Annotated in this window: 50 protein-coding genes and 1 pseudogene (2 of these 51 only partly in view); 28 read left to right on the top strand and 23 right to left on the bottom strand. The window is 70.5% G+C overall.

The window, feature by feature from the left end; all coding sequences use genetic code 11:
• Window positions 1-1021, top strand: the 3' portion of a protein-coding gene (locus BT98_RS0108120) for a DUF2254 domain-containing protein (RefSeq protein ID WP_019462010.1). It extends 263 nt beyond the left edge of the window; the window shows 1021 of its 1284 coding nt (coding positions 264-1284); its start codon lies beyond the left edge, outside the window; its stop codon occupies window positions 1019-1021.
• Window positions 1022-1415: 394 nt separating this feature from the next.
• Here BT98_RS0108120 and BT98_RS0108115 read toward each other — a convergent pair whose 3' ends face one another.
• Window positions 1416-2015, bottom strand: a complete 600-nt coding sequence (locus BT98_RS0108115) for a nitroreductase family protein (RefSeq protein ID WP_019462670.1) — start codon at window positions 2013-2015, stop codon at window positions 1416-1418.
• A gap of 155 nt (window positions 2016-2170) precedes the next feature.
• On the opposite strand from BT98_RS0108115, the gene BT98_RS26030 reads away from it, so the two are divergent.
• The 3 genes from BT98_RS26030 (at window position 2171) to BT98_RS0108100 (ending at window position 5586) form a co-directional block, all read left to right on the top strand.
• Window positions 2171-3295, top strand: coding sequence for an FUSC family protein (locus tag BT98_RS26030; RefSeq protein ID WP_020628562.1), 1125 nt, complete (start codon window positions 2171-2173; stop codon window positions 3293-3295).
• A 234-nt stretch (window positions 3296-3529) separates the two neighbouring features.
• On the top strand, window positions 3530-3892 hold the full coding sequence (locus BT98_RS0108105; protein ID WP_019462671.1) for a DUF485 domain-containing protein: 363 nt from the start codon (window positions 3530-3532) through the stop codon (window positions 3890-3892).
• Entirely contained in the window at window positions 3892-5586 is a 1695-nt protein-coding gene (locus tag BT98_RS0108100; protein WP_019462672.1) for a cation acetate symporter, read from the top strand. The genes BT98_RS0108105 and BT98_RS0108100 overlap by 1 nt, the downstream gene beginning before the upstream one ends.
• Before the next feature lie 108 nt (window positions 5587-5694).
• Here the strand turns inward: BT98_RS0108100 and BT98_RS0108095 are convergent, their stop codons facing one another.
• A complete protein-coding gene (locus tag BT98_RS0108095) occupies window positions 5695-6486 on the bottom strand; it encodes a ferredoxin--NADP reductase (RefSeq protein ID WP_026033484.1) in 792 nt (263 codons plus the stop codon).
• Between the two features lie 416 nt (window positions 6487-6902).
• On the opposite strand from BT98_RS0108095, the gene BT98_RS0108085 reads away from it, so the two are divergent.
• The 4 genes from BT98_RS0108085 (at window position 6903) to BT98_RS0108070 (ending at window position 10139) form a co-directional block, all read left to right on the top strand.
• Window positions 6903-7085, top strand: coding sequence for a hypothetical protein (locus BT98_RS0108085; protein WP_019462675.1), 183 nt, complete (start codon window positions 6903-6905; stop codon window positions 7083-7085).
• A gap of 120 nt (window positions 7086-7205) precedes the next feature.
• Entirely contained in the window at window positions 7206-7871 is a 666-nt protein-coding gene (locus BT98_RS0108080) for a GNAT family N-acetyltransferase (protein WP_237719407.1), read from the top strand.
• A gap of 133 nt (window positions 7872-8004) precedes the next feature.
• Window positions 8005-9417, top strand: a complete 1413-nt coding sequence (locus BT98_RS0108075; protein WP_019462677.1) for an esterase-like activity of phytase family protein — start codon at window positions 8005-8007, stop codon at window positions 9415-9417.
• A 194-nt stretch (window positions 9418-9611) separates the two neighbouring features.
• A complete protein-coding gene (locus tag BT98_RS0108070) occupies window positions 9612-10139 on the top strand; it encodes a GNAT family N-acetyltransferase (protein WP_019462678.1) in 528 nt (175 codons plus the stop codon).
• Window positions 10140-10371: 232 nt separating this feature from the next.
• Here the strand turns inward: BT98_RS0108070 and BT98_RS0108065 are convergent, their stop codons facing one another.
• The 4 genes from BT98_RS0108065 to BT98_RS0108055 all read right to left on the bottom strand — a co-directional run bounded on the left by BT98_RS0108065 (window position 10372) and on the right by BT98_RS0108055 (window position 14001).
• Window positions 10372-11877, bottom strand: a complete 1506-nt coding sequence (locus BT98_RS0108065) for an MDR family MFS transporter (RefSeq protein WP_027297191.1) — start codon at window positions 11875-11877, stop codon at window positions 10372-10374.
• Between the two features lie 161 nt (window positions 11878-12038).
• Complete coding sequence (locus BT98_RS26540) at window positions 12039-12617, bottom strand: papain-like cysteine protease family protein (RefSeq protein WP_157223125.1); 579 nt, start codon at window positions 12615-12617, stop codon at window positions 12039-12041.
• A gap of 2 nt (window positions 12618-12619) precedes the next feature.
• Window positions 12620-13498: a hypothetical protein gene (locus BT98_RS27600; RefSeq protein ID WP_027297190.1), complete on the bottom strand. Its 879-nt coding sequence runs from the start codon at window positions 13496-13498 to the stop codon at window positions 12620-12622.
• 131 nt (window positions 13499-13629) lie between these two features.
• Window positions 13630-14001, bottom strand: coding sequence for a hypothetical protein (locus tag BT98_RS0108055; protein WP_019462681.1), 372 nt, complete (start codon window positions 13999-14001; stop codon window positions 13630-13632).
• A 39-nt stretch (window positions 14002-14040) separates the two neighbouring features.
• Between BT98_RS0108055 and BT98_RS0108050 the strand changes: the two genes are divergently transcribed.
• From BT98_RS0108050 to mdoH, 7 genes are all read left to right on the top strand, one after another.
• Complete coding sequence (locus BT98_RS0108050; protein WP_019462682.1) at window positions 14041-15024, top strand: ArsR/SmtB family transcription factor; 984 nt, start codon at window positions 14041-14043, stop codon at window positions 15022-15024.
• Entirely contained in the window at window positions 15024-18536 is a 3513-nt protein-coding gene (gene metH / locus BT98_RS0108045; protein ID WP_019462683.1) for a methionine synthase, read from the top strand. Before BT98_RS0108050 ends, metH begins: the two co-directional genes overlap by 1 nt.
• 24 nt (window positions 18537-18560) lie before the next feature.
• Window positions 18561-19454 carry a cation diffusion facilitator family transporter gene (locus BT98_RS0108040; RefSeq protein WP_019462684.1) on the top strand — a complete coding sequence of 298 codons (894 nt, stop codon included), beginning with the start codon at window positions 18561-18563 and terminating at the stop codon, window positions 19452-19454.
• A 66-nt stretch (window positions 19455-19520) separates the two neighbouring features.
• Window positions 19521-20420 carry a TonB family protein gene (locus BT98_RS0108035; protein WP_147292467.1) on the top strand — a complete coding sequence of 300 codons (900 nt, stop codon included), beginning with the start codon at window positions 19521-19523 and terminating at the stop codon, window positions 20418-20420.
• 17 nt (window positions 20421-20437) lie between these two features.
• The gene (locus BT98_RS0108030) at window positions 20438-20998 is read left to right on the top strand and encodes a cob(I)yrinic acid a,c-diamide adenosyltransferase (protein WP_019462686.1); all 561 of its coding nucleotides are present in this window, start codon (window positions 20438-20440) and stop codon (window positions 20996-20998) included.
• 185 nt (window positions 20999-21183) lie between these two features.
• Window positions 21184-22731 (top strand): glucan biosynthesis protein, encoded by a 1548-nt coding sequence (locus BT98_RS0108025; protein WP_079253252.1) that lies wholly within the window; start codon window positions 21184-21186, stop codon window positions 22729-22731.
• Entirely contained in the window at window positions 22719-24890 is a 2172-nt protein-coding gene (gene mdoH, locus BT98_RS0108020) for a glucans biosynthesis glucosyltransferase MdoH (protein WP_027297188.1), read from the top strand. Before BT98_RS0108025 ends, mdoH begins: the two co-directional genes overlap by 13 nt.
• 15 nt (window positions 24891-24905) lie before the next feature.
• Here the strand turns inward: mdoH and BT98_RS0108015 are convergent, their stop codons facing one another.
• The 3 genes from BT98_RS0108015 to BT98_RS23665 form a co-directional block, all read right to left on the bottom strand.
• Window positions 24906-27368, bottom strand: a complete 2463-nt coding sequence (locus BT98_RS0108015) for a putative bifunctional diguanylate cyclase/phosphodiesterase (RefSeq protein WP_019461794.1) — start codon at window positions 27366-27368, stop codon at window positions 24906-24908.
• A gap of 4 nt (window positions 27369-27372) precedes the next feature.
• Window positions 27373-27891: a hypothetical protein gene (locus BT98_RS0108010; RefSeq protein ID WP_019461793.1), complete on the bottom strand. Its 519-nt coding sequence runs from the start codon at window positions 27889-27891 to the stop codon at window positions 27373-27375.
• 67 nt (window positions 27892-27958) lie between these two features.
• Window positions 27959-28357, bottom strand: coding sequence for a 6-carboxytetrahydropterin synthase (locus BT98_RS23665; protein ID WP_019461792.1), 399 nt, complete (start codon window positions 28355-28357; stop codon window positions 27959-27961).
• Window positions 28358-28726: 369 nt separating this feature from the next.
• On the opposite strand from BT98_RS23665, the gene BT98_RS0108000 reads away from it, so the two are divergent.
• The gene (locus tag BT98_RS0108000; RefSeq protein WP_202801211.1) at window positions 28727-28942 is read left to right on the top strand and encodes a hypothetical protein; all 216 of its coding nucleotides are present in this window, start codon (window positions 28727-28729) and stop codon (window positions 28940-28942) included.
• A 111-nt stretch (window positions 28943-29053) separates the two neighbouring features.
• On the opposite strand, the gene queE is transcribed toward BT98_RS0108000, so the two are convergent.
• From queE to BT98_RS0107985, 3 genes are all read right to left on the bottom strand, one after another.
• Complete coding sequence (gene queE, locus BT98_RS0107995; protein ID WP_019461790.1) at window positions 29054-29686, bottom strand: 7-carboxy-7-deazaguanine synthase; 633 nt, start codon at window positions 29684-29686, stop codon at window positions 29054-29056.
• Window positions 29683-30246, bottom strand: coding sequence for a 6-pyruvoyl trahydropterin synthase family protein (locus BT98_RS0107990; protein ID WP_019461789.1), 564 nt, complete (start codon window positions 30244-30246; stop codon window positions 29683-29685). The genes queE and BT98_RS0107990 overlap by 4 nt, the downstream gene beginning before the upstream one ends.
• Window positions 30247-30339: 93 nt before the next feature.
• Window positions 30340-31038 (bottom strand): exopolysaccharide biosynthesis protein, encoded by a 699-nt coding sequence (locus tag BT98_RS0107985; RefSeq protein WP_019461788.1) that lies wholly within the window; start codon window positions 31036-31038, stop codon window positions 30340-30342.
• A 202-nt stretch (window positions 31039-31240) separates the two neighbouring features.
• Between BT98_RS0107985 and BT98_RS0107980 the strand changes: the two genes are divergently transcribed.
• From BT98_RS0107980 to BT98_RS0107970, 3 genes are all read left to right on the top strand, one after another.
• Window positions 31241-31861 (top strand): DUF1194 domain-containing protein, encoded by a 621-nt coding sequence (locus tag BT98_RS0107980; RefSeq protein ID WP_019461787.1) that lies wholly within the window; start codon window positions 31241-31243, stop codon window positions 31859-31861.
• 109 nt (window positions 31862-31970) lie between these two features.
• Window positions 31971-33017 carry an NAD(P)H-dependent flavin oxidoreductase gene (locus BT98_RS0107975; protein WP_019461786.1) on the top strand — a complete coding sequence of 349 codons (1047 nt, stop codon included), beginning with the start codon at window positions 31971-31973 and terminating at the stop codon, window positions 33015-33017.
• 127 nt (window positions 33018-33144) lie between these two features.
• Window positions 33145-34260: a 2-aminoethylphosphonate--pyruvate transaminase gene (locus BT98_RS0107970; RefSeq protein WP_019461785.1), complete on the top strand. Its 1116-nt coding sequence runs from the start codon at window positions 33145-33147 to the stop codon at window positions 34258-34260.
• 10 nt (window positions 34261-34270) lie between these two features.
• Here the strand turns inward: BT98_RS0107970 and BT98_RS28590 are convergent, their stop codons facing one another.
• Complete coding sequence (locus BT98_RS28590; protein WP_369699835.1) at window positions 34271-34525, bottom strand: DUF1289 domain-containing protein; 255 nt, start codon at window positions 34523-34525, stop codon at window positions 34271-34273.
• A 177-nt stretch (window positions 34526-34702) separates the two neighbouring features.
• On the opposite strand from BT98_RS28590, the gene BT98_RS0107960 reads away from it, so the two are divergent.
• Window positions 34703-36367: a formate--tetrahydrofolate ligase gene (locus BT98_RS0107960; RefSeq protein ID WP_019461784.1), complete on the top strand. Its 1665-nt coding sequence runs from the start codon at window positions 34703-34705 to the stop codon at window positions 36365-36367.
• Window positions 36368-36438: 71 nt separating this feature from the next.
• Entirely contained in the window at window positions 36439-37599 is a 1161-nt protein-coding gene (locus tag BT98_RS0107955; RefSeq protein ID WP_019461783.1) for a tetratricopeptide repeat protein, read from the top strand.
• A 7-nt stretch (window positions 37600-37606) separates the two neighbouring features.
• On the opposite strand, the gene BT98_RS23660 is transcribed toward BT98_RS0107955, so the two are convergent.
• The 9 genes and pseudogenes from BT98_RS23660 to BT98_RS27165 form a co-directional block, all read right to left on the bottom strand.
• Window positions 37607-38515 carry a flagellar biosynthesis protein FlhF gene (locus BT98_RS23660; RefSeq protein WP_019461782.1) on the bottom strand — a complete coding sequence of 303 codons (909 nt, stop codon included), beginning with the start codon at window positions 38513-38515 and terminating at the stop codon, window positions 37607-37609.
• Between the two features lie 63 nt (window positions 38516-38578).
• Window positions 38579-40641, bottom strand: a pseudogene (gene flhA, locus BT98_RS23655) (flagellar biosynthesis protein FlhA).
• 4 nt (window positions 40642-40645) lie between these two features.
• The gene (locus BT98_RS0107940; RefSeq protein ID WP_019461781.1) at window positions 40646-42067 is read right to left on the bottom strand and encodes a sigma-54 interaction domain-containing protein; all 1422 of its coding nucleotides are present in this window, start codon (window positions 42065-42067) and stop codon (window positions 40646-40648) included.
• A gap of 2 nt (window positions 42068-42069) precedes the next feature.
• The gene (gene fliN, locus BT98_RS23650; protein WP_019461780.1) at window positions 42070-42420 is read right to left on the bottom strand and encodes a flagellar motor switch protein FliN; all 351 of its coding nucleotides are present in this window, start codon (window positions 42418-42420) and stop codon (window positions 42070-42072) included.
• Window positions 42417-43121: a FliH/SctL family protein gene (locus BT98_RS27765; protein WP_019461779.1), complete on the bottom strand. Its 705-nt coding sequence runs from the start codon at window positions 43119-43121 to the stop codon at window positions 42417-42419. Before BT98_RS27765 ends, fliN begins: the two co-directional genes overlap by 4 nt.
• Complete coding sequence (gene fliG / locus BT98_RS0107925) at window positions 43121-44104, bottom strand: flagellar motor switch protein FliG (RefSeq protein ID WP_019461778.1); 984 nt, start codon at window positions 44102-44104, stop codon at window positions 43121-43123. The genes BT98_RS27765 and fliG overlap by 1 nt, the downstream gene beginning before the upstream one ends.
• Window positions 44105-44118: 14 nt before the next feature.
• Entirely contained in the window at window positions 44119-45756 is a 1638-nt protein-coding gene (gene fliF / locus BT98_RS0107920; RefSeq protein ID WP_237719384.1) for a flagellar basal-body MS-ring/collar protein FliF, read from the bottom strand.
• Window positions 45757-45999: 243 nt separating this feature from the next.
• Window positions 46000-46650 (bottom strand): flagellar hook assembly protein FlgD, encoded by a 651-nt coding sequence (locus BT98_RS23645; RefSeq protein ID WP_019461776.1) that lies wholly within the window; start codon window positions 46648-46650, stop codon window positions 46000-46002.
• Between the two features lie 13 nt (window positions 46651-46663).
• Window positions 46664-47404, bottom strand: coding sequence for a flagellar hook-length control protein FliK (locus BT98_RS27165; protein ID WP_019461775.1), 741 nt, complete (start codon window positions 47402-47404; stop codon window positions 46664-46666).
• A gap of 1070 nt (window positions 47405-48474) precedes the next feature.
• Between BT98_RS27165 and flgE the strand changes: the two genes are divergently transcribed.
• The 7 genes from flgE to BT98_RS0107875 all read left to right on the top strand — a co-directional run bounded on the left by flgE (window position 48475) and on the right by BT98_RS0107875 (window position 55650).
• The gene (flgE, locus tag BT98_RS0107905; protein ID WP_019461774.1) at window positions 48475-49779 is read left to right on the top strand and encodes a flagellar hook protein FlgE; all 1305 of its coding nucleotides are present in this window, start codon (window positions 48475-48477) and stop codon (window positions 49777-49779) included.
• 46 nt (window positions 49780-49825) lie between these two features.
• Window positions 49826-51331, top strand: a complete 1506-nt coding sequence (gene flgK / locus BT98_RS0107900; protein ID WP_019461773.1) for a flagellar hook-associated protein FlgK — start codon at window positions 49826-49828, stop codon at window positions 51329-51331.
• Window positions 51331-52362 carry a flagellin gene (locus BT98_RS0107895; protein ID WP_019461772.1) on the top strand — a complete coding sequence of 344 codons (1032 nt, stop codon included), beginning with the start codon at window positions 51331-51333 and terminating at the stop codon, window positions 52360-52362. The genes flgK and BT98_RS0107895 overlap by 1 nt, the downstream gene beginning before the upstream one ends.
• Window positions 52363-52563: 201 nt before the next feature.
• Entirely contained in the window at window positions 52564-53025 is a 462-nt protein-coding gene (locus BT98_RS0107890) for a flagellar biosynthesis repressor FlbT (RefSeq protein ID WP_037250065.1), read from the top strand.
• Window positions 53026-53227: 202 nt separating this feature from the next.
• Window positions 53228-54412 (top strand): flagellin, encoded by a 1185-nt coding sequence (locus BT98_RS0107885; protein ID WP_019461770.1) that lies wholly within the window; start codon window positions 53228-53230, stop codon window positions 54410-54412.
• Between the two features lie 70 nt (window positions 54413-54482).
• Window positions 54483-54869 (top strand): flagellar biosynthesis regulator FlaF, encoded by a 387-nt coding sequence (locus BT98_RS0107880; RefSeq protein ID WP_019461769.1) that lies wholly within the window; start codon window positions 54483-54485, stop codon window positions 54867-54869.
• A 4-nt stretch (window positions 54870-54873) separates the two neighbouring features.
• Window positions 54874-55650, top strand: coding sequence for a DUF1217 domain-containing protein (locus BT98_RS0107875; protein WP_019461768.1), 777 nt, complete (start codon window positions 54874-54876; stop codon window positions 55648-55650).
• Window positions 55651-55686: 36 nt separating this feature from the next.
• Here the strand turns inward: BT98_RS0107875 and BT98_RS0107870 are convergent, their stop codons facing one another.
• Window positions 55687-56243 carry the 3' portion of a hypothetical protein gene (locus tag BT98_RS0107870; RefSeq protein ID WP_019461767.1) on the bottom strand. 457 nt of this gene lie beyond the right edge of the window, so 557 of the gene's 1014 nt are visible here — the last part of the coding sequence; the start codon falls outside the window, past its right edge — the gene reads right to left on this strand; it ends in the stop codon at window positions 55687-55689.

Here is a 56243-nt window from a genome sequence, read left to right as displayed (position 1 = left end):
GGCCTCCGGGCAGATGGGTCCCAGGCTGCTGCGGAACTTCATGCGCGACCGGGGCAACCAGATGGCCCTGGGCATCTTCCTCGGCACCTTCGCCTATGTGCTGATGGTGCTGCGCACCGTCCGCTCTGTGGAGGAGGACGCCTTCGTCCCGCATCTGGCGGTGACCGGGGCGCTGCTCCTGGCTCTGCTCTGCGTCGCGACCCTGGTCTGGTTCGTTCATCACATCGCCAGCGGCATCAATGTCGAGACGGTGATCGAGGATGTCCACCACGAGCTGGTGCAGACCATGGACCGCCTCCTGCCGCGGGAGGAACCGCCGGGACCCGGCACGGTGCGGCCGCCCGAGGGTGGCAGGCCCGTCCGGGCGACCGGCGGAGGCTATATCCGCTCCCTGGACACGGAGGGGCTGGCCGACTGGGCGGCGGAGAAGGGGCTCGTCGTCACCCTCCTCATGCGGCCCGGCGAGTATGTGAGCCAGGGCATGGTGCTGGCCGAGGTGGCGGGCGAGGCGGACGGGGAGGAGGCCAGCGGGCAGGTCTGCGGCGCCTTCATCCTGGGCGACCGGCAGGCGGCGGGACAGGACCTGGAATTCGCCGTGCGGCAGCTCGTGGAGGTCGGTGACCGCGCGCTTTCGCCTAGCAGCAACGACCCCTTCACCGCCATCGCCGTGATCAACCGGCTGGTGGACATCCTGTGCCGGGTCGCCGACCGGCCCATGCCGTCGCCGGTGCTGTTCCGGGAAGGGCGGGCCAGGGTCTTCCGGCGCGTGACCACCTATGACGGGCTCTGCGACGCCATGTTCCATATCCTGCGCCAGGACATGGCGGGCAGCGCCCCGGTCCTGATCCACCTGCTGGAAAGCCTGGGCCGCGTGAGCGGCGTGGAGCACCGCCCGGAGCGGCTGGCCGCCCTGCGCCGCCATGCGGGGCTCGTGCTGGAGGCCGGGCGCCGGACCATCGAGGACCGGGCGGGGCTGGCGGATTTCGAGCGGCGGCGGGCGAGCTACTTTCCGACGCTGTAGAACGGTTCCGTGTGGCGCTTCGCGGCGGCCCGCCGGGGAAGAGGCGCCGCCTCTCGCCCCGGACCCCCTCTCCGTCGGGGACCGAAGCCGGTCCCCGGACCCCGGGCTTTCGTTGGCGCCTGCGGTGGACGTTGCTCTGCGGCCTGATCCCCGGGAGCAGGCGGAGACGCGGGTCTCCCGAAAAGGAGAAAACATCGTGTCCGCGCCGGTGACATCGGCAGTTCGCCGGAGAGCGATGCTCTCCGGCGCGATCCGGCATCAGCGGGCGCCAGCGAAAGGGAGGTCCAGGACCCTCAGGGTCCTGGCGAATAGGGGGTCCGGGGGAAAGGCGGAGCCTTGCCCCCGGGGAAGCACGGCGCTGGACGCAAGGCGCCGCGGAAAGCGGCGTCCCGGATCAGCCGGCCCAGTCCGTCACATGCGCCGACAGTTCCGGGCGACGGGACGGCCGGACCTCGCCGTCCGGCGTGCCCACGAAGACGTAGCCCAGCAGCCGTTCGCCCTCGCCCAGGCCGAGGCGGCGGGCCAGAATGGAGTCGTAGCCGTTCGCCCCGGTCAGCCAGATCGCCCCGAAGCCCTCGGCGTGGAAGGCGTTCAGCAGGTTCATCACCCCGGCCCCGACCGTGAGGATCTGCTCCACCTCGGGGATCTTGCCTTCGCGGATATGCGCGGCCACGGCGATGGTGAGCGGTGCGTTCAGGATGCGGCCGCACTGCTTGTCGATCATCGGCTGCGTCACCGAGGGGTCGCGGGCGCGCATTGCCTCCTCGACGGCGGCGGCCCAACGGGTCCGCGCCTCGCCCCGGATCAGCACGAAGCGCCAGGGATGCAGCCCGCCATGGTCCGGCGCGCGCAGGGCGGTCTCGAGGATACGGTGCAGCAACTCGCCTTCCGGCCCCGGCGCGCGCAGCAACTGGGCCGGGATGGAATGGCGGGTCAGCAGGGCCTCCAACACCGGCGAGGCGGTTCCGGAGGAAAGCGGGCCAGGGTCGTTCATCGCGGGGTTCCCGGGTAGTGGCGGCGGGCAGGACCGGCAGCGGGCGTTCCAGACCGGTACGGTCTTTTTTGCGCCTTTCCCGCCACTGCGCAAACCGCCGCTTGCAACGAAGCGTCCCGGCAGGTCTTTTGCCTGGAAGCACCGGCCGGGGGACCATGCCTGGATTTTTCCGCCAGCGCCGCCTGCCGGACCTCCAGCCGCCAGGCACGATATTCCACCTGGATTGGAAGGCCCGGCAGATCCGCATCGCCTGGCTCTGCCTGCCGGCGCTGGCGCTGGTTCTGGTCGCCGGGTTGCTGAGCGGACGCCCGTCGGATGGGCTGGTGGCGGCCAGCGGCGCCATGACCGTTGGCTTCGGCGCGTTGCAGCGCTTCTCGCGCGGCTGGGCGATGCCGATGCTGGTGGCGATGCTGGGGATGGCGGCCTCGGCCACCGTGGGCTCCCTGGCGGGACAGTGGCTGCCGCTGCTTCTCCTGATCAGCGGCCTCTGGGCGGCGGCCTGCGGCCTGCTGACGGCGGCCGGGATCGGTGCCTGGTGGCTGGGGTTGCAATGGAACATCGCGCTGGCGGTGGCCAGCGCCTTTCCGGCCAGCCTGGAGAACGCGCTGGGCCGCGGGGGCCTGATCCTGGTGGGTGGCGCCCTGCAGTGGGTGATCCTGGTGGCCTGCCGGCGCTACCTGCCCTCGCCCCGGAGCTGGCCTTCCGACCTGCAGATCCCGGAACTGCTGGAATCCCTGCGCCTCCTCGCCAGCCGCCGGAATCCGGACCAGGGCTATGCGCTGCGGCTCGCCTGCGCCGCCATGGGAGCCGTGCTGGCCAGCCATCTGGCGAACCTGCCGAACGGCTACTGGGCTCCGATGACCGCGGTGATGGTGCTGAAGCCGAAGCTGGATGAGACCTATTCCCGCGGTCTGCAAAGAGTGGCCGGCACCCTGCTGGGGGCAGGGGGCGCGACTCTGGTGGCGGCGATGCTCCAGCCTGGCCCATGGGCCCTGGCGCTGCTGATCCTGGCCATGGCCTGGGCCAGCTATGCCCTGCAAAGGGTGAACTACGCCGCGCTTTCCACCGCGATCAGCGCCTATGTGGTCTTCCTGCTCGCCCTGGTGGCCATGCCGGAGCCGGAGGCGGCGAGCCACCGCATCCTGGCGACGCTGGTGGGCAGCGGCATCGCCGTCGCGGTGGACCTGCTGGGATGGCTGTGGGCAGACCGGAGCGGGGAGGGCCAAGACGGGGAGGCCCGGGGTGAGAAGGGCCAAGATGGGAAGGGGCGGGATCCTTGACCTTGCCGGTCCGGAATGTGTCGCGTTTCTGAAACAGTTTCGCTGGGCGATCGCACGCCACGCTGCCGCAGAGAGGGGTCCTCGGCCCTTTTCGCGATTGACCCTGTCGCCATGCCGAACGAACATGGCAAGGTCCGAACCAGAGCGCCTTCTGCGGGCAGAGCCCGCGAGGCCGGCCACTCTGAAAACCGCCACAGGAAAACGGGCCACAGACCCGCGAATCGAGGAAACATAATGGCGATCCCGCTGGGAACCACGATACCCGTCACCGATGCCGCCGGGGCCGATGCCGGGGACAGCGAGGTCAACCGCATCCTGCGCAACCCGACCTTCCAGGAACTGGTCAAGGCCCGATCCGGCTTCGCCTGGACGCTCTCCATCGTGATGCTGGTGATCTATCTGGGCTTCATCCTGCTCGTGGCCTTCGCCCATGGGCTGATGGCCACCCCGATCGCCGGGGGTGCTACCTCCACGGGGATCATCCTGGGCCTGGTGGTCATCGTCTCGGCCTTCGTGCTGACCGGCATCTATGTCGCGCGCGCCAACACGCGCTTCGACGAGATGACGCAGCGTTTGCGCCAGGAGCTCGGCCGCTGATGCGCCTCCTCAAGCTCCTCACCGTCACGGCCGGGACGCTCGCCCTCGGCCTCGGCGGCATGGCCTGGGCCGCGGACGCGATCTCCGGGCCGGTGCAGCGCCAGGCGCTGAACTGGGCGGCGATCGTCATGTTCGTCGCCTTCGTGGCGATGACGCTGGTGATCACCTACCGCGTCGCCTCGCAGAACCGTTCAGCCTCCGACTTCTACGCGGCGGGCGGCGGCATCACCGGCTTCCAGAACGGGCTGGCCATCGCCGGAGACTACATGTCGGCGGCTTCCTTCCTCGGCATCTCCGGCCTGGTCTTCGCCAGCGGCTTCGACGGGCTGATCTATTCCATCGGCTTCCTGGTCGGCTGGCCCATCGTGCTGTTCCTGATCGCGGAGCGGCTGAGGAACCTCGGCAAGTTCACCTTCGCCGACGTCGCCTCCTTCCGCCTCGACCAGACCAGCATCCGCATCCTCTCGGCCAGCGGCACGCTGGTGGTGGTGGCCTTCTACCTGATCGCGCAGATGGTGGGGGCGGGCAAGCTGATCCAGCTGCTCTTCGGGCTGCAATACCTGTACGCGGTGGTGATCGTCGGGCTGCTGATGATCGTCTATGTGGCCTTCGGCGGCATGAAGGCCACGACCTGGGTGCAGATCATCAAGGCCTGCCTGCTGCTGGTCGGCGCCACCTTCATGGCGCTCGCCGTGCTCTGGCATTTCGGCTTCAACCCGGAGCGCATGTTCGCCGCCGCCGTGCAGGTGCACCCGTCGGGCGTCAGCATCATGGCGCCGGGCAACATGGTCGCGGACCCGGTCTCGGCGATCTCGCTGGGCCTCGCGCTGATGTTCGGCACGGCCGGGCTGCCGCATATCCTGATGCGCTTCTTCACGGTGTCGAACGCGCAGGCGGCGCGCAAGTCAGTCTTCTACGCGACCGGGCTGATCGCCTATTTCTACATCCTGACCTTCATCATCGGCTTTGGCGCCATCACCTTCCTGATGAACGACCCGGTCTACTACACCAACGGGGCATCGGGCGTTTACAACAAGATCACCGGCCTTCTGGGCGGCACCAACATGGCGGCGGTGCACCTGGCCAACGCGGTGGGCGGCTCGCTCTTCCTGGGCTTCATCTCCGCCGTGGCCTTCGCCACCATCCTGGCCGTGGTCGCGGGCCTGACGCTCTCGGGCGCCTCGGCGGTCAGCCACGACCTCTATGCCAGCGTGATCGCCCGCGGCCGCGCCACCGAGAAGAAGGAGGTGCGGCTGTCGAAGATCTCCGCCGTGGTGATCGGCCTCGTCGCCATCTATCTCGGCTATATCTTCGAGAACCAGAACGTCGCCTTCATGGTGGGCCTCGCCTTCGCCGTGGCGGCGAGCTGCAACTTCCCCGTGCTGCTGATGTCCACCATGTGGCGCGGCACCACCACCACGGGCGCGCTCTGCGGCGGCCTGCTCGGCCTTGTCGCGGCGGTGGTGATGGTGGTGCTGAGCAAGGCGGTCTGGGTGGACACCTTCCACCATGCCGCCGCGCTCTTCCCCTACGACAACCCGGCGATCTTCTCGATGCCGCTGGCCTTCGCGGGGATCTGGGCCTTCTCGAAGATGGACAACAGCCTGCGGGCACGGCGCGAGATCGCGTCCTTCGACGCGCAGTACGTGCGTTCGGAGACCGGGATCGGTGCTTCCGGGGCCCACGTCCACTGACCGCGCGGCCGGGGAGGGTATTCCTCCCCGGTCCCGGGCGGCAGGAACGGAAAAGGGGGATGGCCCGCCGGCCATCCCCCTTTTCCGTTTTCTTCCGATGGCGAGCGGCTACTTCTCGACGAAGGCCTTCTCGATCACGAACTCGCCCGGCTCGTGCTGGCTGCCTTCGCGGAAGCCGCGCCCCTCCAGGATCTTGCGGCAATCGGCCAGCATCTCCGGGCTGCCGCAGAGCATGACGCGGTCATGCTCCGGCGAGATCGGCGGCAGGCCGAGATCGCCGGTGATCTTGTCGGAGGTGATCAGGTCGGTGACGCGGCCCTGGTTGCGGAAGGGTTCGCGCGTCACGGTCGGATAGTAGAGCAGCTTGTCGCCGATCACCTCGCCGAGGAACTCGTGCTCCTTCAGCTCCTCCTCGATCAGCGCGCGATGGGCCAGCTCGTCCACCTGGCGCACGCCATGGACCACCACGACACGCTCATACTGGTCATAGGCCTCGGGCTCGCGGATCAGGCTCAGGAAGGGGGCGAGGCCGGTGCCGGTGGAGAGCAGCCAGAGGGTCTTGCCGGGGCGCAGGTTGCTCAGGATCAGCGTGCCGACCGGCTTGCGCCCGACCAGGATCTTGTCGCCCGGCTGCAGGTGCTGCAGGCGGGAGGTGAGCGGTCCGTCCGGCACCTTGATGGACAGGAAGTCCAGCTCCTCGTCCCAGGGGGCGGAGGCGATGGAATAGGCGCGCAGCAGCGGCCGCCCCTCGACCATCAGGCCGATCATCACGAACTGCCCGGCCTGGAAGCGCAGGCCCTGGTCGCGTGTCGTGCGGAAGGAGAAGAGCTGGTCGGTCCAGTGATGCACGGACAGGACCGTCTCGTGGAAGAAGGCGGCGTTGGGTGCGGGGGCGTTCATGGCGCCGGAAGCTATGGGGTGCCGCGCCACGGAAGGCAACGTGGAATGAACGTTCCTGCCCTGTGGTTTACGTATATTCGCAATGCCGCGGGCGGGGATGGCTTCCGCCCCGGCCGGTCACGGGGGCATCTCATGGGGCGCATCTTCACGCTTCCTCAACCTCCGCATGGTCCCTTGCACCGCGTGCCGGGTCCGGCCGGAGGGGTTCTCGGCCATGGGGCGGGCGCGGGAGGCCTTGGCCATGACCAGCATCACCGCCACCACGGGCACGCAGGGCTATCCGCTGCCTTTCCGCCAGCAATGCGAGGACCGGCGCCACCCAGGCGGCCTCCTCCGGCGCTGCCACCGGCGCGTCGCCGGGCGGCGCCGCAGGGGCCAGCCAGGGCGGCAGCGACACCTCGGAACTCGAGGCCGCCGTGCAAGAGGCAAAGGCCGAGGAGGCGAGGGCGCAGCAGCAACTTGCCGCCGACCAGCAGGCGCAGGCGAGCGCGAGCCGGACCGCCGAGGACCAGGCGGCGTTGACCCAGGCCCAGCAGGCCGTGGCCCAGGCCCAGACCAAGCTCACCGCGGCTGCCTCGCAGGTGAATATCCTTGCCTGATCCTTGCCGGAACGGCTCCTGTCGCGGCGCATTGCCGAAGTGCCGCTTCGGCGCCAGGATCACGTCCCGATGATCACGCCATCCACCGTTTCACGTCAGGGGCCTCCGCTGGGGCCTGTCGTGGACGACACCCCCCGCCCGCTGCCATCCCGGATCCCGCACCACGGGCAGAATGTGGATCTGGAGCCGCTGCATCCCCGCCACGCCCCGGACCTGTTCCGGGCGGCGACGAATGCCGAGGATGCCTGGGCCTATCTGGGCTATGGCCCATTCCGGGACGAGGAGGCGATGCGCCGCCACGTGGCCGGCCTCGCCAGCCAGCACGACCCCATCGCCTGGGCCATCCGGCAGCACCGCACCGGCACGGCCGATGGCTGGCTGACCCTGATGGAGATCTTTCCGGCCGACGCGCATATCGAACTGGGCAACATCTGGTTCGGCCCCCGGCTGCAGCGGACCCGCGCGGCCACCGAGGCGATGTTCCTGCTGATGCGCCATGCCATGGACGATCTCGGTTATCGCCGGCTGACCTGGAAGTGCCATGCGCTGAATGCCCCCTCGCGCCGGGCGGCGGAACGGCTGGGCTTCACCTATGAGGGCACGCTGCGCAGCGTGAAGATCGTGAAGGGCCGGTCGCGCGACACCGCCTGGTTCTCGATCCTGGAGGATGAGTGGCCGGCGCGGCGGGAGGCGATCGCCGCCTGGCTCGATGATTCCAACTGGGACCATGCGGGGCGTCCGCGCCGGTCGATGGGCGAGATCGCCGGCACGAATCCCGCCCCCTGACAGGCGTGCCGCCGGTCGCCCCGGCCCGGCATGATCCAACATGGAGCCTGCGTCATTCCGGTGTCATGCTTCTGTCACCGGTTTGCAGCCTGCGGAGGCTAAGCGCCGCCCCATGAGAACAGGGGCGATTCGCTTGCCGAACTTCAACCGCGGAACTTTCCGCGCCTCCCTCCGTGCCCTGCTGCTGGGCGGCCTCGTGACTGCCGCCCTGGCCCTGCCCGGCCAGGGACAGGCGGCGGAGCAGAACTTCGAGGCGGTGCTGACCGGCCATGCCGTGCTGCCGGCCAATACCCTGGTCCCGCCTCCCGGCGATGCGCCGGCCGAGGCGCGGATGTCGGGGCGCTTCACCGGCCCGGGCAACCTGCGGACCGACCAGGCCGGCAGCATTCCCGGCACCACCGGCCCGGCGCCCGATGGCCGGCCGAGCGGCCTCTCGCTGCCCTTCCAGGGGCAGCCGGTGCAGGGCTTCTCCGGCATCAAGCCGGTGGCGGGCGAGCCCGGCGCCTATTGGGTGCTGACCGACAACGGCTTCGGCAACAAGCGCAACAGCTCCGACGCGCTGCTGGCCTTCCGCAAGATCCGACCGGATTTCGCGACGGGCGCGGTGCAGGTGGAGCAGACGGTCTTCCTGTCCGACCCCGAGCGGAAGGTGCCCTTCCGGATCACCCATGAGGCGACGGACCGTCGCTACCTGACCGGGGCGGATTTCGACCCGGAAAGCATCCAGCCCGTGGCCGACGGCTTCTGGATCGGCGAGGAGTTCGGCCCCTTCCTGGTGCATGTGGACCGCGAGGGCCGCGTCCGCCGCGTGGTGGAGACGAAGCTGGACGGGCAGGTGCTGATGTCGCCCGACAACCCCGCGCTGGGCACCGCGGCGACGCCGAACGGCGTGCTGCCCTTCCGCTCGCGCCGCTCGGGCGGTTTCGAGGGCATGGCGCTGACGCCGGACGGCAAGACGCTCTGGGCGCTGCTGGAGAAGCCGCTCTTCAAGCCTGGCAGCGACCAGGGCGAGGGGAACTTCCTGCGGGTGCTGGAATTCTCGCTGGAGAAGGGGGACTGGACGGGCCGCTCGAAGCGCTTCCGGCTCTCGGAGGGTGCCGTGTCGATCGGCGACTTCAACTTCATCGACGACAGCCGCGCGCTGGTGATCGAGCGTGACGATGGCGAGGGCGATCCTTCCCGCGCCTGCACCGGCGGGGCGAAGCCGCCGGCCTGTTTCGCCGCCCCGGCGCGGGTGAAGCGGATCACGCTGGTGGACATGGGGGCGGACGAGGGCGACGGCGAGATCCGCCGCATCGGCGGCATCGACCTGATGGCGATCCGCGACCCCAAGGGGCTGGCGCGGCAGCGCGGTGACACAGGGCTGGAGGCCGGCCGCTTCTCCTTCCCCTTCCTCACGATCGAGAACGTGGCGCGGGTGGACGACACGCACATCATCGTGGCCAACGACAACAACCTGCCTTTCAGTGCGGGCCGGCAACTCACCAAGGCGGACGACAACGAGTTCATGCTCCTGTCGGTGCCGGAACTGCTCCAGGCGCGCTGATGCGGCCCGCGTGACGCCCTGGGTGGGGGGACGCAACACCCCGGGCGCCACGCCTCCCTCCCGCCCGGGCCGCAAGGGCTGGGCGGGAGGGCTGTTTCATGGATTTCCCGAAAGAAAGACATCGCCACGCGGGCCGCATGGCTTGTTTCCTGCACCGCCCGCCGACAAGTTCGGTCGCGAATATGGAGATCTTGATGCCTATTCGCGACGCGCGACCGACCGACCTGCTGGCGATCACCGCCATCTATGCCCATCACGTGGCCCGTGGCACCGGGACCTTCGAGGAGGAGGCGCCGGACCAGGTGGAGATGGGGCATCGCCTGGAGCATGTGCAGAAGGCGGGCTGGGCCTGGCTCGTGGCGGAGAACGAGGCGGGCGAGGTCGTCGGCTATGCCTATTACGCGCAGTTCCGCGACCGCTCCGCCTATCGTTTCGCAGCGGAGGACTCGATCTATATCCGCGACGATGTCCGCGGCCAGGGCGTCGGCAAGGCATTGGTGGCGGAACTGCTGAGCCGCGCCGAGGCGGCGGGATTCCGGCAGATCTTCGCGGTGATCGGCGATGCCGAGAATGTCGGCTCCATCGGCCTGCACCTGTCGCTGGGCTTCCGCCAGACCGGCGTGCTGCGGGCCGCCGGACTCAAGTTCGGCCGCTGGCTGGACGTGGTGTTCATGCAGCGCGCCCTCGGCGACGGCGACCGCACCCTGCCGAGCGACGCCTGAACCACAAGCCTGTCCGCACGGGACAGGCCCGCCGTAGTGTGGTCCGACGTCGCTCTGTCCCCGGGGGACAAGGCTCCGCCTTTTCCCCCGGCCCCCCTTATCCGCCAGGACACTGCGTGCCCTGGACCCGATGAGTTGGCGCTCGCTGACGCCTGATTGCGCCTGAGAGCATGGTTCTCCGGCGGAGAGGCAGCGCCTCTTCCCCGGCGGCCGGACGCGGAGTGCGGCGTCCCTAACTCTCCTGCGGCCGGGCGCTGTCGCCCAGGTGGGGCTGGGCGGCCGGGTGCGGGATGCGCAGCGCCAGCAGGAAGCTCAGCACGGCCAGGGCGAAGACGGCCCAGAAGGCCCAGTGCAGCCCGTGCAGCAGGGCGGCGCGCAGGGCCGGCTCGACGGGACCGGCCATGCCGCCCTCGCCCAGGATGTTGCGGATCTTTCCGGTGGAATCGGCGCTGCCCGTGGCCCGCAGGGCGCTTTGCGCGCCCAGGTTCAGGATGCCGCCCAGCAGGGCCACGCCGAGCGTGCTGCCCAGCAGGCGGGAGAAGACGTTGGAGGCCGTGGCCGCCCCGCGGCGCGACCAGCCGGTGCTGCCCTGGACCAGCAGCACGCAGGTGGTGGTGAACAGCCCCATGCCGAGGCCGACCAGGAAGGAGGCCAGGGCCGCCAGCGGCGGCAGCGAGTCCGCATCCAGGAAAAGCAGCGGCACGGTGCCCAGCACGAAGAGGCCGGTGCCCAGCCGCGTGGTGTTGCGCATCCCAAGGTGCCGGTTGATGCGTCCGGTCTGGCTGGCAGCCAGGGGCCAGCCGAGCGACATGGCGGTCAGGGTGAAGCCGGAGGCGAGGGGCGAGGCGCCGACCACCCCCTGCACATAGACGGGCAGCAGGGCGGAGAGCCCGATCAGCCCCATCCCGGCGAGCAGGGTGGCGCCGTTGGCGGACTGGATGATGCGCTCGCGCCAGAGGTCCAGGGCGATCATCGGGGCGGCCACGCGGGATTCCTGCCAGAGCAGAAGCGGCACGCCCGCCAGCAGCGCCAGCCCGGCCACCAGCATCCCGGGGCCGCGCCAGGAGGCGTCGCCGCCGGCCAGGGTCAGCAGCATCAGCAGCGCCCCGACGCAGCCGGCGAAGATCAGCGCGCCCGGATAGTCCACGCTGGCGGTGCGGCGCTCCACCGTCTCCCGCAGGGCATAGGCGAGGCCGGCGACGGTCAGGAGGCCGATGGGGATGTTGATCCAGAAGACCCAGGACCAGGAGACGCGCTCCACCAGCACCGCCCCGGCCATGGGGCCGATCACCGCCGAGACGGCCCAGACGCTGGCCAGCAGTCCCTGCACCCGGGCGCGTTCCTCGGGCGGGTAGAGGTCGCCGACCACGGTGGTGCCGACCGGCAGGATGGCGCCGGCGCCCAAGCCCTGGAGCAGCCGGAAGAGGATCAGCGAGGGCATCGACCAGGCGAGGCCGCAGAGCAGGGAGCCGGCCAGGAAGACCGCGATTCCGGCGAAGAGCACGGGGCGGCGGCCATGGATGTCGGCGAGGCGGCCATAGATGACCGTGGTGGCCGACTGGGCCATCAGGAAGGCGGAGAAGACCCAGGAATAGAGGGAGAAATCCCCGAGTTGCCGGACAATGCGCGGCATGGCGGTGGCGATGATGGTGGATTCGATCGCCACCATGAACATTGACACCATGATGCAGGCCATCACGAGCGGGCGCCGGGCCGGATGGGGCGAGGACGTGGGCATGCCGCATGGTCCTTGGATAGGATGGATTTTCTGAGTTTCCAAAGACCTCTGTAGGCCCGGCCATCGCTGCTGCAAAGGATCCGGGAGTTGGTTGTCCGCCGGGATGGAACCGGTTACGGCCGCTCAACACTCCCTGTTCCAACGTCGCGGCAGTGCCCGCTTCATGCGACGACGATCGCGCTTCGCCAGACCTGGATCAGTGAAGAAAAGGGCCATGGCTGGCTGAAGTTGTTCCAGCCCATTGGGTCGTTGATAATGAAAAGCGGATTTTGAGCGGGAATGATCCCCCGCAGCACAACCACATGGCCAGTGAACGGTGTGCTTTGCAGGGCCAGAATGATGGCCCGTCCGTTCATGATTTGCTGGTAAATGACGTTTGGCGAGGCCGGTGGCGCTAGCGAGGTCATGCCACCGCCGAACATACCTAGGAGAGCGCCAATCTCATGCAACCCACCAGTCCGCATGCACTGATTGGCGATCATGGGATTGGGTGGAAAGAGACAGGTCTGTGGTGGCCAGCCATTGGCAATGGAGACGAGTTCGCCCTGGCTCGGGCTTCGGCCGGTTTTCCATCGGAGGACCTGCTCCACCACAGCCACCCAGCACCAGACAGGGGTTTGCTGCTGGATATTAGGAATGCCGAGATCGATGGGGGCGAATTGGGGCGAAGCGGTCCGGGAGCAGGACAGGATGGCGGCGATCGACACCGCGATCCGCCGGCGGGGGATCGGGTTCTGCATGGCTAGCTCTGGAGCCATTCGGTTTCCGTCGCCGGACAGCCATCGCGGCTCAGGGTGTCGGCGGGAATGACACGTCTGGAAAGGTCTTCGTAGGTCGCCAGCATGTCCGCAGCGGCTGGACCGATCATGCGAAGCCGGTCGAGTGTCTGGCGAGCCCACTGCGCCAGCCTCTCGCCACAAAGCTGATCGCCTTGACGTAACTCGATGAGCGACCATTCGAAAGCAGTGTTGGCCGCCTGAAGCCGAGGAGCATCGCCATCCATCGCGAGCAGAAGGTGAATGCTTGCCGCATAAGCGGCCCTGGTCTTGGCCTTCTGGTCGGCTCCACCCCGGGTCGAATATGACATGCCTTGCAGCCGGTGTGTTTCTGCGACGAGCTGGATAAGCTGGGATGAGTTGTGCTCGATTGCCTTGTTCTGGGCGCTCCGGAGCACTTTGTCGGAATCATCGTAGAGACCGGCTTGGCCAAGATTATACCCAAGCAAGACCTCTTCCTGCACGGTCAGTGCCGAGTGGCGCTTCTTCAGTAGTTCTAGGGAGCGTGCAATGATGGCTGAGCGCTGTGACCCCATGGCATTAGAATACAAGCTTTTCAGTTGTGGTTCCCTGATGCCCGAATAGTACTGTGCATAGCGTGCCTCCAGGTCGGAAAGCTGTAGGACGACATCGCGAAGCTGCTGGACCTCGCTTTCCACCTTCGCTTTTGGCGATACGATGAAGAAGTTCCAGGCCCCGATAGGGTAGCTGATGCCGATCACCACAAGCGCGCTGATGAGGCCGGACCAATCCTTGATGTAATCCATCCAGTTCTTCGACTTCGGCTTGGTGCGTTCTTCGAGTATCGCAAGGCGGGCCGCGACGTCGGCATCTGAGTCTGACATGGGAGGGGCGCCCCACGAGGATGTTGTCGAGCCCTCTCCAGCCTGTAGCCGGAGCGCGGGCTTCGTTTCCCAAGCTTATAATTTCGAAATCGAAACGTAAACGGAATAGCACCGGACGCTAATACGACTTTTCAGAGGCCATCCCTCCGGAAGCGTGCCGCGACCACCGCATCCTGGCGAAGCGCCCCTTGCAGCATGGCGGCTGCCTCCGGCGTGTCCGCCAGGGCGAGGACGCGGTCGAACCAGGGGCAGGTGCCGCGCACGCGATCCAGGAAGAGGCGATCCAGCGCCTGGGCCACGGGTGATCTGCCGCCGCAGCAGGCGCAGGCCACCGCATGGCTGGCGAAGGGCTGGAAGCGGGCGGTGGCGACCGCCCCGCCAAGGCTGGGATGGCCCTCCGGCAGCAACAGGGCGGCGGGCGGACCTGCCTGGAGCGCCTGCTGCAGCGCGGTCATGTCAGGCAGCGGCGAGAGGGGGATACGGGCATCGAGGTTCCAGACCATCCACTCGACATAAGGATATCTTTATGTCATTGTCCAGCCGTGGAAGAACTTCTCGCCCAGCTTCGTGCCGCCGCCGAGCCGACGCGCCTTCGCCTCCTGGCCCTCTGCGCCCGGGGGGCCTGGTGCGTGTCCGACCTCTGCGCCCTGCTCGGCCAGTCCCAGCCCCGCCTGTCGCGCCATCTTCGGCTGCTGACCGAGGCCGGGCTGCTGCACCGGATGCCGGAAGGGGCCAACGTCTATTTCCAGGTCCCCGCCGAGGCCGGCCTCGCCCACATGATCGCGGCGCGGCTGCCGGAGGAAGACGCGCAGCTCGCCGCCGACCGGCGCGCCGCGGCGCGGCTGGCGGCGGAGCGGGCGCGCGAGGCCTCCGAGACCTTCCAGCGCCAGGGCTCGGACTGGGACGAGATGCGTGCCCTGGGCCTGCCCGCCGCCGCCATCGAGGCGGCGCTGCTGGAGGCCCTGCCGGCACGCCCCGGGCGCCTGCTGGATATCGGCACCGGCACCGGTCGCCTGCTGGAGCTGACCGCCGGGCGGGCCGGGGCGGCCCCCGACACCGCCCTGGGCGTCGATGCCTCCCGCGCCATGCTGGCCCTGGCCCGCGCCCGGCTGGCCGAGCGCGGGTTAGCACAGCACTGCGCGGTGCGGCAGGCGGATATGTACCGGCTGCCGATCGCCGATTCCTCCTTCGACACCGTCACGCTGCAGATGGTGCTGCACTATGCCGAGGACCCAGCAGCGGTGCTGGCCGAGGCCGCCCGCGTGCTCGCGCCCGGCGGCCGGCTGCTGATCGCCGACCTCGCCCCGCATAAGCGCGGCGAGCTGCTGGCGCGGCAGGCACATCGCTGGCCCGGCTTCGACGATGCCCAGATCGCCGGCTGGCTCGGCGCCGCCGGCTGCGCCCCGCTTCCCGCCCGGACGGCAGCCATGGGGGGGGAGGGGGCGCTGGAAGTGCGCCTCTGGCCCGCCACCCGCCTGCCGGCCGCCGCGTCCCTTTCCACGCCCGCCGCAACCGAGGCTCCGTGATGTCCCGTCCCCACCTGCTCGAAGCCCTGCGCGAACGCGTCCTGCTCTGCGACGGGGGCATGGGCTCGCGCGTGCAGGCCCTCACCCTGGATGTCGAGAAGGACTACTGGGGCAAGGAGAACTGCACCGAGGTGCTGAACCTGTCCCGCCCCGAACTGGTTCGCGAGATCCATCGCGGCTACTACGAGGCCGGGTCGGACATGGTGCTCACCAACAGCTTCGGCGGCTCGCCGATCACGCTGGAGGAGTTCGAGCTCGGCGACCGTGCCTTCGAGATCAACAAGCTCTCGGTGGAGCTGGCGCGCGAGGCGGCGGAGAGCTTCGCCGATGGGCGCCACCGCTGGGTGATCGGCGATATCGGCCCGGGCACCAAGCTGCCGAGCCTGGGGCATATCGAGTACGACCGGCTGGAGGCCGCGCTGCTGGAGCAGTGCCGCGGGCTGATCGCCGGCGGCGCCGATGCGCTGCTGACCGAGACCAACCAGGACACGCTCTTCATCAAGGCGGCCGTCAATGCGGCCAAGGCGGCGAAGCGCGAGGCGGGCAGCGACATCCCGATCTTCGTGCAGGTGACGGTGGAGACCACCGGCACGCTGCTGGTCGGCCCCGACATCGCCGCCGCCGCGACGGTGATCGACGCGCTGGACGTGCCGCTGATCGGCCTCAACTGCGCCACCGGCCCGCAGGAGATGGCGGAGCATGTCCGCTACCTCGCCGGTTCCTGGCGCGGGCTGATCTCGGTTCAGCCGAATGCCGGCCTGCCGGAGCTGGTGGACGGCAGGACGCACTACCCGCTGGGCGCGGCGGAGATGGCGAGCTGGATGGAGCGCTTCGTCACCGAGGACGGGGTGAACCTGATCGGCGGCTGCTGCGGCACCTCGACGCCGCATATCCAGGCGCTGGACGCGATGCTGCGCCGGCATGGCGGGGCTTCGCACCGGCCGGTGCCGGTGCCGCGCAAGCCGGTCTGGGTGCCCTCGGTCGCCAGCCTCTACGGCGCCACGGCGCTGCGGCAGGAGAACGCGTACTTCTCCATCGGCGAGCGCTGCAACGCCAACGGTTCCAAGGCCTGGCGGGAGCGGCAGGCGGCGCATGACTGGGATGGCTGCGTCGCCATGGGGCGCGAGCAGGTGGCCGAGGGCTCGAACTCCCTCGATGTCTGCACCGCCTTCGTCGGCCGCGACGAGATGGCGGAGATGAGCGAGGTGATCCGCCGCTTCACCGGCGCGGTGAACGCGCCGCTGGTGATCGATTCCACCGAGACCCCGGTGATCGAGGCCTCGCTGAAGCTGCATGGCGGCAAGCCGATCATCAACTCGATCAACTTCGAGGATGGCGAGGGCCATGCGACGGACCGCATGATCCTGGCCAGGAAGTTCGGCGCCGCGGTGATCGCGCTGACCATCGACGAGGTCGGCATGGCGAAGACGGCGGAGGACAAGCTCCGCATCGCCACGCGGCTGGTGGAGTTCGCCTGCGACCGGCACGGGCTGCCGCAGTCGGACCTGATGATCGACCCGCTGACCTTCACCATCGCCACCGGCAACGAGGACGACCGCAAGCTCGGCCTCTGGACGCTGGAGGGCATCCGCATGATCCGGGAACGGTTCCCGGACATCCAGATCATCCTGGGCCTGAGCAATATCTCCTTCGGCCTGAACCCGGCGGCGCGGCATGTGCTGAATTCGGTCTTCCTGGACCATGCGGTGAAGGCGGGGATGACCGGCGCCATCGTGCATGTCAGCAAGATCAAGCCGCTGCACCTGATCCCGCCGGAGGAGGTGAAGGTCGCGGAGGACCTGATCTATGACCGGCGCAGCGAGGGCTACGACCCCTTGCAGAAGCTGCTGGAGCTGTTCGCCGGCCGCAAGGCGGCCGACATGGGCGCACGCAAGAAGGCCGAGACCGTCGAGGGACGGCTGAAGGAGCGGATCGTCGATGGCGACCGCAAGGGGCTGGAGGACGACCTCGCCGCCGCCATGGCGGCCGGGCACACGCCGCTCGCCATCATCAACGAGCTGCTGCTGGACGGCATGAAGACGGTGGGCGAGCTGTTCGGCGCCGGCAAGATGCAGCTTCCCTTCGTGCTGCAGTCCGCCGAGACGATGAAGACGGCGGTCGCCTATCTCGAACCGCATATGGAGCGGGCCGAGGGGCAGGAGAAGGGCACCATCGTCCTCGCCACCGTGAAGGGCGACGTCCACGACATCGGCAAGAACCTTGTCGACATCATCCTGACCAACAACGGCTACAAGGTCGTCAATCTCGGCATCAAGGTTCCCTTGCAGCAGATGATGGAGGCGGTGAAGGCGCACCGCGCCAATGCCATCGGCATGTCCGGCCTGCTGGTGAAGTCCACCGTGGTGATGCGCGAGAACCTGGAGGAGATGGCGCGCCAGGGGCTGGAGGTGCCGGTGCTGCTCGGCGGCGCGGCGCTGACGCGCAACTATGTCGAGGATGACTGCGTCCGCGCCTATGCCAAGGACGGAACGACGGGCCGTGTCGCCTATGCCCGCGATGCCTTCGACGGGCTGCACCTGATGGACCGCGTGATGGGCAACGACTTCGACGGCTATCTCGCCGCCCTGCAGTCGCGCCGCGCCGGCAAGTCGAAGAACGAGAAGCGCACGCTGGGCATCGCGGACCCGCGCGGCTTCGCGCCCGTGGATGTCAACGAGGCGCAGGCGCGGCGGAAGCGGGTGACGGAGGGCGAGGCCGTGCCCGCGCCGCCCTTCTGGGGTGCCCGGGTGATCGAGGCGCCGCCCAAGGCGATCATCCCCTTCATCAACGAGCGCTCGCTCTACCAGTTCCAATGGGGCTTCCGGAAGCAGGGCCGCTCGCTGGAGGATTTCCTCGGCTGGGCCAAGCAGGAGCTGCGCCCGGTGCTCAAGCGCATGCTGGCGCTGACCGAGGCGGAAAGCATCCTCCATCCGCAGGCCATCTATGGCTACTGGAAATGCGCCGGGCAGGGCAACGACCTGATCCTCTTCGAGGAGGACGGCGTGACCGAGGCCTGGCGCGTCACCCTGCCACGCCAGCCGAAGCAGGATGGCGAGTGCATCGCGGATTTCGTGCGCGATGTGCAGGAAGGGCCGGAGAGCCGCGATGTCATCGGGCTCCAGGTCGTGACGGTGGGCCAGAAGGCCTCCGACGTGGCGCGGGAGTGGTTCGAGGGCAACCGCTACCAGGACTACCTCTACCTGCACGGCCTGTCGGTGGAGATGGCGGAGGCGATGGCGGAATATGTCCACAAGCGCATCCGTGCCGAATGGGGCTATGCGGGCGAGGATGACCGCGACATGGACCGGATGCTGCAGCAGGGCTATCGCGGCGGCCGCTATTCCTTCGGCTACCCGGCCTGCCCGCGGCTGGAGGACCAGGAAGGGCTGCTGAAGCTGCTCGGCGCGGAGCGGATCGGCGTGAGCCTTTCCGATGAGCACCAGCTTCATCCGGAGCAGTCAACCTCTGCGATCGTGTTGCACCACCCCCGCGCGAAATACTTCTCAGTCTGACCGGGGACGGGCTATGCCCGCCCTATGTCGCTCTCGCTGACCGAACGCACCGCCTGGACCAGCCTGGCTGTGGGCCTCTTCGTGCTGTCCCTGAAAGGGGTGGCCTGGTGGATCACGGGCAGCACCGCCTTCTTCGCGGAGATGCTGGAGACGGTGGTGAACGTGGCCGCCGCCTCGGCCGCGTTGATGGCCGTGCGCTATTCGGCCATGCCGGCGGACGACAACCACCCTTATGGCCATGCCAAGGCGGAATACTTCTCCGCCGTGCTGGAGGGGGCGCTGATCGTGGTCGCGGCCACGCTGATCCTGCAGGAGGTCTGGACCGCCTGGCAGAACCCGCGGGCGCCGGACCGGCCGATGATCGGCCTGGTGCTGTCCATCGCCGCGGCGCTGGTGAACGTGGTCTGGGCGACGATCCTGCGCCGGCGTGGCAAGCGGCTCGGCTCCCCGGCCCTGGTGGCCGATTCGCACTACCTGATGGCCGATGTCGTCACCTCGGTCGGGGTGGTGATCGGCGTCTTCCTGGTCACGGTGACGGGGCTGCTCTGGCTCGACCCCCTGATGGCGGGCGTGACGGCGGTGATGATCCTCTTCTCCGGCCTGCGCCTGCTCCGCGAAAGCGTCGGCGGGCTGATGGACGAGGCCGCGCCGCCGGAGCTGGTGGCGCAGATCCGCGAGCATGTTTCCGCCAATGCCACCGGGGCGCTGGAGGCGCATGACCTGCGCACCCGCCGGGCCGGGCGCTTCACCTTCATCGACTTCCACCTCGTGGTGCCCGGCGGCATGTCGGTGGACGAGGCGCACGGCATCTGCGACCGGATCGAGGGCACGCTGAAGCAGGAGCTCGGCAACGTGGTGATCTCGATCCATGTCGAGCCGGACGGCAAGGCCAAGCACAGCGGCGTCGTGGTGCTGTGAGCCGGTGGTGCTGACGGGCGCCGGCCCTTCGCCATGAAGGCGGCGCGTCCCGTTGCGGAAAAGGCCGTGCGGCCGTTGCGGCCCGGGGCACGGCCCCTGCGCCGGACCTTCGGCCGGGCGCCGGCCTGGGCGCCGCCGCTGTCGCTGCTGCTGCACGGCGCCGCGCTGGCGGCGCTGCTCGGGCTGCTGGCGCCGGAGGCGGTGCACGAGCCGGTGCGGATGACCGGCATCCCCCTGGTCTGGGTCGGGGAGGGGGAGGGCAGCACCGCCCGGCGCCTGGCCGAGCTGCCGCCCCCGGCCTCCCCGTCGCCGCCCGAGGCACCGGAGACCCCGCCTGTGCCGCCCATCCCGGAGGCCGCCCCCGTGCCGCCCCTGGCCCGGCCCGGCCCGGCCCAAGCCGCGCCGGACACGCCGCCCGCGCCGGAAGCGGGAAGCCTGCCCCTGCCGCCGCCCGATCTCCCGTCGCCCGTGGCCGCCCCCGCACCGGGACAGGGTGCCTCGCCGCTGGCGCTGGACGAGCTGCCCCTGCCGCCCCCGCCGCCCAGCCCGCCCCAACGCCGTCCCGCCCCGCCGCCGCCCGCCCAGGCCGCGCCGCAGCCCGATCCCGGGCGGGCGAAGCTGGCGCTCGACGCTTCCGTGGGCGGGTTGCGGCTCGGGGCCGGCAGCGGCGGCCTGCCGGGAGAGAGCCGGGGCCCGGCCATGCCTGCCGCCGGCTGCGCGGAGGCCATCGGCCTGCCGCCGGCCGGGATCGGGCACCGCAACGCCGGCTTCGTCGGGCTGCGGCTGCGGCTTTCCGACAATGGCCGGGTGGTGGAGGCGAAGGTGGCCGTGAGCAGCGGCTTCCCCGCGCTGGACGACTGGGCCAGGACCCGGATCAAGCGCTGCCGCTTCGCCCCCGCCCTGCGCGATGGCCGGCCGGTCTGGTCGAGCTACAACACCTCCGTCTATTTCGACGAAGCCCACTGACCCCCGGAGGAACCCTCATGGTGAAGCTCGACGTGATCACCACGCGCGGCGGCGATGGCGGGGAGACCTCGCTGGGCGACGGCACGCGGCTGCGCAAGGATGCCCCGCGGATCGCGGTGATCGGCACGGTGGACGAGCTGAACGCCTGCCTGGGCCTGATCCGCCTGCACACGGGCGGGCTGCCGGAGGCGGATGCCATGCTGGCGCGCCTGCAGAACGATCTCTTCGACCTGGGCGCCGACCTCGCCGTGCCCGGCGGCGATCCCGGACGCCTGCGGATCAGCGACCGGCAATGCGCCCGGCTGGAGGCGGAGGTCGCGGCGATGAACGCGGCGATTCCGCCGCTGCGTTCCTTCATCCTGCCCGGCGGCACGCCCGGGGCGGCGCAGGCGCATCTGGCGCGCACCGTGGCGCGGCGGGCGGAGCGCGAGTTCGTGCAGCTTTCCGCGCGGGAGGCTTTGAATCCGGTGGCTTTGCGCTATCTGAACCGGATGTCCGATCACCTCTTCGTCATGGCGCGCCACCTGAACGAGAACGGGGCCCGCGATGTCCTGTGGATTCCAGGGCAGAACTATTAATCCAGAGCGCTCTTTCGTGATGCGTCACGAATTTGCCCAACCCTTGCCAAAACCGCGCGATCTAAGCCGTTAGCAACCTTTCCCGCCCAGCCCGCGCGCCCCGCGCGGGCGGTGGACCGGGCCCACCGTCCCATGCGAAGGGCGGAGGCCTGGACACGACGTTCCTGTCCCTTTCGGAGGTGCCGGTGCTCCGCCGCAACCTGCTCGCCACGATCCCCGCCGCCTTCGCCCTTGCCGGGGCGGCGCACGATGCAGCCGCCCAATCCTCGGCCCCTTCCGGCGGGGCCCAGCCATCCAATGCCCCGGTGCCCTTCGACGGCAACGCGGTGCGCGGCATGGCGCGCGACCTCGCCGCCAAGCCCTTCCGCGCGCCGGACAGCGACCTGCCGCGCGAGCTGGCGGACCTGACCTACGACAAGTACCGCGACATCCGCTTCAACCCGCAACGCGCCTGGTGGCGCGACGCGGGGCTGCCCTTCCAGATGCAGCTCTTCCACCGCGGCTTCCTCTACAAGCAACGGGTGGAGATGTACGAGGTCGCGGAGGGCAAGGCGCAGCGCATCCTCTACAGCCCGGACCTGTTCAGCTTCCAGGACCTGGAGCCGCCGAAGCCCGCCGATCTGGGCTTCGCCGGCTTCCGCCTGCATGCGCCGATCAACCGGCCGGACTATTTCGACGAGATCTGCGCCTTCCTCGGCGCCTCCTATTTCCGCGCCGTGGCCAAGGACCTGAAATACGGGCTCTCGGCGCGCGGCCTCGCGCTGAAGACGGCGGAACCCACGGGCGAGGAGTTCCCCTTCTTCCGCGCCTTCTGGGTGGAGCGTCCGCGCGCCGGGGTGAATTCCATCACCGTCTGGGCACTGCTCGACAGCCAGAGCGCCGCGGCCTCCTACCGCTTCACCATCCGCCCAGGCCAGGACACGGTCTTCGACACGGAGGCCACGGTCTTCCCGCGTGTGGACATCGCCGCCGCCGGCATCGCGCCGCTGACCAGCATGTTCTGGTTCGCCGCCAACGACCGGCTCGGCGTCGATGACTACCGTCCGGCCGTGCATGATTCCGACGGGCTGATGATGCTCTCCGGCCGGGGCGAGCAGATCTGGCGGCCGCTGCACAATCCGCGCGACCTGCAGGTGAGCTATTTCGGCGACGTGAACCCGCGCGGCTTCGGGCTGATGCAGCGCAAGCGCGCCTTCACCAACTTCGACGACCTGGAGGCGCGTTACGAGCGCCGGCCCAGCGCCTGGGTGGAGCCGATCGGCGACTGGGGCGAGGGTGCGGTGCAGCTCGTCGAGATCCCGACCAACTCCGAGATCCACGACAACATCGTCATGGCCTGGCGACCCAAGGAGCCGCTGAAGGCCAAGGGGGAATACGGCTTCGTCTATCGCCTGCACTGGCTGCCGCAATGGACGGGCCGGCCGGAGCTGGGGCGGGTGACGGACACCCGCGTCGGTGCCGGGATCAACAACCGGAACGCGCGGCTCTTCGTCATCGGCGTGGCGGGCGGCAGGCTGGATTCGCTGCCCGCCGATGCGAAGCCGGTGCTGGAGGTCACCTCCGACAAGGGCAAGATCCTCAATCCGGTGGCGCAGCCCAACGGCGAGACGGGGGGCTGGCGCCTCTCCTTCGAGCTGGAGCCGGGCAGCGAGACCCAGGCGGAGCTGCGCGCCGTGCTGCGCCTGGGCGACGAGCCTCTGGCCGAAAGCTGGGTGTACCGATGGACGGCGTGACCACGGACACGCCGCGCCAGCCCCATCCCGCCGATGCCGGCTGGCATGCCCTGCCGCCCGAGGCGCCGCTCGCCATGCCGGTGCAGAACCTGCGCGGCCCCGCGCCGCCGGGTGGGCCGGCCACCCGCCCCTCCGCGCCCCGCTTCATGGGGCTGCGGCGGCTGCTGGTGATCGGCGGCGCCGTCGCGCTGACGGCACTGGGCGGGCGGGAGATGTACCTCGTGCTCGACCTCAGCCGCCCGACGACGTTGCAGGTGCTGCTCTTCCTGCTCTTCCTGGTGCTCTTCGCCTGGGTGGCGCTGAGCTTCACCTCCGCACTGGCAGGGTTCTTCCGCATGTTGGCGGGGCCGGAGCGGCGGCTCGGCATCTCCGCGCGCGACCCGCTGCCGGAGCTGCGCGACCGCACGGCGCTGCTGATGCCCGTCTACAACGAGGCCCCGGCCCGGGTGATGGCGGCGCTCCAGGCCATGCACGAATCCCTGTCGGCGTTGGGCAGGGGCGAGAGCTTCGACATCTTCATCCTCAGCGACACCACCGATGCCGATGCCTGGGTGGCGGAGGAGGCGGCCTTCCTGGCGCTGCGCGCACGCACCGGGGACCACCGGCGCATCTTCTACCGCCGCCGCCCGAGGAACACGGAACGTAAGTCGGGCAACATCGCCGAATGGGTGACGCGCTTCGGCGCCGCCTATCCGCAGATGCTGATCCTCGACGCCGACAGCGTCATGGAGGGCGAGACGCTGGTGCGCCTCGCCGCCGCGATGGAGCGGCACGAGGATGTCGGGTTGATCCAGACCCTGCCGGTGATCGTCAACGGCCGCTCGCTCTTCGCGCGGATGCAGCAGTTCGCCGGGCGGGTCTATGGGCCGCTGATCGCCGAGGGCATCGCCTGGTGGCATGGCGCGGAGGGCAACTACTGGGGCCACAACGCCATGATCCGCACCCGCGCCTTCGCGGAACAGGCGGGCCTGCCGCACCTGAAGGGGCGCAAGCCCTTCGGCGGCCATATCATGAGCCACGACTTCGTGGAGGCGGCGCTGATGCGGCGCGGCGGCTGGGCGATCCACATGGTGCCCTCGCTGCGAGGCTCCTACGAGGAAAGCCCGCCCTCGCTCACCGACCTCGCCATCCGCGACCGCCGCTGGGCGCAGGGGAACCTGCAGCACGCGGCGGTGCTGCCGGCGCGCGGCCTGCACTGGATCAGCCGGCTGCATCTGCTGACCGGCATCGGCTCCTACATCACCGCGCCGCTCTGGTTCCTGTTCCTGTTGGTGGGCCTGCTGACCTCCCTCCAGGCGCGCTTCATCCGGCCGGAATACTTCCCCACCGGGCCCAGCCTGTTTCCCGACTGGCCGGTGGTCGATCCGGTGCGCGCCATGTGGGTCTTCATCGGCACGATGGGCCTGCTGCTGGTGCCGAAGCTGCTCGCCTGGATCGCACTGGCCTTCCGCCCGGCGGAGCGGCGGGGCTGTGGCGGCGCCATCCGTGCCTTCGTCAGCATGCTGGTGGAAACGGTGATCGCCGGGCTGATGGCGCCGGTCACCATGCTCACCCAGTCGGTGGACGTGGCCTCCATCCTGCTCGGCCGGGACAGCGGCTGGAACGCGCAGCAGCGCGAGGATGGCAGCCTGCCCTTTCGCGAGGTGCTGCGGCTCTACTGGCGGCATACGGTGTTCGGCCTGCTCTTCGGCGGGGCTGCCTGGCTGGTCTCGCCCTATCTGGCGCTCTGGATGCTGCCGGTGATCCTCGGCCTCGCCCTGGCGGTGCCGCTGGCGGGCTGGACGGCGCGGCGCGGCGCGGGGGAGGCGCTGCGCCGGCTGGGGCTGCTGCTGATCCCCGAGGAGCGTCAGGTCCCCGCCGTGCTGGAACGCGCCAACGCGCTGTTCCGCGAATGGCGGGACCTGCCCGCCGCGCCGGCGGAGGCCGTGCGCCACCTGGCGGGCGACCCGGTCCTGGCCGAGGCGCATCGCCGGATGCTGCCGCCGCCACGTCGCCCGCGGCTGGACCCGCTCGATCCCGCCCTGCTGCTGGGCCTGGCGCGGGTGGAGGAAGCGGAACGGCTGGAGGAGGTGCTTCCGGCCCTGTCCCGGGCGGAAAAGGCCGCCGTGCTTGGCGACGCCCGCGGGCTGGACCTGCTGCTGGCCATGACGGGGCGGTGACGGGGGCGGCCCCGTTCAGCTTTCCGCCAGGGCGGGCATCCAGTGCGCGAGCTGGCCCGGCTCGCTCGGCCTGCCCAGCAGGAAGCCCTGGCCCTGGGTGCAACCGGCCTCGCGGAGCTGCTGGAGCTGGTCCTGGCGCTCGATCCCTTCCGCCGTGGTGGTCATGCCCAGGGTATGTGCCAGGGCGGCGATCGAGTTCACGATCGCCAGGGAATCCGGCCGCGCCGACATCTCCCGCACAAAGGACTGGTCGATCTTGATCTTGTCGAAGGCGAAGCTGCGCAGGTAGCTGAGCGAGGAATAGCCCGTCCCGAAATCGTCCAGCGCCGTGCTGATGCCGAGGTCGCGGAACTGGCGGAGAATGGCCATGACGCACTCGTTGTCCTGCAGCAGCGCGGATTCCGTGATCTCCAGCTCCAGCCGGCACGGCGGCAGGCCGGAGGTCTCCAGCGCCGTGCGGACGGCCTGCACGATGTCGCCGCGCTGGAACTGCAGGGCCGACAGGTTCACCGCCACCCTGATCGGGTCGGGCCAGCGCATCGCCTCGGCACAGGCGCGGCGCAGCACCCATTCGCCGATGGGCACGATGAGGCCCATCTCCTCGGCCAGGGGGATGAACTGCGCCGGAGAGATCGGGCCGCGCTGCGGGTGGCGCCAGCGCAGCAGGGTCTCGAAGCCGTTGAGCCGGCCGTCCTCCAGATCGAAGATCGGCTGGTAGACGAGGGTCAGCTGCTCCTGTGCCAGGGCCGTGCGCAGGTCGGCCTCCAGCAGCGCCCGCTCGTGGATCTCGGCCTCCATCGCATCCTCGAAGATGCGGTAGGTGCCGCGCCCGGATTCCTTGGCGCGGTAGAGGGCGAGGTCGGCCTTGCTGAGCAGCTGGTCCGGCGTGACCCGGTTGTCCTGCGTCGCGGCGATGCCGATGCTCACGCCCACCACCACGACCCGTCCGGACAGGCTGTAGGGCGCGCCGATCACCTCGATGATGCGCTGGGCCAGGAGCTCCGCTTGGTGCGGCTGGTCGAGCGAGCGGTGCAGCACGGCGAACTCGTCGCCGCTCAGCCGCGCCACGACCTCCGTGGAGCGCAGGCAGCCCTGCAGGCGCTGCCCCACCAGCTCCAGCAGCGCATCGCCCGCCGGATGGCCAAGCGTGTCGTTCACCAGCTTGAACTGGTCGAGGTCGAGGCAGAGCACGGCCATCTCGTCGCGCCCCGGCCGCAGGTCCTGCAGCGCCTCCTTCACCTGGCTGCGAAAGAGATGCCGGTTGGGCAGGCGCGTGAGCATGTCGTGATGCGCCATGAAGCGGATGCTGGCCTCGGTGCGCCGGCGCTCGGTGATGTCGTCATAGGTCGCGATCCAGCCGCCATCCGGCATCGGCTCCTGCGTCACCTCCAGGGCGCGGCCCTCGGGCACCTCCACCACCAGCTCGGCGCGCTGCTGCTGTTCCGAGAGGCGGCGGTGCTCCTCCAGGCTGCGCTGCGCCAGCTCCCGCCCCGAACGCTGATGCCCGGCGAGGCGGAACAGCTCCTCCGCCTGCATCCCCTGCCGCACCGAGGCGGGCGGGATGTCGAAGAGGTCGAGGAAGCGGACATTGCAGACGATCAGCCGCTGCGCCGCATCCACCATGCACAGGCCCTGCGACATGTTGTTCAGCGCGGCATCGAAGCGCGTGTTCTGCATGTGCAGGTCGCGGTCGCGCTGGTGCAGGACCTCGTTCTGCGCCTGCGCCTCCAGCATCGCCTCCTGCACGTTCTCCTTGGCCTCGATCAGCTCCTGCCGGTTGCGGCTGAGGTCGGAGACCAGTGCCTGCATCCGTGCATAGGTCTGCCGCAGCAGGCGGTTGTTGCCGATCAGGAAGGCGACGAGGCCCAGGGAGCACAGGATCAGCCCGAGCAGGACGCCCGAGAAGGTCCAGTGCAGCACCGTCAGGTCGCGCAGGTCCTGGGCATTGCGCTCGGAACTGTCGCCATAGGCGGCCGCCGAGATGCGCAGCAGGTCCTGGTTGATGGGGGCCAGCAGCCGCAGAACCTCCTGCGGCGTGCCGGCCGCCCCCAGCCGTGGCAGCAGCGCCTGGACCTGGGTGGCGACCTGGTGTGCCCTCGCCAGGGCGGCGTCCATATCCGGGCGCCGGTCGAAGAACTCGCGCGCCTCGCCATTGCCGAAGAGCTGCAGCCGGTTCTTGAAGATGTCGAGCCAGAGCTGGACCTGCTCCTCGTCCCGGTCGCCGTCGGGCAGGGCGTAGAGGGCCACCACGGTCTGCAGCCGGTTCAGCTCCGGCACGGACTGGGTCACCAGCCAGGTGAGGTTGTAGCGCGACACGTTCTCCAGCGCGTGCTGGCGCTGGACGATCAGGACGGACAGGTAGAAGGCCACGCCGATCAGCAGGATCGTGGCCGCCAGCAGCACGGATCGCGAGCGCGAGGCCCAGGCCGGCAGGGCGATCGATGCCGGGAGCGCGGGAGGGCCGGCGGCAGGCTCCATCGGGCTACTTGACGATCAGCCGCGTCACCTGCCAGGCGGAGCGCCCATAGTAGCGCTGCGCGCGGAGATCGGGGTTGCTGTCATAGGGATAGACGATGAAGAACGGACCCTTGTCACTGACCGGCATGTAGTTGCCGTCCCGCTTGAAGGCGAGCAGCGTGCCGAAGCGGGAGAAATCCTCCACCGGCAGTTCGGTCGTGTACTCGTTGAGGGCAACGGCCTGCACCGTGGTGCCGAAGGCGCCCAGCTCCTCCATCAACTTGGCCATCGGCACACCCTCGAAGCGCACTGGCTGCTCGTACCAGGGGGTCTGGGTCACGATGCTGCTCATGCCCAGGGCTTCCAGCATCGGGCGGTCGAGCCGGGCCAGATCGCCGTCGTTAAAAACCTTGATCTTGCCCGCAACGGTCAGGACAGGCCTGGCAGCCGGTGTCCCGAGTGGGCCGGCGGCGCCGGCCAGCAGGGCGCCCGTCAGGCTCGTCAGGAGCCTTGCCATGGAGCGTCGCGTCAGCCGATCGTCCATCGTTATCCTCTCCACAAGCGAGCGCCCCAGGCCATTCCGGCCAGCATACGTGATTTTCCTGGTGCAATCACCCTTCAAGGTTGTGAATTCTGTCCGTTACTAGCTTTCCGGCCTCGGAATGACCGGAATAGGTACAACCTTCCGCCAGGCCGTCCGGTCCCCGCCGCACGACGACGCGGTCGAGTCCATCCAGTTCGGTGGAAAGCTGTCCCCAGATCCAGCGCGCCACGTTCTCCAGGCTGGGATGCTCCAGGCCCTCGATGTCATTCAGGTAGGTGTGGTCGACTTTCAGCCGGACCTTCTCCACCACCTTCTCCACCTCGTAGAGGTTATGGGACCAGCCATAGACCGGGTCCGGCTCGCCCCGCAGAAAGACCTGCACCAGGAAGGAATGCCCGTGCAGCCCCGAGAAGGGGGGAAGCTGGTGCGCGGCCTCGAAGGTGAATTCCTTCAGGGTTTCAATCATGATCGTTCCCGAGCCGCAGGATGCGGCAAGCTGTGGAATTGTATCACGACAATAACGACAACCATAAGGTTATGGTTCACCAGGAAAACAACCTTTGGTGGAGTGTGGCCTGTTTTCCACGTGACGGGTCCAGGCCCGGCCACGGCGAGGGTCGGGCTGCGAGGGCTTCCGGAACCGCGTGGATGTAGGCGGTAACGAGGAAAACTGCCAGGTTGAAAGAAATTCTCATTCTCGCCTCTGGTCCTGTTCTTGTGAAGGAAGCGATTGTTCTTGGAGATTGTTATCCATCCATGACCGGCAACAGGATGCACCCGTTCCGGAACACGTGGCGCAGGCCGCGCCACATCGACCGCATTTTGGAGGACCACGATGTCTGCTGCCTCGATGAATCAGGCTGCCTGCGAGAAGTGCACCTTCTTCGACCTGCACATGGCCGGGCAAGCCGCCCCGAAGCATGACGAGAAGCTGGGCCTCTGCCGCTACAACCCGCCGGTGACGCAGCCCAGCGCCGAGGCCCATGGCCTCTGGCCCAAGGTTTCCAACGACGATTGGTGCGGGCACTACGAGCCGGAAACCAAGCACTGAGCTTTCCGGCCGGGACCGGTCCGGTGACCTGACAGGCTTCTCCCGGTCGCTCCAAACCTCACCCCGGCCCGGGGCGAGGGTGGACCGGCGTCAGGCCACCGGAGGCAGGGGTCAGGGGATGCCGATCAGTTTATGGGTTTGCAGCGATAGCCGCCATTGTGGGTGTTCCAGGCAGTAGCGCACCGCCGCCTCGGTATGGGCCAGCCGGTCCGGGCCATCCATCGGCTGCAGGTAGAAATGCCCGAATTCCAGCGGTGGCAGGGAATCGGGCATCAGTTTGGGCTGTGGAAAGACAAGCTTCAACTCGGAGCCGCACCGGACCTTGAGCGGAGCGCCGGCCTTGGGGCTGATGCAGAGCCAGTCGATCCCCTCTGGCGGCTCCACCGTCCCGTTGCTTTCCACCGCGATCTCGAAGCCCCGCTCGTGCACCGCCGCGATCAGGTGCGTGTCGAGTTGCAACAGCGGTTCGCCGCCCGTGAAGACCACGTAGCGATGCGACGCACCGCCGGGCCAGGAGGCCTCGATCGCCGCGGCCAGGGCCCCGGCATCCGCGAAGCGGCCGCCGCCCTCGCCATCCATGCCGATGAAGTCCGTGTCGCAGAACTGGCAGACCGCCCCGGCACGGTCCTCCTCCCGCCCGCTCCAGAGGTTGCAGCCGGCGAAGCGGCAGAAGACCGAGGGCCGGCCAGCCTGTGCGCCCTCGCCCTGGAGGGTCGCGAAGATCTCCTTGACGGCGTAGCTCATGCTGCGCCCACCACGGCCCGCAAGGGCATGGACAGGTCGTTGATGCTGTCATCCGCCCGCTGCCACCAACGGGGTGCCCCGTCCAGGGCGGCGGCGGGCAGGAAGGCCAGGGGATCGCCGTCGAAGGTGACGGTGTTGGTGGGCGTTTCCTCGATCCGGATGCCGGCGCAGCGCAGCCGGCCGCCATCCTCCGCCAGGAACGTGTTCAGCTTGCTCATGAACAGGCAGGCCAGGACCTCGGTGGTCGGGTCGCCGGGCGTGACCAGGAGGCGGTCCAGGCGATGCGGCTCGTTCTGGCGGAACCAGGCCAGCAACGGGTCGTGTTCCGCGATCTGAAAGGCATGGTCCACTGCCCCGTCGATCCAGCGGTGCCAGCAGGACTTCGCGCGCTCGAAGGGCTCGACCATGTTGGCGTGGCCGTCCAGCGGCGCCGGGTGGGCCGCCTCCAGCCGCACCGTCACCGTCTCGTTGTGCCCATGCGGCACGGCGCATTTCTCCGAACCGCCCGACAGCAGGCGGTGCCCCATGGCATAGCGGCGTGAAAAGACGAGACCGAACATGCGCGGTCCTCTAGACCAAGGCGGGCCCGTATAGAAGCGAGGAGCGCCCGGCCCGGCTCCGCGTTCGCGGCAGGGCGGCCCAAAGGAACCAAGTCAGAGAAACCAGGACAGTCCCTGGAAGCCGAGCCAGCAGATGGCGATGAGCACCGCCGCCGCGAAGAGGCAGCCCGCCGCGGTCAGCGCCACGCCCCAGCCGACCAGCCGGTTGTCGCGCTCCACCACACCCAGGGCCATGACGATGTTGCCAAAGGCCGGCGGGCCATTGGTGCCGGGGCCGGGCAGGATCAGCATCACGGCGCAGAGCACGGTGAGCCAGCCGACGAGCCGGTCCCCGGCAGGGGAGGTGAACCAGCCGTCATGCGGGTGCAGCCGCGCCTCGAAGCGCCGCAGCCAGCGGGAGGAGCTCCCCGACAGGCGGAGAAGGTCGGCGCGCTTCACCGAGCGCCGTGCCAGAAAGCCGGGCAGGGCAGGCACCTGGCGGCCCAGGCCCATCTGCGCGCCCAGCAGGAGCATCGGCAGGCCGAAGACGCTGGCCATGCCGGGCAGCAGCGCCGGCAGGCAGAGGAGCAGGATCAGCAGGCCGAAGGCGCGGTCGCCGAAGGCTTCCGCCATCTCGCCCAGGGTGATCCGCTCGCCCGGACAGGCGGCCGCGACCTCCGCGATGATGCGGGAGATGGGAGCACCCTCATGCAGATCGCCGCCATGGGAGGCACCGCCTGTGGTCGTGGAGGGGCCGGGCGTGGAAGGGGAGCGCTGCGGCCGCAGGGCCGCCTCGTCGGAAACACCATCCATGCGGAAAAGCCTGCTCCTCCTCGCGGGTCGTCGGGGCGGCCCATGCCGGGCACCGGCACGCAAGCTGGGGGCTGGCGGAGGCGAAAGCGAGATCGAAAGTGGATTTTTCTCCATCTTATTACAATCGGTCACCCTCCGCCTGCCTTCGGCGGGATCGGACGGGGCTTCCCGCGCGGCCTGGCGGCATGCTCCAAGCGATGCCATGCGGGACGTTGATCTGGCGCTCTGCCTGGCGGTCGATGTGTCCGCCTCGGTGGATTACGACGAGTTCGGGCTGATGATGGGCGGGCTGGCCGCGGCCTGGCGGCAGGCGGCGCTGGTCGCCGCCGCGACCTCGGGCCCGCGCGGCGCGGTGGCGGTGACGCTGCTGCAATGGTCCGGACCGGGGGCACAGGCCCTGGCAGTTCCCTGGCTGCTCGTGACGGATGGGGCCTCCGCCTCGGCCCTGGCCGATGCGATCGACAACTCCCCCCGCCTGCCGCCACCCGGCGCCACCGCGCTGGGCGAGGGCATGGCGGCCGCCCTGGCGCGGCTGGCGGCCTTTCCGGCGTGGGCGGAACGGCTGGTGCTCGATGTCTCGGGCGACGGGGCGGGCAATACCGGCCGCCCTTCCGGTCCGGTGCGGGATCTGGCGGTGGAGGCGGAGGTGGTGGTCAACGGACTGGCGGTGCTCAACGAGGAGCCGGACCTGCTGGCTCATTACGAGGCGGAGGTGATCGGCGGCCCGGGCTGCTTCGCCATGGCCTGCGCCGACTATGCCGATTTCGCCGAGGCCATCGCCCGCAAGCTGTTCCGCGAGATCCGCGGCAGCCTTTCCGTCTGACTCCCGCAGCCCACCCGGCCCGGCCGGCCCGCCAACCACCGGAGCCTGCCTGTGACGAGTGGACCGGAAGGTCTATCAGCGGGGGACGAATCGGAGGGAAGATATAGCCATGCGCGATCCGCTTCTGGTCCGGCTGGGGGTCCGCTCCCCGATCATCCAGGCGCCGATGGCGGGCGTTTCCACTCCCGCCCTGGCCGCCGCCGTCTCGGAGGCCGGCGGGCTGGGCTCCATCGGGGTCGGCGCCGTGGCGGCACCGGCGGCGCGGGAGATGATCCGGGAGATCCGGGCCCGCACGGCGGCGCCCTTCAACGTCAACCTCTTCTGCCACCGCCCGGCCGCGCAGGACCCGGCACGGGAGGCCGCCTGGCTGGCGCGGCTGCGCCCGGCCTTCGCGGCCCTCGGCGCGGAACCCCCGGCGGCACTGCGCGAAATCTACGCCAGCTTCCTCACCGACGAGGCGATGCTGGCCATGCTGCTGGAGGAGCGGCCGCCGGTCGTCAGCTTCCACTTCGGCCTGCCCGATGCGGCCCGGCTGGCAGCGCTCCGTGACACGGGCATCACGCTCCTCGCCACCGCCACCAGCCCGCGCGAGGCCGCCCAGGCCGAGGCAGCGGGCGTTCATGCGCTGGTCGCCCAGGGCATCGAGGCCGGCGGCCATCGCGGGGTCTTCGACGGCCTGCCGGACGAGCGGATCGGCACCTTCGCCCTGGTGCGCCTCCTGGTCCGCCAGTCGCGGCTGCCCGTGGTCGCGGCCGGCGGGATCATGGACGGCGCCGGGGTCGCGGCGGCCCTGCGGCTGGGTGCCGCTGCGGCGCAACTCGGCACCGCCTTCATCGCCTGCCCGGAATCCTCGGCCAGCCCCGGCCACCGCGCGGCCCTGGCCGACGGGCGTGGCACGGTCGTCACCGCCGCCATCTCCGGCCGTCCGGCGCGTGGGCTGGAGAACCGCTTCACCGCCGAGTTCGGCGCGGGCGAGGACGCGCCCGGCTATCCGTTCACCTACGACGCCGGCAAGGCCCTGCATCAGGCGGCCATGGCGCGGGGCGAGGAAGGCTATGCCGCCTGGTGGGCCGGGCAGGGCGCGCCGCTGGCCCGCGCGATGCCTGCCGACGCGCTGGTCGCGACCCTGGTTCGCGAGGCCGGGCTGGAAGGCTGATCCCGGACTCCGGGAGGGCCATGCGGGGAAAAACCCCGGACCGAGGCTTCCCTCGGCGCCGGGGCTGGCGCAGCCTGCCGCGCGTCCGTTCATCCAGATCCGGCCATCCAGATCCAGAGGTGCTCCCATGCTGCTGCTCACCCCCGGCCCCGTGCAGACCGATCCGCGGGTGCGCGCCGCCATGGCGGTGGACATCGCACCCTGGGACCTCGACTTCCGCGCCGAATATGCCGAGATCCGCGAGAAGATCGTGGAGGTCGCGGGCGGCACGCCGGGGCATCACGTGACGCTGCCCCTGCAGGGTTCCGGCCATTTCGTCGTGGAGGCCGCGATCCGCACCTTCGTGCCGGCGGGCGGCGCCTTCCTGGTGCCGATGAACGGGCAGTACGCGGAGCGGATCTGGCGGCTGGCCAGCGAGGCGGGGCGCAGGCCCATCGCCATCCCCGTGCCCGACACCCGGCCGGTGACGGCGCGGGAGATCGCCGCCGGTTTCGCCGCGCATCCGGAGGCCAGCCACCTGATCGCCGTGGTCAGCGAGACCGGCAGCGGCATCGTCAACGACCCCGCCGTGATGGGCGAGGCGGTGCGCAAGGCCGGGCGGCGCATGATCCTGGACATGGTGAGCGCCTTCGGCGCCTGGCCCTTCCGCCTCGCCGAGCATGACGAGATCGATGCCGTCACCTTCACCTCCAACAAGTGCCTGGAGGGCATGCCGGGGCTGGGCTTCGCCGTCTGCCCCGCCGACCGCACGCGCGAGCGCGCCGGGCAGGCCGGGAGCTGGAGCCTCGACCTGGGGGACGTGATGCTGACCGCCGAGCGCGCCGGCTGGGGCTCCTTCCGCTTCACGCCCCCGGTGCAGGCGCTGCGCGCCTTCGGCGTGGCGTTGGAGCTCTACGAGGCGGAGGGCGGGCAGAGGGTCCGCCTCGCCCGCTACCGCGAGAACATGCGGGTGCTGATGGATGGCATGACGGCGCTGGGGCTGCGGCCCTATCTGGCACCGGAACACCAGGGGCCGATCATCGCCACCTTCCACCAGCCGCCCGGGCCGGAGGCGGGCGGGCGCTTCGTGCTGCAGGACTTCGTCGATGCGCTGAAGCAGCGCGGCGTGCTGATCTCCAACTTCCACACCACGGAGGCCCCGACGCTGCGCATCGGCTGCATCGGCGCCATCACCCCGGACGACATGCGCCACGCCGTGGCGGTGATGGGCGAGGTGCTGGAGGAGATGGGCGTCCTCGCCTGATCCGGAAGGCCTACCGCCGCCCGGCTTCCCGCAGGGCGCGCATCCGGTCCTTCAGGCGGCGCAGGATGCCCGGCCGGGTTTCCGGGCGACGCTTCCAGTCGCGGCAATCGGCCCGGGACCGGCCGCAGCCCTTGCACCACCCGGTTCCGGAATCGAAGCGGCACAGTCCGGTACAGGGGTTCTTCACGGGGCGGGCTCCTCCGGCGGACGATCGGATGCTGATCGGATTCGGGGCAGAAGATAGGGTGGGTGACGGAGGATTCATCGGCGTCCCGTCCGGGGCCTGCCATTCGCCGCCCGCGAGCCTCTCCGGCGTCTTGCCCCGCCCGGCGGCGCGTCGTAACCGCGGGGCGCAGCCGCGGGAAGCCGCCCTGATGGGGCGCCGCGCCCGGGCCGGCCTGCCCGGAGATGCCGGAACCGCCGGAGGGAGAACGCGCCCCGCATGACCACCGACCTCGCCATCGCCAGGGCCGCGACGCTGCGCCCGATCGCGGAGATCGCCGCCCGCGCCGGCATCCCGGAGGAGGCCCTGGAACCCCATGGCCGCTTCAAGGCCAAGCTGGACCCGGCCCGCATCCCCGACTCCGGCCGGACGGGCGCGCTGGTGCTGGTGACGGGCATCAGCCCCACCGCCGCCGGGGAGGGCAAGACCACCACCACCATCGGGCTGGGCGACGCGCTGAACGCGCTGGGCACGAAGGCCATGATCTGCCTGCGCGAGCCCTCGCTCGGCCCCTGCTTCGGCGTGAAGGGCGGGGCGACCGGCGGCGGGCGGGCGCAGGTGGCGCCGATGGAGGAGATCAACCTCCACTTCACGGGTGACTTCCACGCCATCACCAGCGCCAACAACCTGCTCTCCGCGATGGTGGACAACCACATCCACTGGGGCAACGCGCTGGGCCTGGACCAGCGGCGCGTCACCTGGCGCCGGGCCATCGACATGAACGACCGCGCGCTGCGCGACGTGCTGGTCGGGCTGGGCGGCATGCCGAACGGGCTGCCGCGCGAGGACGGGTTCGACATCACCGTGGCGAGCGAGGTGATGGCGATCCTCTGCCTCGCCCGCGACCTGGAGGACCTGCAGGAGCGGCTTGGGCGGATCATCGTCGGCCAGCGCCGCGACGGGTCGAGCGTCACCGCCGCCGACCTCAAGGCGCACGGCGCCATGGCGGCGCTGCTGCGGGAGGCGATGTTCCCGAACCTGGTGCAGACGCTGGAGGGCAGCCCGGCCCTGGTGCATGGCGGTCCCTTCGCCAACATCGCCCATGGCTGCAATTCCGTGGCGGCGACGCGGCTGGGCCTGCGGCTGGCCGATGTGGTGGTGACGGAGGCCGGCTTCGGCGCCGATCTGGGCGGCGAGAAGTTCTGCGACATCAAGTGCCGCCTGGCGGGGCTTGCGCCATCCGCCTGCGTGGTGGTGGCCACGGTGCGGGCGCTGAAGCTGCATGGCGGCGTGGCGCGTGCGAACCTGGACCGGGAGGACGCGGCGGCGGTGCGGCGCGGCGTGGTGAACCTGCAGCGCCATGTGGAGAACATGCGCCTCTTCGGCCTGCCGGTGGTGGTGGCGCTGAACGAGTTCACCTCCGACACCGAGGCCGAGTTCGCCGTGGTGCGCGAGGCCATGGCGCCGCTGGGCGCGGAGGTCGTGCTCTGCACCCACTGGGCCGATGGCGCGGCGGGCGCGGCGGATCTGGCCCGCGCGGTGACGCGGCTGATCAAGGGCGGCACGGCGCGCTTCGCGCCGATCTATCCCGATGCCATGCCGCTGGAGGACAAGGTCCGCAGCATCGCCCGCAAGATCTACCGCGCCAGCGAGGTCAACTTCCCGCCCGCCGTGCATGCGCGGCTGAAGCGCTTCGAGGAGGCGGGCTACGGGCATTTTCCCGTCTGCATCGCCAAGACGCAGTATTCCTTTTCCGCCGATCCCGCGCTGCTCGGCGCGCCCACCGGCCATGTCCTGCCGGTGCGGGAGGTGCGTCTTTCCGCCGGCGCGGGCTTCATCGTGGTGATCTGCGGCGAGGTGATGACCATGCCCGGCCTGCCGCGCTCCCCCGCCGCCGAGCGCATCCACCTGGATGCGGAAGGCCGGATCGAGGGGCTGTTCTGAAGCCGCCGCGCGACCCCCGGGGGGGGCCCCGAGCGGCGCTGGCCGAGGCGCAGTCCCTGCTGCGTGAGGGCATGGCGCGGCACGGGGCCGGAGAGTTCGACCGGGCGGCGCGCTTCTATGCCCGGGCGCTGCGCCTCGTGCCGGAGGAGCCGAACGCGCTGAACCTGTCCGGCGTGCTGGCGCGGCAGCAGGGGGATGCCGCCCGCGCCGCGGCGCTGACCGCGCGAGCCCTGGCACTGCGGCCGGATTCGCCCGTCTTCCTGGCCTCGCACGGCGCCTCGCTGGCGGAGCTGGGGCGGGCGGAGGAAGCGGTGCCGCTGCTGCGCCGCGCCCTGGCCGTGCGCCCCGGCGATGCCGTGTCCCACCGCAACCTGGGGCAGGCGCTGCTGGCCCTGGGGCATGTGGCGGAGGCGCTGGTGCCGTTGCGCGAGGCGCTGCGCCTCGCCCCGGAGGCGGAGACGCATCTGGCCCTGGCCCATGCGCTGCACGAGGCCGGCGACGGGGAAGGGGCGGGGCGGGAGGCGCGGGCGGCCATCGCGGAGGCGCCGCCGGAGCTGGCGGAACAGGCCCGCTTCCTGCTGGCCGCGCTGGGCGAGGACCCGGCCCCGGACCGCGCGCCCGCCGCCTATGTGCGCGAACTCTTCGACCGCTACGCGCCGCGCTTCGACGCGCATCTGGTGGAAGAGCTTCAGTACCGCACGCCCGATGCCCTGGCGGCCCTGCTGCGACAGGCCGGGGTGGCGGCGGATGGAAGCCACGCGGTGCTGGACCTGGGATGCGGCACCGGCCTGTCCGGACGCGCGCTGAAGCCCTTCGCCTGGCGCCTGGAGGGGGTGGACCTGTCGCCCCGGATGCTGGAGCAGGCCGGGCGGACAGGGCTCTACGACGCCCTGCACGAGGCCGACCTGCTGGGCTTCCTGCCAGGGCAGACCAGGGCTTTCGGCCTCGTGGCGGCGGCGGACGTGCTGAACTACCTGGGCGACCTTCGCCCCGCCCTGTCGGGAATCGCCGGGGCGCTGTCGGAGGGCGGCGTCGCCGGCTTCAGCCTCGAACTGGGGGCGGTGGCGCCCTATGCGCTGGGCGAGGGGATGCGCTACCGCCATCATCCGGACCATGCGCTCGCCCTGCTCGCCGAGGCGGGGCTGCGCCCCATGGCGCGGCAGGAGGCCGTGCTGCGGCGGGAGAAGGGGGAGCCCGTGGCCGGCCTCCTGCTGGTGGCCGGCCGCGCCTGAGGGTGGTTCAGGCGGCTTCGTACTCACGCTGCAGGGCGTTGACGCTCAGCCGGGTGGCAAGCCAGTCCGGGGTGATCGGCACCAGGTCGTTGGCGACGTTCGGCCCCACCCCGGCCTCGCTCAGGGCCAGCGGGCCCGCCTCCGCCGCAGCGAGCACCGAGCCCAGGCGGCGCGCCTGGTCCAGCCGCGTGGCGATCATGCAGCGGGCGCCCAGCGCGGCATAGGCCCGGGCGATCTCCGTGGCCTCCGCCACGTCCAGCCCGGCCGGCAGCACCAGCACCGGATGCGCGTCGGCGGCGCGCAGCACGGCCAGGAGATGCTCGGCCTGCGCCCGCTCGAAGGGATCGCAGCCGGCGGTGTCGAGTAGCACGGGCTGGCCGGCGGTGCGGCGGGCCACGGCGCGGGAGATCTGCCCCGGCGTGACGGCGGCGGAAAGCGTGAGGTCGAGGACCCGGGTGAAGGCGGCGAGCTGTTCCGTGGCGCCGGCGCGGGCGGCATCGGCGGTGATCACGGTGGGCGCCTGGCCGGACATCACCAGCCGCGTGGCGAGCTTGGCGCAGGTGAGCGTCTTGCCGGCGCCCGGCGGGCCGACCAGCGCCAGGGTGCGCGTGGCCGGGTCCGGCAGGCCGGCGAAGGGCAGCGCGTCCTCCAACGCCTTGGCCATCGGGCCGCGCAGCCGCGCCGCGAGATCCGGCGGCAGGTTGTGCCGCAGCAGCTCGGGCGGGATGACGTGCCGCGGCTTCAGCGCGGAATCGGGCGGGATCAGCAGCGGCTCGTCGCTGTCCAGCACCGCGGTGACCTCGACGCCGTTCTCCGTGTGGCGGGAGGAGAGGATGACGGCATCGTCACCCATTTCGAGGCGCAGCACGCGCATCGCCTCGGTCATGCAGGAGCCGTTGAATACGCGGATCTTCATGGGTTCAACCTTGCAACGAATTCTGTTGATGAGAGGTGAAGGCGACACGAAAATTCCTGCGCATCAGATGGCGCCCACCGTGCGGATGCGCGCGCGCGGATGGATCTCGGCCTGCGACAGCACCACCGTCGCGGGCCGGAAGCGTTCGACGATGGCGCGCACATGCGCGCGCGCCGCGCCGCTGCAGACCAGCACGGGCGTCTCGCCCGCCGCGCTGGCCTTGTCGAAACTGTCGCGCACACGCTGCATGAAGTCCTGCAGGCGCGTCGGCGCCATGGCGAGCTGGCGGTCCTCGTTCGGGCCGACCAGGGATTCCGCGAAGGCTGTTCCCATTCGGCGGAAAGGGCGATCATCGGCACATAGCCGTTGGGGCCGCGCGCCGCCTCGCTGATCTGGCGCGCCAGCCGGGCGCGCACCACCGAGACCATGCCGGGCACCGAGCGGAGCCCGCCCGACACCGCCTCGCCGATGCCTTCCAGGATGGTGGGCAGGTCGCGGATCGAGACGCGTTCGGCCAGCAGCGCCTGCAGCACGCGCTGCACCGTGCCGGTGGAGATCTGCGAGGGGATCAGGTCCGAGACCAGCCGCGCCTGCTCGCGCGGCAGCTCGTCCAGCAGCTTCTGCGTCTCCGCATGGCTCAGCAGCTCGGGCACGTGCTCGCGCACCACCTCCGTCAGATGCGTGGCCAGCACGCCGGCCGGATCGACCACCGTGCAGCCGAGGGCCAGCGCCATGTCGCGGTGCTGCTCCTCGATCCAGCGGGCGGGCAGGCCGAAGCTGGGCTCCTGGCAGGGATCGCCCGGCAGGTCGGGCGTCTGGCCCGAGGGATCGATCGCGAGGTGCATGGGCAGGCGCAACTGGCCGCGCCCGGCCTCGATCTCCTTCACCCGGATCACATAGGTGTCGGCCGGCAGTTCCAGGTTGTCCTGCAGCCGCACGGCGGGCAGCACGAAGCCCATCTCGGTCGCCACGCCGCGGCGCAGGTTGCGGATCTGCTCCGTCAGGCGCGGCCCGTCACCGGCCGCCAGCGGCAGCAGGCCGTAGCCCAGCTCCACCCGGATCGAATCCATCCGCAGGGATTCCGAGACGGGCGCCTCCGGCGCGGGCCCCGCTGCGGGCAGGGTGTTCTCGGCCTCCGCCCTCGCCGCCTCCGCCTTTCGGCGCGACCAGACCAGCGTGCCCGTGCCGCCGGCCAGCGCCAGGAAGGGCAGCATCGGCATGCCCGGCAGCAGGGCGAAGGCGACCGCCGCGCCGGAAACCAGCGCCAGCGGCTTGGTACCGGTGGCGAGCTGACCGATCAGCGCCTGGTCCGCGGTGCCCTCGGTATTGCCCTTGGTCACCACGATGCCGGCGGCGACCGAGACCAGCAGCGCCGGCACCTGCGACACCAGCCCGTCGCCCACGGTGAGGACGGAGAAGGTGGTCACCGCCTCCCCGAAGGGCAGCCCCTGGCGCACCACGCCGATGGCGATGCCGCCCAGCAGGTTGATCGCGGTGATGATCAGGCCGGCGATGGCATCGCCGCGCACGAATTTCGCGGCGCCGTCCATGGCGCCGTAGAATCCGCTCTCCGCCTCCAGGTCGCGGCGGCGGCGCTTGGCCTCGGACTCGTCGATGATGCCCGCGGAAAGGTCGGCGTCGATCGCCATCTGCTTGCCCGGCATGGCGTCGAGCGAGAAGCGCGCCGCGACCTCGGCGATGCGGCCGGAGCCCTTGGTCACCACCATGAAGTTCACGACCAGCAGGATCGCGAAGACGATCAGCCCCACCAGCACGTCGCCGCCCATCAGGAAGGAGCCGAAGGCGGAAACCACCGCCCCCGCCGCGCCGTGGCCCTCGTGCCCATGGGTCAGGATGATGCGCGTGGTGGCGACGTTGAGCGCCAGGCGCAGCAGCGTGGTCAGCAGCAGCAGCGTGGGGAAGGAGGTGAAGTCCAGCGGCCGCTGGAGGAACAGCGCCGTCATCAGCACCAGCACGCTGAGGGTCAGCGAGATGGCCAGCGCCGCGTCGAGCAGGAACGGCGGCAGCGGCACCACCAGCACCGCGATCAGCGCCGCCACGCCCAGGGCAAGGCCCGTGTCGCTGCCGGGGCTGAAGGTCTTCAGGCGTTGCGCGAGGGCCAGCATCGGCTCAGACCGGCTCCGCCCCGGCGCCGATGGGCATCATGGCGGAAAGAGCTCCGGGCAGCGCCGGCAGCGGTGCCTGCCCCGGTGCGGCTGGGACGCTGGCGCCCGCGGCGCGGTACTCGTGCAGCTTGTTGCGCAGGGTGCGGATGGAGATGCCGAGGATCTCGGCGGCGCGGGTGCGGTTGCCCAGGCAGTGGCCCAGCGTTTCCAGGATCAGGTCGCGCTCCACATCCTCCACCCGCCGCCCGACCAGCGCCACGATCCCGGCCGGCGTGGCGGGCCGGGGCACGGTCTCCGCAGCGGTGGCGGGTTCGGGCACGGATGGCAGCGGCTGGTCCAGCTCGATCGCCATGGGGCCGATCTCGTCGCCCTCGGCCAGCAGCACCGCGCGGTGCACGGCGTTCTCCAGCTCCCGCACATTGCCGGGCCAGGGATGGGACAGCAGCATCGCCCGCGCCTGCGGCGCGAAGGGGCGGTGCGGCAGCCCGTTGGCCTCGGCATAGCGGGCGGCGTAGTGCTCGGCGATCGGCAGGATGTCGCCGGCGCGGTCGCGCAGCGCGGGCAGGCGCAGGCTCACCACCCGCAGGCGGAAAAGCAGGTCCTCGCGGAAGCGCCCGGCCCGCACCTCGGCGCCAAGGTCGCGGTTGGTGGCGGCGAGGATGCGGACATCGACCTTCACCGGCGCCGTGCCGCCAAGCCGGTCCACCTCCCGCTCCTGCAGCACGCGCAGGATCTTGGCCTGCAACCGGACGTCCATCTCGCCGATCTCGTCCAGCAGCAGCGTTCCGCCATCGGCCTGCTCGAACTTGCCGCGCCGGGCCGCGACGGCGCCGGAGAAGGCGCCCTTCTCATGGCCGAAGAGCTCGGATTCCAGCAGCGTCTCCGGCAGCGCAGCGCAGTTCAGCGCGACGAAGGGGCCGTTGGCGCGGCGGGAATGACGGTGGATGTGGCGCGCCAGGACCTCCTTGCCCGTGCCGCTCTCCCCGGTGATCAGCACGCTGGCCTCGGCCCGCGCCACGGTCTCGGCGCGGGACAGCACGGCGGCCATGGCCGGGTCGCGGTGCACCGGCGCGTGCTCGTCGCCGGCGGCCGCCCGCAGCATGGCGGCGATCAGATCGGGCTCGGCCGGCAGCGGCAGGAACTCGCGCGCGCCGGCCCGGATCGCCCGCACCGCCGCCGCGGCGTCCGAGGAGCGGCCGCAGGCCACCACGGGACAGGCGATGCGCTCGGCCTCCAGCGCCTGCACCAGCCAGGCGACGTCGTGCAGCACGTCGCAGAGCACGAGGTCGCAGCCCTCGGCCCGGGCATGGGCGATCGCGGTGGAGACGCCGTCGGCCTGCGCCAGCCGCGCCCCGCCGGCCCGGGCGATGCGCGCGGCCTGGCCGAGCTCGCCCTCCAGGCTGCCGACGATGAGGAGGCGTGTCATCCTCAGCTCCGGTCCGTCTTGACGATCTCGGTCATGGTCACGCCGAGGCGGTTGTCGTCCACCATCACCACCTCGCCACGCGCGACGAGGCGGTTGTTGACGTAGATGTCCACCGCCTCGCCGAGCTTGCGGTCGAGTTCCACCACGGCGCCGCGCCCCAGCTTGAGGAGCTGGCTCACCTGCATCGTGGCGTGGCCCAGCACGGCGCTGACCTGGACCGGAATGTCATAGACCGCGCCCAGGCCGGGGGTGCCTGCCTGGCCCGGCGTGCCGCGTTCCTGCGCCAGCGTGCCGCCGGCGGCGGTGCCCTGGGGGGCACCCTGGGTAGCGAGGGGCTCGAACTGTCCGCTCATGACGGGATTTCCTCATCCGTGAAGCCGAGCGAGGCCATCGCCTCGCGAATGGCGGCGCGACGCTCCGCCAGAACCAAAGCGAGGCCGCCGCCGCGCCAGGCGATGCGCGCGTCGCCGGGCGGCAGGGCGGGATCGGCCTCCACCGGCAGGCCGGTGCTGTCCAGGCGCGCCCGCGCCTGTTCCAGCAGGGCCGGAGGCACCCGCAGCACCGCGCCGGCCGGCGCCTCCGTGACCGGACCCAGGAGCTGCAGCAGGCGCTCCAGCATGGCGGGGGCCTCCCGCGCCGCGGCCAGGGGCAGGGCCAGGTCCAGGCTCCGCAGCAGCAGCAGGGCGAAGGCCTCCGCCTGTTCCTCCGCCTCGGCCCGCATCCGCGCCAGGGCGGTGTCCACCTGCGACAGGGTGGCGGCCAGCAGCCCGTCCAGCCCGGCCTCGCGCCGCGCCGCCTCCGCCTCGCGCCCGCGCCGCTCGCCTTCCGCCAGTCCGTCGGCGAAGCCCGCCTCGCGGGCGATCCCGATCAGCGCCTCCATCTCCGCCTCGCGGTCCGGCGCGGGATCGGCCGGGGGCACGGGCGCCGCCGGGGCAGGGGCGGGCGGCGCGTCGAGGTCGGGGAACTCCAGCGCCGGCCGCTCGGGGGGCGGGGGCTGTGCCGGCACGGGCGCGCGGGTGCCGAGCAGGAGGGGAAGGAAGGCGTCGTCCCGCATCAGGCCAGCATCGCATCCTGGGTCTTGTTGATCTGGATCTGCCCCTGCGCGGCGAGATCCTTGGCCAGCGCGACCATCAGGGCCTGGGCCTCGTCCACGTCGCGCAGGCGCACAGGGCCGAGCGCCGCCAGGTCGTCCTTCAGCATCTTGCCGGCGCGTTCGGAAAGGTTGCTGAAGAACAGCCCCTTCATCTCCTCGCTCGCCCCCTTCAGCGCGAGCGCGAGCTTGTCCTTCTCCACCGTGCGCAGCAGCACCTGCACCGCCGGGCCATCCAGGCGCCGCAGGTCCTCGAAGGTGAACATCAGCGTGCGGATGCGCTCGGCGCTCTCGCGGTTGCGCTCCTCCAGCGCCGCCATGATCCGGCCCTCGGCGGAACGGTCGAGGTTGTTGAAGATCTCTGCCATCGATTCATGCGCGTCGCGATGCGTGGAGCGGGCGAGGTTGCTCATGAACTCCGCCTTCAGCGTCCGCTCCACGCCCTCCAGCGCCTCCTTCTGGATGGTTTCCATGCGCAGCATCCGCATGACGACCTCCATGGCGAAGCCTTCCGGCAGCAGCGCCAGCACCCGCGCCGCGTGGTCGGGGCGGATCTTGCTCAGCACCACCGCCACGGTCTGCGGGTATTCGTTCTTGAGGAAGTTCGCGAGCAGCGCCTCGTTCACGTTGCCCAGCTTCTCCCACATGGTGCGCCCGGCGGGGCCGCGGATCTCCTCCATAATCTGGGACACGCGGTCGGGCGGCAGGGTGCGCAGCAGCATGCGCTCCGTCGCCTCGTAGCTGCCGGTCAGCGTGCCGGTGGAGCCCATGCCCTCGGCGAACTCGCGGCAGACCTCCTCGACAGCCTCGGCCCTCACCGTGCCGAGACGCGCCATGGCCAGGGAAAGATCCCGGATCTCGTCCTTGTCCAGCTTGGCGATCAGCGTGGCCGCCTTCTCCTCGCCCATCGCCAGCATCAGCGTGGCCGCCTTCTGCGGACCCTTCATGCTCATGCTCCTGCTCAGCCTTCCACTTCGGCGGGCGCCAGCCAGCGGCGCACCAGGGCAAGGGTCTCATCCGGATAGGTGTCCACCAGCTCTCCCAGCCTGCTGATGCTGGAGGCGCGGATCTGCCCGTCCACCTGCGTCAGGCTGATCATCGCCTCCCCGCCATCGCCTTCCGCCGGGGGCAGGGCGGGCCGGCCTTCCGGTGCGTCCAGCGCCACCGCCGCCGCCGCCGCGCCAGCCGCAGGGAGCGCAGCGGTGGCCGCGGGCAGGACGGTGATGCGCCGGACCAGGGGGCGGGCCACCAGCAGCAGCGCCAGCAGCACGATCAGGGCATAGACGCCGCTCTCGATCAGCCGCGCGGCGAGGGCCGGGGACAGGTTCAGGAAGCCGCCGGCAGCCTGCGGCATCTCGGCCTCCGAGGCGGCGAAGCGCATGGAGACGAGTTCCACCCGGTCGCCGCGCCGCTCGTCGGCGCCGACCGCGCCGCGCACCAGGGCCGTCAGGCGCTGCAGCTCCTCCGGCGTGCGCTCGCGGAACTTCGGCGCGCCCTCCGGCTGCGGCTCATAGACGCCGTCCACCAGCACGGCGACGGACAGCCGCTTGAGCACCGGGCCCTCGCGCAGCGCGGAACGGACCGTCTTGCCGATCTCGTAGTTGGTGGTCTCCTCGGTGCGGCTCTCCTGCGAGCGGTCGCCATTGCCGCCCGCGGCCTCCGCGCCGGGGAGCTGGTTGGCGACGGAGACGCTGTTGTTCCCGCCCTCGCCGCTGCGCGACTGTTCCTGCGTGCTCTGGGTGGAGCGCGCCACCTGGTTGTCGGGGTCGTAGCGTTCCTCGGTGGTCTGCACACGCTCGGAGTCGAGCTCCACCGTGGCCTCGGCGCGGACCTTGCCGGCGCCCAGCGTGCGCTCCAGCAGCTCCTCGACACCCCGGGCGATGCGAAGCTCCTGCGCGTGCCGCATCTCCTCCTGCGTGCTGGCGGCGGCCGGGCCGGTCAGCGCCTCGCCGCCCCGGGCCAGCAGTTCGCCCCGGCTGTCGATGATGGAGACCGCGGACAGCTTCAGCCCCGGCACGGCGGTCGCCACGAGGTGCAGCACCGCCTGCACGCCTTCCCTGTCCAGCCGCTGCGAGCCCAGCATGCTCAGCACCACGCTGGCCTGGGCCTCGTTGGTGCGTCGGGAAAAGGCCTCGCGCTGCGGCAGGACGAGGTGGACGCGGGCGTTGCGCACGCCGGATAGGCCGCGGATGGTCCGCGCCAGCTCGCCTTCCAGCGCACGGATGCGGTTCATGTCCTGCTGGAAGGGGGTGGTGGTCAGGCTCTCGCCCCGGTCGAAGATCTCCCAGCCGACATTGCCGCCGGCGGGCAGTCCTTCCCGCGCCAGAGCGAGGCGCAGCTTCGGCACCATCTCCTCCGGCACCATCACGGTGCTGCCGCCCGCGCCGAGCTGGTAGGGGATGCGCTGCTTGTCCAGCGACTGCACCACCGCGCCCGCATCGCGCGGGTCGAGATCGGCATAGAGCAGCGCCATCGGCGGGCTGCCGGCGCGCAGGGCCAGAAAGGCGATGCTTCCCAGCAGCAGCAGCGCGACGCCTGCCAGCGCGGCCAGCTGCCGGGGGCCGAGGGCGCGGAACTGCGCCAGAGCCTGGCTCAGCACCCCGGCCTGTCCTTCCATCCGTCCCGCAACCCGTGCATCGCCTGTCTCCGCTCCAGCCTTGGGCCAGCGGGGCAAGTTTTGCCGGGGGCAGGTTAATGGGCGGTTTCCCGTGCGGCGGTGCGGGAGGAAATCGTGCCGGCCGCGCGACCGGCACCGGGGCGGCTGCCTCGGCGCCGGCCCGACTCAGCCGTACCGGTCCTGTTTTCGCGGGGACGCCTCCACCCGGCCGGGAGCGGTGGCGCGCTAGTTGGTGATGGAGCGGATGTCGTTGAAGTCGTAGGACGCCTTTCCGGCCAGCAGGGTCATCGAGGTGCCGTCGCGTTCCACCGAGGTCGCGCGGGCGAGGACCGTGAAGCCGAGATCGTTGGCGTTCCCGGCGGAATCGGTGCCGGTGACCTTCAGCGTATAGGCACCGTCGGCGAGCTGGGTGCCGCCGCCGGTCCTGCCGTCCCAGTTCCAGACCGTGCTGTCGCGGCCGAGCTTCACGTCTTCCTCGTAGAGGGTGGCGCCACTGCCGTTCTGCACGGCCACATGGGCCGTCGTCGCCGATCCGGCGGCCGGCAGCTTCGCCTGCGCCGCGCCGTCCTGCAGCGCGAGCTGGCTGCTTTCCACCTCGATGGTGCGGCCCAGCACCTGTGTCGCCGCGAGCTGCGAGGTCTGCTGCAGCGAGATCAGCGTCTCCAGGTTCTTGTTCATGGCGATCTGCTGCTCGACCGAGGAGAACTGCACGAGCTGCGAGGTCATCTCGTTGGTGTCCATCGGATCGTCGGGCGACTGGTTCTTCAGCTGCGTCGTCAGCAGGGTGAGGAAGTTTGTGTAGTTCTCCGACAGCGCGCTGCTGGCCGAGGAGGAGACAGAGCTGCTGGCCGAGGTGGTGCCGCTGACCGTGGTCATGGCGCTGGTCCTTTCAGATGGCGATGTCGAGGAGGCCGCGGGCGGCGAGCCGCGCCGTGGCCGGGATGCCGGCGCCGGCGGCCGTGGCGGCGAGGGTGGGCATGGGCGGGCCGGATGCGCCGTCGCGGCGCGTGCCGCCGCCGGAATCGCCGCCGGACAGCGAGAAGCTCATGCTCAGCCCGCCTTCCGGAGCGAGGCCGGCCTGCGACAGGGCACGGTTCAGCTCCGCGCCATCGCGTTGCAGCAGAGCCAGGGTTTCCGGCCGTTCCGCCTGCACATGGAGCCTGGCCCTGCCGCTGTCGCGTTCGAGGCGGATCGCCACGCGGCCGAGCTCCGCCGGTTCCAGCACCACCTCCACCCGCCCTTCCGCCCCTGTGCCCAGGCCGAGGCCGACCACGACCGGGGCGATCTGGCCGGCGGGCGGCGGGGGCAGGGGGCGTGCTGCGCTGGCCTGCCCCGCCGGCTGCGGCGAGGCAGGGGACGGGCTAGGGGGCAGGGCAGGGGACAGGGCAGAGGAGGATGGACCGGGCGTCTCCGTGGCGGACAGGCTGGCCGACATGGCCGGGCCCGTGTTGGTGGCGATATCGGTGGTGGCCGGGGCGGCGGACGATCCCGGAGCGACGGTCAGCGCCACCGCCGCGGGACGCGAGGCGGAGGCCTTGTCGCCGCCGGCCTCGGCCGGCGCATCCCCCGGGTGCGGGGGGATGTCCCGGATTGCGGCGTCCTGGTCCCCCGCACTCTCCGTTTCCGCCACGGCCCGGTTGGGGGTGGCCCGATCCGGGGAGGCGGAAAGAGGAGCCTTTCCGGCCGGTGCCGGACCCGCGGCGCCGATGGGACGCGATGCCGCGCCGGCGGCTTGCCGGGGGGCCTGGGAAGGCCCGGCCTCGGGGCCTGTCGCCACAGTGCCGGCCGGGGGCGGCGCCAGAGGGACCATAGCGGTTGCGGCCGGTGCCATCGCCGTGGGCGAGACCGTGGCCGTGGCCGCAGGCATGGCATCCAGGATTCCGGCCTGGGAAATGCCGTCCCTGGCCGGGCGGGGTTCCGTGTCGGCCTTCGTGAAAGGGGATGCCTGCCCGGCCGGGGCGCCGCCAGAGGGCTGGGCGGTTTCCTCTGCCGTGACGGCTTCCCCTGCCTCGGACGGTGCGGGACGGGCCGCACCTTCGGCCGCTGCCGGCGGAGCAGGGCGATCCTGACCCGGGGGCGCGCCACCCGTGGCATCGGCCGGGGTGTCCCTGGCGCCATCGCCGGACGGCACGGCCGGGGCTGACGGGGACGCTGTTCCCGGCGCTCCCGCGGCGAGGCCGGGGCCGGGGCCGGGCTTCCGGAGGCCCTGTCCCGACACGGAATCAGGGAGGACGGGGGCGCCGCCCGGCACCGCCCCGGGCGCGCCGGGAAGAGCCTGGGCCGCCACGCCCGGGATGGGCAGCGCGGAGGCATCGCCCCTCGCTCCGGCCTGGCCCTGCGAGGCCACGGATTGCCCCTCGGGTGCCTGTGCCTCCGCGACGCGGCCCAGCACCGTGGCGAAGCCCTCCACGCCCGCCGCGGCACGGGCCCCGCCACGCTCCCCGGCGGCGGTGTCTCTCGTGATGGCGGCAGGCAGGGCGCTGAGCACGTCGGCAAGGTCCTTCGGGTCCCGGCCACCTGTACGCAAGCGGCCTGCCAGCCCTCCGGCCCGGGCAGGCGGCAGGAGATGCCGTGGCGGAGGTGGAAACCCGGCAGGCTTTGCCGGGCGGGGGCAGGGATGGCCGCGATCCGGGGCCGCCAGGGCTGGCACGGGCATTGCGGTGGGCGGCACGCAGTTCATCCGCCAGGGGAAAGCGCCCGATGTCGCTCTACGGATCCATGTTCACCGCCATCAGCGGGCTGAGCGCGCAATCCAGCGCGCTGAGCAACGTCGCCAACAACATCGCGAACAGCCAGACCACCGGCTACAAGCGCGTGGATACGAGCTTCTCGGACTATGTGACGGCGACGAGCGTGCCCACCGCCTCGGGCGTGCCGATCAGCTCCAGCACCGTGATCGCGAGCGGCAGCGCCACCAACGGCGTGCAGGGCTCGATCCAGCAGACCGACAACGCCCTGGACCTCGCCGTCTCCGGGCAGGGGTTCTTCTCGGTCTCCTCGCCGATCAGCGGCACCGCCGCCGACAACATGAGCTTCGATCCGCGCTCCTTCTACACCCGCGCCGGCGATTTCAGCCTCAACAAGCAGGGCTATCTGGTGAACGGCCAGGGTTACTACCTGAACGGCTGGAGCGTGGACGGCAGCGGCGCGGTGAACCGCACCGAGATCTCGCCGATCCGGGTGGACCAGGGCGTCTTCGACCCGGTGGCGACGAGCGGCATCTCGCTCTCGGCCAACCTGCCCAACGATGCCGAGACCGGCGAGGTGGTGAACACCCAGTTCCAGGTCTATGACAGGCTCGGCACGCAGCACAGCCTGGCCGTCGCCTTCACCAAGACCAGCGGCAGCAGCTGGAGCATGGCGGCCACCAACCCGGGCGGCACGGCCGGCAGCGCCAACCTCGGCAGCATCACGCTGAACTTCACCGACGGCAAGCTGTCGAGCTTCAGCGACGCGACGGGCAGCCTGTCTGGCAACAGCGGCGCGGCCGGGGAGGCCGCCAGCGTGTCGCTGGGCGGCATCAACTTCGGCCAGGGGGCACAGGCGATCCAGCTCAACATGGGCAGCTTCCAGCGCTCCGACGGCATGACGCAGTTCACCGGCACGGAATACAGCGTGCGCGACCTGTCGCAGGACGGCATGCCGCCCGGCTCCTTCTCCTCCGTCTCGATCAACGAATCCGGCGATGTCTCGCTGAACTACGACAATGGCGAGTCCAAGATGATCGCGCGCCTGCCGGTCGTGACCTTCTCCGACCCGGACAAGCTCCAGTCCGTCAACGGGCAGGCCTATCTGCGCACCCCGGCCAGTGGCGACGCCCGCGCCTCCGACCCCAACAGCAGCGGTGCCGGCAGCCTCGTCACCAAGGCGCTGGAGCAGTCCAACGTGGATATCGCCTCCGAATTCTCGAAGATGATCCTCGCCCAGCGGGCCTACAGCGCCAACACGAAGATCGTCACCAAGACGGACGAGATGCTGCAGGACACGCTGAACATGGCCCGCTGAGCGCGGACCGACCTCCCGAAACCCCATCCGGAACGGCGCCGAACCCATGAGCCTGAATCTCGCCCTGTCGATCGCCCAGAGCGGCCTGGCGCTGGTGCAGCGGCAGGTTTCCCAGACCGCGTCGAACATCAGCAACGCCGCGACGGAGGGCTATACCCGCAAGACGGTGGACGGCAGCGCGCTGGCGGTGGAGGACCTCGCCTCCGGCGTGCGCGGCCAGGAGGCGCGGCGCAGCGTCGACGCCGCGCTGACCGCCAGCATGAACGGCGCCATCTCCAGCCAGGCGGCGGCCAAGGTGCGCGAGGCCCTGTTGCAGCCGATCGAGCAGGTGCAGGGCGACCCCGAAAGCGGCCAGTCGGTTGCCGACCTCACCGCGCAGCTTCGCAGCGCCTTCGTGTCGCTGCGCGCCGCCCCGGGCGAAGCCTCGCTGCAGGATGTCGTGGTGAGTGCCGCCGGGGCGGTGGCGCAGCGCTACAACGAGACCTCCGCCGCCATCCAGACCGCGCGCCAGACGGCGCAGGACGGTGCGGTGACGGATGTGGCGACGCTGAACGCCAGCCTGCGCCAGGTGGCCGGGCTGAACACCCGCATCGCGGGCCTCCAGGCGCAGGGCCTCAGCACCGCGGACCTCCAGGACCAGCGCGACAGCGCCATCGCCCGGATCGCCGGCGTGGTCTCGGTGAAGTCGATCCCGCAGGACAATGGCACGGTGGCGCTGGTGGCCGGCAACGGGCTGGTGCTGCCGCTCGACAAGGATTCCGACGCGTTCAGCATGGCCTCCGCCACCGTCGGGCTGGAGGACTGGTACGGCACCGGTGCGGGCGGCGCGAGCGGCAGCCTGCCGGGCATCATGATGGGCGGCCTGGATGTCACAGGGCAGCTCGCCGGCGGCAGCCTCGGCGCCAATATCAGCATGCGCGACGAGGTCCTGCCGTTGCAGCAGGCGGAGCTGGACAGCGCCGCGGCCGGGCTGGCCTCGCGGCTCTCCGGACAAGGGCTGGCGCTGTTCACCGATGCCGGTGGCGGAGTGGCCGATCCGGCCCAGGGCTATGTCGGCGGCATCATGGGATTCGCCGCGACCATGAAGGTTTCCGCCGCCGTCTCGGCGGATGCCTCCAAGGTCCGCGACGGGACCGACGCCTCCATGCCCGCGGACGGGACGGCCAGCTACACGAACGGCATCGACCGAGTGCTCGACCACGCCTTCGGCAGCCGGCTGGCCAGCGGATCGGCGCAGGCCCCCTTCCTGACCACGGGGCTGGGGCCTTCGGGAAAGCAGGTTTCCAGCCTCAGCGGTGCCGGCACGGCGGAGGACTACGCGGCGCGGCTGGTGGCGCGGCATACCGGCGCGCGCGCGGCGGCGAGCGCGGATGCCGAATCCGCCACCACGATGCTCACCGGCCTGCAACAGCGCCACGACGATGCTTCGGGCGTGGATATCGATACGGAGACCGGGGTGATGGTGAGCCTGCAAAGTGCCTACGCGGCCAATGCGCGGATGCTGAGCGCCGTGCGATCCATGTACGACGATCTTTTCGCGGCGGTGCGGTGATGACGGCGACGGCAACCGGCGCCACCGGCACCCTTTCGCGCATCCTGATGCAGTCCCTGGCGCAGCGGGACCGCGTGGACCTGCTTTCGCGCCAGTCGGGCAGCGGGCGCGTCGCCAGCCTCTATGGCGACGAGGCGCCCCAGGCGCGGCAGGCCATCAGCCTGCGCGGCGAGATCGCCCGCCGCGCGGCCTATACCGGGGCGCTGAACCAGGCATCCGGCCGTGCCAGTGCGTCGCAGCAGGCGCTGACGCAACTCGGCGACATCGCCTCGGAATTCCGCGCCACGGCGCTGACGCTGAACAGCACCAGCGCGACCCGGGCGTCGGATGTCGCCGTCGCGGCGAAGGCGGCGATGCAGCAGGTGGCGACCCTGCTCAACACCCAGTATGCCGGGGAATACCTGTTCAGCGGCGCGGATTCCGCCAATCCCGCCGTCACGGATGCATCCGGCATCGCCGGTTCCGGCATGATGTCCGGCGTGGCCAGCGCCGTGGCCGGGCTGAGCGGCAGCGATGCGACGGCCGTGCTGTCGCAGGCCATGCAGGCGGTGGCCACGGATTCGCCCTTCTCGGCCTATCTGCAATCAGCCCCTTCCTCCGCCATGCGCAGCGTGGCGGGCGCCGATGGCCGCACCATCGCCTATGGCGTGCCCGCCGGCAGCGTAGGGGCATCGGGCTGGGCGGGGGCGCTGATGGGCAACCTCGCGATCCTGGCCTCGCTCACCGACGGGCAGCAGTCCTCCGCGAAGTTCGACGCCCTGGTGCAGAAGGTCACCGGAAACCTCGAATCCGTGGGGACGGACATCACCCGCGATGCCTCCCGGGTCGGGCTGGCGCAGAACGCGATCACGGCCGCGCTGAGCAGCCACAGCGAGGCCACGGATGCGCTGAAGACGCAGCTTTCCGGGCTGGAGGAGGTGGATTTCGAGGCCACCCTCGCCACCCTGCAAAGCGCCCAGACGCAGCTGGAGGCATCCTGGAAGGTGCTGTCCCTGGTCTCCGGGCTGAGCCTGACCAAGTTCCTGGGCTGAGGCGGGTTCGTGGCCGTTCCGAAGGGGATTGTTAAGCGCTTTCCTGTCTGATGGGCCCCAAGACGCCAGAAGGCCCCGGGCCTGGCGCGGCAGATTCGGGTGCAAAAATTGCAGTTGGGCTGGCAGCGTATCGAAAAGCGTGACCGGGCGCGGCGCCCGGCCGCTGCTTCCCGCCAGCTTCCTCCTGTTGGGAGAAGCCATATGTCGACATTGGTCCTCGAACTCCGTCAGGGCGACCTGATGGTGGTGAACGGGGCATCCATCCGTTTCCGCAACCGCACGCGCATCGAGCTGCCCGTGCGGGCGCGCTTCCTGTTCGGCAAGCAGGTGATGGCGCCGGAGCTGGCGAACACGCCGGCCCGCCGCATCTACTTCGCGCTCCAGACCGCCTATGTCGGGCTGGAGGAGATGCGCGAGGCCGCCTTCGCCGAGGCGCACGATCTGGTGCAGCAGTTCCAGGAGGCGACGACCTCCGAGACCGTCCGCGCGATGCTGGACCGCGCCATGGTGCTGGCCGCGGCGGATGACTGGTACACCGCGCTGAAGATCGTGCGGCGCGTCATGTCGCACGAGGCCGCCGTTCTGGGCCTGGACATGGCGACCGGGCTGCCGGTGCCGGGCGCCGGCCCCAGCCTCGGCCTCGGCGCCGCCGCGGCCGGCTGAGCGGGAAATTCGTGTGGCGGGGCAGGGAATCGCTGCTCCACTTAACGGTGTCTTCAGGCTTTCCGGGCAACATGCCCTTCGTCACGGAGCGCAGTGCGGCGCCGACGACGTGACCGGGAGACGGCAGGAGCGCCGGCTTCCCGGCGGATGCAGGCAAGAGGCCCAGGCCATCCGCCGACATGAGTGACGCAGGAGAAGCACTATGGCTTCGATCAACACCAACTCCTCCGCGATGGCCGCCGTCCGGGCGCTGAACACCATCAGCAAGGACCTCTCCAGCACGCAGTCGCGGGTGGAGAGCGGCCTGAAGGTGGGCCAGGCCAGCGACAACTCGGCGATCTTCTCCATCGCCCAGAAGATGCGCGGCGACCTGAGCTCCATGAGCAAGGTGAGCGACAACCTCTCCTTCGGCTCGGCGGCGCTGGGCGTGGCGCAGAGTGCCGCCACCAAGATCAGCGACCAGCTGAACACCCTGCGCTCCAGCGTGTCGCAGGTCGGCCAGTCGGGCATCGACCAGGCGACCCTGGCCCAGCAGGCCAAGGCGATCATGGACAACATCGACAACTTCGCCGCCTCGGCCACCTATAACGGCGTGAACCTGCTCAACAACTCGGGCAGCCTGAAGGTCGTCAGCGACACCTCCGGCACGATCCTGAACACGGCGGGCGGCGACCTGCGCACCTCCACCGGCACGGGCCTCGGCCTCGGCTCGCTGCTGCAGACCGGGGCGGGCGGCGCGGTGACCGGCTTCACGGCGCAGAACGGCAGCACGCTGGCCTTCAGCGGCGACTACACCGCGAGCGATGCCGATGTCTTCTCGGTGGCGGTGAACCAGGCGGACGGCTCGACAAAGAACTACGTGTTCGAGCTGAACGACTCCGGGGTCGATGGCACCCTGACCTCCGCCACGAATGCCAATACCGAGCTGAACTCCGTCAATGTCACCGCGGGCGACTCCAGCACCTCGGTCGTCTCGAAGCTGGCGACCGCCATGCAGTCCGCCGGTCTTTCCGCCTCGATCGACGGCAGCGGCAACCTCGTGGTCAACAACGGCACGGTGACGGCGACCGCGACGACCGGCACCGTCACCGCCACCAACTCCCCCGCCAATTCCCAGGCGCTGAAGCTGGTGGATGCCGCGATCACCAAGGTGACGGGTTTCCTTTCCAAGATCGGCTCCGCGATCAACCAGGTCGATGGGCTGAAGGACTTCACCTCCTCGCTGAACGACTCCCTCACGGAGGGTCTCGGCGCGCTGGTGGATGCCGACCTGACCGAGGAAAGCGCCCAGCTGAGCAGCCTGCAGACCAAGCAGCAGCTGGCGACGCAGAGCCTGTCCATCGCCAACCAGGGCAGCCAGAACCTTCTCAGCCTCTTCCGCGGCTGAGACCGGAGGGGGCGGCGTAGCAGCCGCCCCCTCTCCCCCATTCGCCTCCTGAAGGATTCGGGTTCCGCGCATGAGCATTGCCCGCTACGCCGCCGCCAGCGCCATGGTCTCCCCCCGCGATACGGAGATCGCCGCCTTCCGGCACGTGAACACCCTGCTCGCCACCGGCATGGAACAGGGGATCGAGAGGATCAAGGCGCTGCACAAGGCGCACCGCCTCTGGTCGATCCTGCTGTCGGACCTGCTGAGCGAGGGCAACGCCCTGCCGCTCCCCTTGAAGGCCCGGCTGGTCTCCCTGGGCCTCTGGGCGCAGCGCGAGAGCATCTCCCGCATGCATGACGCCGCCAGCCTGGAGCCGCTGATGAGCCTGCACCGCGACATGATCGAAGGGCTACAGGGCCAGAGGGCCGTGATCCCCACGCCGCGCGCCGAGGCCTTCGCGGCCGAGAGCGTCTGACGCCATGCTCGACGGCATCGGCAGCCTTTCCGCCTGGGCGGTGATCCAGAAGAACGGGGAAACCTTGCGGACCCGCTTCGAGACCCGCAAGGACATGACGGCCGATGCCGACCGCCTGCGCGCGGCGGCGAAGAAGTTCGCCTCGGTCGAAGACCTGATGAAGGACCGTCGCAGCCTGAAGATGGTGCTGGAGGCCTATCAGCTGGAGGACCTGATCGACCAGAAGGCGGTGGTGAAGAAGCTGCTGACCGAGGACCCGGGCAGCAAGAAGAGCTACGCCAACCGGATGGTCGACCCGCGCCTGCGGGCGATCAACAAGCAGTTCGGCGGCCAGGACGGTAATCCCCTGGCCGACAGCAAGCTGGTCGGGAGCATCATCGACAAGGCGCTGGAGAACCGCTTCGAGAAGGATGCCGGCGACGGCAATACCGGTCTCCGGGAGGCCCTGTACTTCCAGCGCCAGGCCTCCTCCGTCAGCAGCCTCGCCGGGCTGATGGCCGATACGGCGCTGACCGCCGTGGTGAAGGGGGCCTATGCCCTGCCCTCGCAGTTCGCCCTGCTGGACTACGACAAGCAGAAGGCGATCCTGGCCAAGCGCGTGGACCTCGACGACCTGAAGGACCCGAAGAAGGTCGCGAAGATGATCCAGCGCTATCTGGTGAAGGAAGGCGACCAGTCCAGCGGCAGTGTGAGCATGGTGCTCAGCCTCTTCGACAGCGGCAACGACGCCACCTCGAACCTGATCTCGCTGGCCGGGCGGAAGGTCTCGCTTCTCGCCTGAAGCTCCGCGCTCCGGCGGAACCCTGGCCGGACCGCTTCAGTTGGGGTGCCAGGACAGGCGCCGGGCCAGCCAGTCGCGCCAGGCGAGGATGGCTTCCGCCGACGGTGTCAGGCCCGACATCACCTGCGCGGCCTCCGCCCCGCCCAGCGGAATGCCGGGCGCGCCGGGCTGGTTCTGCTCCGCGTCGAGCCAGCGTTGGGCCGCCTGCCGCCAGGCCGCGACCATGTCGGCGGAGGTGAGGGCCGGAAGGACCAGTGCGGCGCTCAGCCTGCCGGCGCCGATGGCGGCCTGGGTCGCCTGCTGCAGTGCAGGCTGCGGCACCGGCAGGGTGGCGTAATCCGGCACGGTCCGGGCAGGCAGGCCGAAGCCCAGCCAGGGCGTGGCGCCGACCCGCGCGGCGCGCGCGGCGCTGTCCGGCCCGGTCAGCAGCAGGGCATCGACCTGCCCCTGGGCAAAGGCGTGTTCGGACGCGCCCGGCAGGCTGGCGGCCAGCGGCATGGGCGTGGTCGGCAGGCCGAGGGATTCCAGGGCCAGGACAGCGCCGCCTTCCGGCGTGTCGGGGGCTGGCAGGGCGAAGCGCAGCGGCGCCCGCC

The sequence above is a fragment of the Roseomonas mucosa ATCC BAA-692 genome (assembly GCF_000622225.1).
Classification (GTDB): Bacteria; Pseudomonadota; Alphaproteobacteria; order Acetobacterales; family Acetobacteraceae; genus Roseomonas; species Roseomonas mucosa.
This window is presented reverse-complemented; position numbering and strand designations above follow the sequence as displayed.

Excerpts from the sequence above, each read along its gene's own strand:
- flgK (WP_019461773.1), top strand. The coding sequence starts at position 49,826 with ATGAGCCTGAATCTCGCCCTGTCGATCGCCCAGAGCGGCCTGGCGCTG.
- BT98_RS0108105 (WP_019462671.1), top strand. The coding sequence starts at position 3,530 with ATGGCGATCCCGCTGGGAACCACGATACCCGTCACCGATGCCGCCGGG.
- queE (WP_019461790.1), bottom strand. The coding sequence starts at position 29,686 with ATGAGCTACGCCGTCAAGGAGATCTTCGCGACCCTCCAGGGCGAGGGC.
- BT98_RS0107880 (WP_019461769.1), top strand. The coding sequence starts at position 54,483 with ATGAGCATTGCCCGCTACGCCGCCGCCAGCGCCATGGTCTCCCCCCGC.
- fliG (WP_019461778.1), bottom strand. The coding sequence starts at position 44,104 with ATGAAGGGTCCGCAGAAGGCGGCCACGCTGATGCTGGCGATGGGCGAG.
- BT98_RS0108000 (WP_202801211.1), top strand. The coding sequence starts at position 28,727 with ATGTCTGCTGCCTCGATGAATCAGGCTGCCTGCGAGAAGTGCACCTTC.
- BT98_RS0107985 (WP_019461788.1), bottom strand. The coding sequence starts at position 31,038 with ATGGATGGTGTTTCCGACGAGGCGGCCCTGCGGCCGCAGCGCTCCCCT.
- BT98_RS0107990 (WP_019461789.1), bottom strand. The coding sequence starts at position 30,246 with ATGTTCGGTCTCGTCTTTTCACGCCGCTATGCCATGGGGCACCGCCTG.
- BT98_RS0108030 (WP_019462686.1), top strand. The coding sequence starts at position 20,438 with ATGGTGAAGCTCGACGTGATCACCACGCGCGGCGGCGATGGCGGGGAG.
- BT98_RS0107955 (WP_019461783.1), top strand. The coding sequence starts at position 36,439 with ATGGCGCGGCACGGGGCCGGAGAGTTCGACCGGGCGGCGCGCTTCTAT.
- BT98_RS26540 (WP_157223125.1), bottom strand. The coding sequence starts at position 12,617 with ATGCAGAACCCGATCCCCCGCCGGCGGATCGCGGTGTCGATCGCCGCC.
- BT98_RS0107975 (WP_019461786.1), top strand. The coding sequence starts at position 31,971 with ATGCGCGATCCGCTTCTGGTCCGGCTGGGGGTCCGCTCCCCGATCATC.
- BT98_RS0108070 (WP_019462678.1), top strand. The coding sequence starts at position 9,612 with ATGCCTATTCGCGACGCGCGACCGACCGACCTGCTGGCGATCACCGCC.
- mdoH (WP_027297188.1), top strand. The coding sequence starts at position 22,719 with ATGGACGGCGTGACCACGGACACGCCGCGCCAGCCCCATCCCGCCGAT.
- BT98_RS0107970 (WP_019461785.1), top strand. The coding sequence starts at position 33,145 with ATGCTGCTGCTCACCCCCGGCCCCGTGCAGACCGATCCGCGGGTGCGC.
- BT98_RS0107960 (WP_019461784.1), top strand. The coding sequence starts at position 34,703 with ATGACCACCGACCTCGCCATCGCCAGGGCCGCGACGCTGCGCCCGATC.
- BT98_RS0108055 (WP_019462681.1), bottom strand. The coding sequence starts at position 14,001 with ATGGTCTGGAACCTCGATGCCCGTATCCCCCTCTCGCCGCTGCCTGAC.
- BT98_RS28590 (WP_369699835.1), bottom strand. The coding sequence starts at position 34,525 with ATGAATCCTCCGTCACCCACCCTATCTTCTGCCCCGAATCCGATCAGC.
- BT98_RS23660 (WP_019461782.1), bottom strand. The coding sequence starts at position 38,515 with ATGAAGATCCGCGTATTCAACGGCTCCTGCATGACCGAGGCGATGCGC.
- BT98_RS0108010 (WP_019461793.1), bottom strand. The coding sequence starts at position 27,891 with ATGGACGATCGGCTGACGCGACGCTCCATGGCAAGGCTCCTGACGAGC.
- BT98_RS0107895 (WP_019461772.1), top strand. The coding sequence starts at position 51,331 with ATGACGGCGACGGCAACCGGCGCCACCGGCACCCTTTCGCGCATCCTG.
- fliN (WP_019461780.1), bottom strand. The coding sequence starts at position 42,420 with ATGAGCGGACAGTTCGAGCCCCTCGCTACCCAGGGTGCCCCCCAGGGC.
- BT98_RS26030 (WP_020628562.1), top strand. The coding sequence starts at position 2,171 with ATGCCTGGATTTTTCCGCCAGCGCCGCCTGCCGGACCTCCAGCCGCCA.
- BT98_RS0107940 (WP_019461781.1), bottom strand. The coding sequence starts at position 42,067 with ATGACACGCCTCCTCATCGTCGGCAGCCTGGAGGGCGAGCTCGGCCAG.
- BT98_RS0108065 (WP_027297191.1), bottom strand. The coding sequence starts at position 11,877 with ATGCCCACGTCCTCGCCCCATCCGGCCCGGCGCCCGCTCGTGATGGCC.
- BT98_RS27600 (WP_027297190.1), bottom strand. The coding sequence starts at position 13,498 with ATGTCAGACTCAGATGCCGACGTCGCGGCCCGCCTTGCGATACTCGAA.
- BT98_RS0108115 (WP_019462670.1), bottom strand. The coding sequence starts at position 2,015 with ATGAACGACCCTGGCCCGCTTTCCTCCGGAACCGCCTCGCCGGTGTTG.
- flgE (WP_019461774.1), top strand. The coding sequence starts at position 48,475 with ATGTCGCTCTACGGATCCATGTTCACCGCCATCAGCGGGCTGAGCGCG.
- BT98_RS0108095 (WP_026033484.1), bottom strand. The coding sequence starts at position 6,486 with ATGAACGCCCCCGCACCCAACGCCGCCTTCTTCCACGAGACGGTCCTG.
- BT98_RS0107875 (WP_019461768.1), top strand. The coding sequence starts at position 54,874 with ATGCTCGACGGCATCGGCAGCCTTTCCGCCTGGGCGGTGATCCAGAAG.
- BT98_RS23665 (WP_019461792.1), bottom strand. The coding sequence starts at position 28,357 with ATGATTGAAACCCTGAAGGAATTCACCTTCGAGGCCGCGCACCAGCTT.
- metH (WP_019462683.1), top strand. The coding sequence starts at position 15,024 with ATGTCCCGTCCCCACCTGCTCGAAGCCCTGCGCGAACGCGTCCTGCTC.
- BT98_RS0108015 (WP_019461794.1), bottom strand. The coding sequence starts at position 27,368 with ATGGAGCCTGCCGCCGGCCCTCCCGCGCTCCCGGCATCGATCGCCCTG.
- BT98_RS0108100 (WP_019462672.1), top strand. The coding sequence starts at position 3,892 with ATGCGCCTCCTCAAGCTCCTCACCGTCACGGCCGGGACGCTCGCCCTC.
- BT98_RS27765 (WP_019461779.1), bottom strand. The coding sequence starts at position 43,121 with ATGCGGGACGACGCCTTCCTTCCCCTCCTGCTCGGCACCCGCGCGCCC.
- BT98_RS23645 (WP_019461776.1), bottom strand. The coding sequence starts at position 46,650 with ATGACCACGGTCAGCGGCACCACCTCGGCCAGCAGCTCTGTCTCCTCC.
- BT98_RS0107885 (WP_019461770.1), top strand. The coding sequence starts at position 53,228 with ATGGCTTCGATCAACACCAACTCCTCCGCGATGGCCGCCGTCCGGGCG.
- BT98_RS0107980 (WP_019461787.1), top strand. The coding sequence starts at position 31,241 with ATGCGGGACGTTGATCTGGCGCTCTGCCTGGCGGTCGATGTGTCCGCC.
- BT98_RS0107890 (WP_037250065.1), top strand. The coding sequence starts at position 52,564 with ATGTCGACATTGGTCCTCGAACTCCGTCAGGGCGACCTGATGGTGGTG.
- BT98_RS0108040 (WP_019462684.1), top strand. The coding sequence starts at position 18,561 with ATGTCGCTCTCGCTGACCGAACGCACCGCCTGGACCAGCCTGGCTGTG.